Source organism: Streptomyces sp. NPDC048417 (genome assembly GCF_040651615.1).
Lineage (GTDB): Bacteria > Actinomycetota > Actinomycetes > Streptomycetales > Streptomycetaceae > Streptomyces.
Window position 1 is genome coordinate 229,119 of record NZ_JBEZKI010000002.1, and the last position, 56,093, is coordinate 285,211.

At 72.2% G+C, this 56,093-nt stretch carries 51 protein-coding genes, 2 pseudogenes and 1 riboswitch (2 of these 54 cut by a window edge); of the genes and pseudogenes, 18 read left to right on the plus strand and 35 right to left on the minus strand.

The window, feature by feature from the left end; genetic code table 11:
- Positions 1-499, minus strand: the start of a protein-coding gene (locus tag AB0D59_RS03680) for an ABC transporter ATP-binding protein (protein WP_362560867.1). The gene continues 1,367 nt to the left of window position 1, outside the view; 499 of the gene's 1,866 nt are visible here — the first part of the coding sequence; the start codon lies at positions 497-499; its stop codon lies beyond the left edge, outside the window.
- A 261-nt stretch (positions 500-760) separates the two neighbouring features.
- Here AB0D59_RS03680 and AB0D59_RS03685 point away from each other — a divergent pair, with 261 nt between their 5' ends.
- Positions 761-1,744 (plus strand): lysylphosphatidylglycerol synthase transmembrane domain-containing protein, encoded by a 984-nt coding sequence (locus tag AB0D59_RS03685; protein ID WP_362560315.1) that lies wholly within the window; start codon positions 761-763, stop codon positions 1,742-1,744.
- Between the two features lie 6 nt (positions 1,745-1,750).
- On the opposite strand, the gene AB0D59_RS03690 is transcribed toward AB0D59_RS03685, so the two are convergent.
- Positions 1,751-3,379, minus strand: a complete 1,629-nt coding sequence (locus tag AB0D59_RS03690; protein WP_362560317.1) for an IS200/IS605 family accessory protein TnpB-related protein — start codon at positions 3,377-3,379, stop codon at positions 1,751-1,753.
- 212 nt (positions 3,380-3,591) lie between these two features.
- Between AB0D59_RS03690 and AB0D59_RS03695 the strand changes: the two genes are divergently transcribed.
- Positions 3,592-4,356: a crotonase/enoyl-CoA hydratase family protein gene (locus tag AB0D59_RS03695; RefSeq protein ID WP_362560320.1), complete on the plus strand. Its 765-nt coding sequence runs from the start codon at positions 3,592-3,594 to the stop codon at positions 4,354-4,356.
- A gap of 1 nt (position 4,357) precedes the next feature.
- Here AB0D59_RS03695 and AB0D59_RS03700 read toward each other — a convergent pair.
- The 7 genes and pseudogenes from AB0D59_RS03700 to AB0D59_RS03730 form a co-directional block, all read right to left on the minus strand.
- Positions 4,358-5,266 (minus strand): annotated as a pseudogene (locus tag AB0D59_RS03700) (FAD-dependent oxidoreductase); the annotation flags it as partial.
- Positions 5,263-6,648, minus strand: coding sequence for an FAD-dependent oxidoreductase (locus tag AB0D59_RS03705; RefSeq protein ID WP_362560323.1), 1,386 nt, complete (start codon positions 6,646-6,648; stop codon positions 5,263-5,265). The gene AB0D59_RS03705 and the pseudogene AB0D59_RS03700, both read right to left, overlap by 4 nt.
- Complete coding sequence (locus AB0D59_RS03710) at positions 6,645-8,090, minus strand: FGGY family carbohydrate kinase (protein WP_362560326.1); 1,446 nt, start codon at positions 8,088-8,090, stop codon at positions 6,645-6,647. Before AB0D59_RS03710 ends, AB0D59_RS03705 begins: the two co-directional genes overlap by 4 nt.
- Positions 8,091-8,177: 87 nt before the next feature.
- Positions 8,178-9,452 (minus strand): cation:proton antiporter, encoded by a 1,275-nt coding sequence (locus tag AB0D59_RS03715; RefSeq protein ID WP_362560328.1) that lies wholly within the window; start codon positions 9,450-9,452, stop codon positions 8,178-8,180.
- Positions 9,453-9,464: 12 nt separating this feature from the next.
- Positions 9,465-10,859 carry a cytochrome P450 gene (locus tag AB0D59_RS03720; RefSeq protein ID WP_362560331.1) on the minus strand — a complete coding sequence of 465 codons (1,395 nt, stop codon included), beginning with the start codon at positions 10,857-10,859 and terminating at the stop codon, positions 9,465-9,467.
- A complete protein-coding gene (locus AB0D59_RS03725; protein ID WP_362560333.1) occupies positions 10,856-11,959 on the minus strand; it encodes an alpha-hydroxy acid oxidase in 1,104 nt (367 codons plus the stop codon). The genes AB0D59_RS03720 and AB0D59_RS03725 overlap by 4 nt, the downstream gene beginning before the upstream one ends.
- Positions 11,959-13,548 (minus strand): NAD(P)-binding domain-containing protein, encoded by a 1,590-nt coding sequence (locus AB0D59_RS03730; RefSeq protein ID WP_362560336.1) that lies wholly within the window; start codon positions 13,546-13,548, stop codon positions 11,959-11,961. The genes AB0D59_RS03725 and AB0D59_RS03730 overlap by 1 nt, the downstream gene beginning before the upstream one ends.
- Before the next feature lie 216 nt (positions 13,549-13,764).
- Here AB0D59_RS03730 and AB0D59_RS03735 point away from each other — a divergent pair, with 216 nt between their 5' ends.
- The gene (locus AB0D59_RS03735; protein WP_362560338.1) at positions 13,765-14,856 is read left to right on the plus strand and encodes a mechanosensitive ion channel family protein; all 1,092 of its coding nucleotides are present in this window, start codon (positions 13,765-13,767) and stop codon (positions 14,854-14,856) included.
- Positions 14,857-14,871: 15 nt separating this feature from the next.
- On the opposite strand, the gene AB0D59_RS03740 is transcribed toward AB0D59_RS03735, so the two are convergent.
- Positions 14,872-15,294, minus strand: coding sequence for a hypothetical protein (locus AB0D59_RS03740; protein WP_362560341.1), 423 nt, complete (start codon positions 15,292-15,294; stop codon positions 14,872-14,874).
- A 590-nt stretch (positions 15,295-15,884) separates the two neighbouring features.
- On the opposite strand from AB0D59_RS03740, the gene AB0D59_RS03745 reads away from it, so the two are divergent.
- The 4 genes and pseudogenes from AB0D59_RS03745 to AB0D59_RS03760 all read left to right on the plus strand — a co-directional run bounded on the left by AB0D59_RS03745 (position 15,885) and on the right by AB0D59_RS03760 (position 20,706).
- Positions 15,885-18,101, plus strand: coding sequence for an NADP-dependent isocitrate dehydrogenase (locus tag AB0D59_RS03745; protein WP_362560344.1), 2,217 nt, complete (start codon positions 15,885-15,887; stop codon positions 18,099-18,101).
- Positions 18,102-18,362: 261 nt separating this feature from the next.
- A pseudogene (locus tag AB0D59_RS03750) lies at positions 18,363-18,512 on the plus strand (homoserine O-acetyltransferase); the annotation flags it as partial.
- Positions 18,513-18,560: 48 nt separating this feature from the next.
- On the plus strand, positions 18,561-19,352 hold the full coding sequence (locus AB0D59_RS03755; protein ID WP_362560347.1) for an N-formylglutamate amidohydrolase: 792 nt from the start codon (positions 18,561-18,563) through the stop codon (positions 19,350-19,352).
- A gap of 130 nt (positions 19,353-19,482) precedes the next feature.
- Positions 19,483-20,706: a cytochrome P450 gene (locus tag AB0D59_RS03760; protein ID WP_362560870.1), complete on the plus strand. Its 1,224-nt coding sequence runs from the start codon at positions 19,483-19,485 to the stop codon at positions 20,704-20,706.
- 13 nt (positions 20,707-20,719) lie between these two features.
- Here the strand turns inward: AB0D59_RS03760 and AB0D59_RS03765 are convergent, their stop codons facing one another.
- The 3 genes from AB0D59_RS03765 to AB0D59_RS03775 are packed head-to-tail and all read right to left on the minus strand — an operon-like array spanning position 20,720 to position 23,270.
- The gene (locus AB0D59_RS03765) at positions 20,720-21,199 is read right to left on the minus strand and encodes a hypothetical protein (protein ID WP_362560350.1); all 480 of its coding nucleotides are present in this window, start codon (positions 21,197-21,199) and stop codon (positions 20,720-20,722) included.
- Positions 21,196-21,834, minus strand: a complete 639-nt coding sequence (locus AB0D59_RS03770; protein ID WP_362560871.1) for a sigma-70 family RNA polymerase sigma factor — start codon at positions 21,832-21,834, stop codon at positions 21,196-21,198. Before AB0D59_RS03770 ends, AB0D59_RS03765 begins: the two co-directional genes overlap by 4 nt.
- Positions 21,831-23,270, minus strand: a complete 1,440-nt coding sequence (locus AB0D59_RS03775; RefSeq protein ID WP_362560352.1) for a S8/S53 family peptidase — start codon at positions 23,268-23,270, stop codon at positions 21,831-21,833. The genes AB0D59_RS03770 and AB0D59_RS03775 overlap by 4 nt, the downstream gene beginning before the upstream one ends.
- 149 nt (positions 23,271-23,419) lie before the next feature.
- On the opposite strand from AB0D59_RS03775, the gene AB0D59_RS03780 reads away from it, so the two are divergent.
- Positions 23,420-25,984 carry a CHAT domain-containing tetratricopeptide repeat protein gene (locus AB0D59_RS03780; protein ID WP_362560873.1) on the plus strand — a complete coding sequence of 855 codons (2,565 nt, stop codon included), beginning with the start codon at positions 23,420-23,422 and terminating at the stop codon, positions 25,982-25,984.
- 203 nt (positions 25,985-26,187) lie between these two features.
- Here AB0D59_RS03780 and AB0D59_RS03785 read toward each other — a convergent pair whose 3' ends face one another.
- On the minus strand, positions 26,188-27,915 hold the full coding sequence (locus AB0D59_RS03785) for a LuxR C-terminal-related transcriptional regulator (protein WP_362560355.1): 1,728 nt from the start codon (positions 27,913-27,915) through the stop codon (positions 26,188-26,190).
- A 94-nt stretch (positions 27,916-28,009) separates the two neighbouring features.
- Here AB0D59_RS03785 and AB0D59_RS03790 point away from each other — a divergent pair, with 94 nt between their 5' ends.
- Positions 28,010-29,089, plus strand: a complete 1,080-nt coding sequence (locus AB0D59_RS03790; RefSeq protein WP_362560358.1) for a M12 family metallopeptidase — start codon at positions 28,010-28,012, stop codon at positions 29,087-29,089.
- Between the two features lie 197 nt (positions 29,090-29,286).
- Here AB0D59_RS03790 and AB0D59_RS03795 read toward each other — a convergent pair whose 3' ends face one another.
- Positions 29,287-29,853 (minus strand): dihydrofolate reductase family protein, encoded by a 567-nt coding sequence (locus tag AB0D59_RS03795; protein WP_362560361.1) that lies wholly within the window; start codon positions 29,851-29,853, stop codon positions 29,287-29,289.
- A gap of 169 nt (positions 29,854-30,022) precedes the next feature.
- Between AB0D59_RS03795 and AB0D59_RS03800 the strand changes: the two genes are divergently transcribed.
- Positions 30,023-30,163, plus strand: a complete 141-nt coding sequence (locus AB0D59_RS03800) for a hypothetical protein (protein ID WP_362560364.1) — start codon at positions 30,023-30,025, stop codon at positions 30,161-30,163.
- Positions 30,164-30,184: 21 nt separating this feature from the next.
- Here AB0D59_RS03800 and AB0D59_RS03805 read toward each other — a convergent pair whose 3' ends face one another.
- Entirely contained in the window at positions 30,185-30,640 is a 456-nt protein-coding gene (locus AB0D59_RS03805) for a VOC family protein (protein ID WP_362560367.1), read from the minus strand.
- A gap of 52 nt (positions 30,641-30,692) precedes the next feature.
- The gene (locus tag AB0D59_RS03810; protein WP_362560370.1) at positions 30,693-31,544 is read right to left on the minus strand and encodes a rhodanese-like domain-containing protein; all 852 of its coding nucleotides are present in this window, start codon (positions 31,542-31,544) and stop codon (positions 30,693-30,695) included.
- Positions 31,545-31,952: 408 nt separating this feature from the next.
- Here AB0D59_RS03810 and AB0D59_RS03815 point away from each other — a divergent pair, with 408 nt between their 5' ends.
- From AB0D59_RS03815 to AB0D59_RS03835, 5 genes are all read left to right on the plus strand, one after another.
- Positions 31,953-32,855, plus strand: coding sequence for an ABC transporter substrate-binding protein (locus AB0D59_RS03815; protein ID WP_362560373.1), 903 nt, complete (start codon positions 31,953-31,955; stop codon positions 32,853-32,855).
- Positions 32,856-32,972: 117 nt separating this feature from the next.
- Complete coding sequence (locus AB0D59_RS03820; RefSeq protein ID WP_362560376.1) at positions 32,973-34,010, plus strand: ABC transporter substrate-binding protein; 1,038 nt, start codon at positions 32,973-32,975, stop codon at positions 34,008-34,010.
- Complete coding sequence (locus AB0D59_RS03825; protein ID WP_362560378.1) at positions 34,007-34,771, plus strand: ABC transporter permease; 765 nt, start codon at positions 34,007-34,009, stop codon at positions 34,769-34,771. The genes AB0D59_RS03820 and AB0D59_RS03825 overlap by 4 nt, the downstream gene beginning before the upstream one ends.
- Entirely contained in the window at positions 34,768-35,529 is a 762-nt protein-coding gene (locus AB0D59_RS03830; RefSeq protein ID WP_362560381.1) for an ABC transporter ATP-binding protein, read from the plus strand. Before AB0D59_RS03825 ends, AB0D59_RS03830 begins: the two co-directional genes overlap by 4 nt.
- Positions 35,526-36,596 (plus strand): phosphotransferase, encoded by a 1,071-nt coding sequence (locus tag AB0D59_RS03835; protein WP_362560384.1) that lies wholly within the window; start codon positions 35,526-35,528, stop codon positions 36,594-36,596. The genes AB0D59_RS03830 and AB0D59_RS03835 overlap by 4 nt, the downstream gene beginning before the upstream one ends.
- Before the next feature lie 3 nt (positions 36,597-36,599).
- On the opposite strand, the gene AB0D59_RS03840 is transcribed toward AB0D59_RS03835, so the two are convergent.
- The 11 genes from AB0D59_RS03840 to AB0D59_RS03890 form a co-directional block, all read right to left on the minus strand.
- On the minus strand, positions 36,600-37,724 hold the full coding sequence (locus AB0D59_RS03840; protein ID WP_362560386.1) for an MsnO8 family LLM class oxidoreductase: 1,125 nt from the start codon (positions 37,722-37,724) through the stop codon (positions 36,600-36,602).
- The gene (locus AB0D59_RS03845) at positions 37,717-38,799 is read right to left on the minus strand and encodes an LLM class flavin-dependent oxidoreductase (RefSeq protein ID WP_362560389.1); all 1,083 of its coding nucleotides are present in this window, start codon (positions 38,797-38,799) and stop codon (positions 37,717-37,719) included. Before AB0D59_RS03845 ends, AB0D59_RS03840 begins: the two co-directional genes overlap by 8 nt.
- Positions 38,796-40,169 (minus strand): NtaA/DmoA family FMN-dependent monooxygenase, encoded by a 1,374-nt coding sequence (locus AB0D59_RS03850; RefSeq protein ID WP_362560392.1) that lies wholly within the window; start codon positions 40,167-40,169, stop codon positions 38,796-38,798. The genes AB0D59_RS03845 and AB0D59_RS03850 overlap by 4 nt, the downstream gene beginning before the upstream one ends.
- Before the next feature lie 20 nt (positions 40,170-40,189).
- Positions 40,190-41,386, minus strand: a complete 1,197-nt coding sequence (locus AB0D59_RS03855) for an LLM class flavin-dependent oxidoreductase (protein ID WP_362560395.1) — start codon at positions 41,384-41,386, stop codon at positions 40,190-40,192.
- Positions 41,387-41,452: 66 nt separating this feature from the next.
- Positions 41,453-41,548, minus strand: a complete 96-nt coding sequence (locus tag AB0D59_RS03860; protein ID WP_362560397.1) for a putative leader peptide — start codon at positions 41,546-41,548, stop codon at positions 41,453-41,455.
- Between the two features lie 43 nt (positions 41,549-41,591).
- Complete coding sequence (locus tag AB0D59_RS03865) at positions 41,592-42,305, minus strand: GNAT family N-acetyltransferase (protein ID WP_362560399.1); 714 nt, start codon at positions 42,303-42,305, stop codon at positions 41,592-41,594.
- A gap of 25 nt (positions 42,306-42,330) precedes the next feature.
- Positions 42,331-43,356 carry an ABC transporter substrate-binding protein gene (locus tag AB0D59_RS03870; RefSeq protein ID WP_362560402.1) on the minus strand — a complete coding sequence of 342 codons (1,026 nt, stop codon included), beginning with the start codon at positions 43,354-43,356 and terminating at the stop codon, positions 42,331-42,333.
- Between the two features lie 61 nt (positions 43,357-43,417).
- A complete protein-coding gene (locus AB0D59_RS03875) occupies positions 43,418-44,200 on the minus strand; it encodes an amino acid ABC transporter ATP-binding protein (RefSeq protein WP_362560405.1) in 783 nt (260 codons plus the stop codon).
- On the minus strand, positions 44,197-45,177 hold the full coding sequence (locus tag AB0D59_RS03880) for an amino acid ABC transporter permease (protein ID WP_362560407.1): 981 nt from the start codon (positions 45,175-45,177) through the stop codon (positions 44,197-44,199). Before AB0D59_RS03880 ends, AB0D59_RS03875 begins: the two co-directional genes overlap by 4 nt.
- A gap of 401 nt (positions 45,178-45,578) precedes the next feature.
- Positions 45,579-45,702: riboswitch (SAM riboswitch) on the minus strand.
- 77 nt (positions 45,703-45,779) lie between these two features.
- On the minus strand, positions 45,780-46,652 hold the full coding sequence (locus tag AB0D59_RS03885; protein WP_362560409.1) for a glutathione S-transferase C-terminal domain-containing protein: 873 nt from the start codon (positions 46,650-46,652) through the stop codon (positions 45,780-45,782).
- A gap of 121 nt (positions 46,653-46,773) precedes the next feature.
- Positions 46,774-46,905, minus strand: a complete 132-nt coding sequence (locus AB0D59_RS03890; RefSeq protein ID WP_351745813.1) for a putative leader peptide — start codon at positions 46,903-46,905, stop codon at positions 46,774-46,776.
- A gap of 160 nt (positions 46,906-47,065) precedes the next feature.
- Between AB0D59_RS03890 and AB0D59_RS03895 the strand changes: the two genes are divergently transcribed.
- Together AB0D59_RS03895 and AB0D59_RS03900 are read left to right on the plus strand one after the other, a co-directional pair.
- On the plus strand, positions 47,066-47,323 hold the full coding sequence (locus AB0D59_RS03895) for a hypothetical protein (RefSeq protein ID WP_362560411.1): 258 nt from the start codon (positions 47,066-47,068) through the stop codon (positions 47,321-47,323).
- Positions 47,324-47,465: 142 nt separating this feature from the next.
- A complete protein-coding gene (locus tag AB0D59_RS03900) occupies positions 47,466-48,275 on the plus strand; it encodes a hypothetical protein (protein ID WP_362560413.1) in 810 nt (269 codons plus the stop codon).
- 1 nt (position 48,276) lies between these two features.
- On the opposite strand, the gene AB0D59_RS03905 is transcribed toward AB0D59_RS03900, so the two are convergent.
- Both AB0D59_RS03905 and AB0D59_RS03910 read right to left on the minus strand, forming a co-directional pair.
- Positions 48,277-48,615 (minus strand): DUF2218 domain-containing protein, encoded by a 339-nt coding sequence (locus AB0D59_RS03905; protein WP_362560414.1) that lies wholly within the window; start codon positions 48,613-48,615, stop codon positions 48,277-48,279.
- Positions 48,616-48,846: 231 nt separating this feature from the next.
- Positions 48,847-49,500 carry a hypothetical protein gene (locus AB0D59_RS03910; protein ID WP_362560416.1) on the minus strand — a complete coding sequence of 218 codons (654 nt, stop codon included), beginning with the start codon at positions 49,498-49,500 and terminating at the stop codon, positions 48,847-48,849.
- 196 nt (positions 49,501-49,696) lie between these two features.
- Here AB0D59_RS03910 and AB0D59_RS03915 point away from each other — a divergent pair, with 196 nt between their 5' ends.
- On the plus strand, positions 49,697-51,388 hold the full coding sequence (locus AB0D59_RS03915) for a xylosidase (RefSeq protein ID WP_362560419.1): 1,692 nt from the start codon (positions 49,697-49,699) through the stop codon (positions 51,386-51,388).
- Between the two features lie 58 nt (positions 51,389-51,446).
- On the opposite strand, the gene AB0D59_RS03920 is transcribed toward AB0D59_RS03915, so the two are convergent.
- The 5 genes from AB0D59_RS03920 to AB0D59_RS03940 all read right to left on the minus strand — a co-directional run.
- Entirely contained in the window at positions 51,447-51,581 is a 135-nt protein-coding gene (locus AB0D59_RS03920) for a hypothetical protein (protein WP_362560422.1), read from the minus strand.
- Positions 51,582-51,612: 31 nt separating this feature from the next.
- Positions 51,613-52,776 (minus strand): cytochrome P450, encoded by a 1,164-nt coding sequence (locus AB0D59_RS03925; RefSeq protein ID WP_362560425.1) that lies wholly within the window; start codon positions 52,774-52,776, stop codon positions 51,613-51,615.
- A gap of 122 nt (positions 52,777-52,898) precedes the next feature.
- Positions 52,899-53,327 carry an OsmC family protein gene (locus AB0D59_RS03930; protein ID WP_362560427.1) on the minus strand — a complete coding sequence of 143 codons (429 nt, stop codon included), beginning with the start codon at positions 53,325-53,327 and terminating at the stop codon, positions 52,899-52,901.
- A 27-nt stretch (positions 53,328-53,354) separates the two neighbouring features.
- Positions 53,355-54,089 carry a hypothetical protein gene (locus tag AB0D59_RS03935; protein ID WP_362560429.1) on the minus strand — a complete coding sequence of 245 codons (735 nt, stop codon included), beginning with the start codon at positions 54,087-54,089 and terminating at the stop codon, positions 53,355-53,357.
- Positions 54,086-56,093: the 3' portion of a SpoIIE family protein phosphatase gene (locus tag AB0D59_RS03940; protein ID WP_362560431.1), read on the minus strand. It continues 185 nt past the right edge of the window; only the last 2,008 of its 2,193 coding nucleotides appear in the window; its start codon lies beyond the right edge, outside the window — the gene reads right to left on this strand; its stop codon occupies positions 54,086-54,088. The genes AB0D59_RS03935 and AB0D59_RS03940 overlap by 4 nt, the downstream gene beginning before the upstream one ends.

Below are 56,093 nucleotides of genomic sequence, written 5' to 3' on the forward strand. Positions count from 1 at the left end.
GCGTGACCAGGTTACTGACCACGCCGGAGAGGGTGTTGGCGAAGGCGCGCTGGGCGCCGATCACGTCGTTGTTGAGACGACTGACCAGCGCTCCCGTACGAGTACGTGTGAAGAACGCGACGGGCATGCGCTGCACATGATCGAACACAGCCGTTCGCAGGTCGAGGATGAGTCCCTCGCCGAGCGTCGCCGAGAGCCGCCGCCCGAGCACCCCGAGCGCCGCCTCCGCGACCGCCACAGCCGCGATCAGCAGCGAAAGCCGTACGACCGTGCCGGTGTCGTGCCCCGACACGATCGCGTCGACGACATGGCCGGCCAGGACCGGGGTCGCCACGGCGAGCAGGGCCGTCACCACCCCGAGCAGGACGAAACGGACTATGCCGTGCCGGTGCGGGCGGGCGAAGGCGGCGATACGGCGCAGTGTGGCCCGGTCGAACGGGCGGCGCTCCTGCTGGGCGGTCATCACGCTGTGCAGTTGCGTCCAGGCGGTGGTCTCCATACTCATGAGGGAGAACGTACGACCTCAAGCTTCGTTGAGGTCAATGTCCGCTCGCCGTCCCCTCGTACGAAGGACCCGATGAGCCTCCCGAAGGCCCCGCCCGGCCCTACGAAAGCCGACGCGAAAGCCGATGCGAAAGCCGCCGCGACTGCCCACGCGAAAGCCCGGATGAGCCTCCCCCCTCACCCGCTTCCCGTCCGTCATCCGGCGTCTCCTCTTCCGCCACCCGCCGTTGGCGCGGCGCGGAAAACCTCTCCCGGTGTGACAGCGGTAAGAATCCCCGGCTTCCGTGCGGGCCGTCTCCCCCGGCTCGCCCGCCGTGTCCCCTGGCGGCACATCCTCACCCTGATTCCGCTCCTACTCGTCGCGGTCATCGCGGTGCAGCACCGGTCGGTCCTCGTCGAGGGCTTCGGCCACCTCCGTGACGCCTCCTTGCCCTGGCTGCTGGCGGCGGGCGCGGCCACCTGTCTGACCTGGGTGGCCGCGGCCTTCACCCGGCAGGGCGCGGTGGTCCAGCAGCTGCCCCGCTGGCGGCTGCTCGCGACCCAGCTGGCGGCCGGCTCGGCCAACCATCTGCTGCCGACGGGCCTGGGCTCCGGCGCGGTCAACCTGCGGTTCATGACCGTGTGCGGGGTGCCGCTCGCCACCTCGTCGGCCGCGCTCGCCCTGTATCTGCTCGCCGAGTCGGTGGCCCGGGTGGGCCTGATGGCCGTGTTCTTCGTGGCCTTCCCGGACGCACTGCATCTCGGCAGCCTGCTCCCGCACGGGACGGTCGGCCCGATCCTGGCCGTCGCCGGCGCGCTGGTGGCCGCGGCGCTGGCCGCGCTGTTCCTCGTCCGACGGGTGCGCGAGCCGGTGTTCCGCTTCGTGCGCTCCGCGCTGCACGAGGCCCGCTCGGTGCACACGCGTCCGTCCCGGGCGCTGGCCCTGTGGGGCGGCTCGCTCGCCTTCCCCGCGCTCCAGGCGGCCGGTCTGGTGGCGGTGGGGCAGGCGCTGGGCCTGCCGGTGCCGCCCGCGCACATGGCGCTGGCGTATCTCGCGGCCACCGTCGCCGTCGCGCTGATCCCCACGCCGGGCGGTCTGGGTTCCGTGGAGGCGGCGCTGATCGTGGCACTGGTGGCCGCGGGCGGCCCGGTGGCGGTGGCCACGGCCGTCGTCCTCGCGTACCGGATCATCACCGTGTGGGTGCCGTTGCTGCCGGGAGCACTGACACTGGGAGCGCTGGTGCGACTGAAGGTCATCTGACCGTTCCTAGAGACTGAGCGGGAGTGAGTCCTGTTGCGAGGATTCATGCTCAGCCGAGCGCCCCGGACGGTGTTGGGCGTTCTGGTCGACCGCGTTCGCTCCGCGTCCGGCGCCGACGGATCGTGTCCGTGGTCCGGGGATGCGGAGGCGGTGTCCCTCACGCCCCGGGGTTCCCGGTCTGGCCTGGACGGTCCGATGCCCCACACGATCGCTCTGGTCGTGTGGGGGCGGTGCCGTCCGACGCCGGATCGGGTGCCCCAGGGCGCGCCTTCCGATCGCCACGGCGGCTGCGTCGTGGCGAGTGGCCTTACGAGTAGTGGTGGTGAGGGGTTTTTGCCAGTGCTGGGCGCCCCACCTGCTGGTGTAGGCGGGATCAACGGCGATGACGGGGATGCCGAGTTCGGCCGCCATGCTGACCAGCCGGGCCCGCAGCCTGGCCATGGGCATGCCGGAGATCAGTTTCCGGAACCGCTTCCTGCCGCCGTGCTTCTCCCGGGTCTTCTCCGCGGCGAAGTCAAGGTCCTCGACGGCGATCGCGAGGCCGTGGCGTCTGGCCCAGTGCAGCAGCCGGATCAGCGCATGCCTCACCTGGGCATCGCGGTGCTCGGCGGTACCGGACAGGTCGTAGCCGAACCGGCACGGCTGGGCGACGGGGTTGCCGTGCCGGTCCAGGCGCCAGGCGGCCAGGTGGTCGGCGTTGGTGTCCACACCGATCAGCCCCCTCGCGCGGGCCGCTTCCAACGGCAGCGTCTGTACCGGCGGGATGGTCCAGGAGGCGGTCAGGTACCAGCGGCCCCGAACGGTGTCCTCATGGATGCGGTAGGCCACCGCGCGGTTGGTGGTGATCCGGTCGGCCCACTGCTCGCCCCGGTGCGCGAACGACACCGTCGCGGCCAGGACGTACCGGCCGTGCGGGGCATTGGCAAGATGCGCCAGCGGCGCCGGGAGCTTGATCGAGACCTCGCCACCGGGGGTGACACGGACGGTCTCGTTGCCGTACCGCTTCCCGGACTCGCCGTCCGCCTGGAGGAACCGCCGTTCGGCCTTCCACCGCGTGCGCCACTGCTCCTCGGTAAGCCCGGCCGTGTCAAGGTGGTGGCGGCTGTTCAGCAGCCGCTTCCCGCCGCGCACCACACGCACGACACCTGCCTGCCAGTCGGCCCGCGCCGCCTTCAGCCGGTCCTCGAGGACCTGCAGACGGCGGGACTTGGCGTGCCACTCCCTGCGCGAGCGGTAGCCGCCCGGAGCATGCCTGGCACCCTTCTCACCCAGGGGCAGAGACAGACGGTGGGAGATCGTCGCGATCCCCGCCTGAAGGCTGTGGATGTGCGCGAGCCGGCCGCGCCGGGCCAGCGCCCACTGGTCGTGGGTGGCTTTCGTGATGGACCCGGCCCAGCGGGAGGAGGACTCCCCGGTCAGGACACGCTTGCGCTGCGCCCACTGCTCACCGTCGTGGTCCAGCCCGGCCGCACACCTGGCCTTCAGATCACGGGAGGCGATCGATGCGAGGTGATCACCGACCAGGCCCAGTACCCTCTCGTCCTCGGCGGTCAGACCCTTGAGGCGGGTACGGACCGCGACCCCCGAAGGGCCGGGCACCACGAACGGCGCCGCCACCTCCCGCAGTCCGCTCAACGCCCGCCCCCCCGGTGCCGCCGAATTCCGCCACCCACCCGACGACCAGCACTCGCCAAGGTCACGCATTCGAGACAAGAAACTTCGTTCTCCACCCGGCACGTGCGCCCGCCACCGCCCGAAGACTCACTCATTCGTGCCAGAACGCGCTCACGTACTGTCGATCACCACCTGTTCACAACCCCGGATGGCTCTCCGACGGAAGGAAACACATGCCGGTCCGCCTGGAACGCAAGGGTCCTGTCACCACGGTCGTGCTCTCGCGGCCCGAGGTGCGCAACGCGGTGGACGGGCCGACGGCGGCCGAACTGGTCGCCGCCTTCCGGGAGTTCGAGGCGGACGACGGGGCCCGGGTGGCGGTGCTGTGGGGTGAGGGCGGCACCTTCTGCGCGGGCGCGGACCTGAAGGCGATGGGCGGCGAGCGCGGCAACCGGGTGGCGGAGGACGGGGACGGCCCGATGGGCCCGACCCGGCTGCGGCTGTCCAAGCCGGTGATCGCGGCGATCGCCGGGCACGCCGTGGCAGGGGGCCTGGAGCTGGCCCTGTGGTGCGATCTGCGGGTCGCCGAGGAGGACGCGGTGTTCGGCGTCTTCTGCCGCCGCTGGGGCGTGCCCCTGATCGACGGCGGCACGGTACGGCTCCCCCGGCTGATCGGCACCGGCCGGGCCATGGACCTGATCCTGACCGGCCGCCCGGTCCCGGCCCCCGAGGCGTACGAGATGGGCCTGGCCAACCGCCTGGTCCCGCCGGGCCGGTCCCGCGCGGCGGCCGAGGAACTGGCCGCGTCCATCGCCGCTTTCCCGCAGGCCTGCCTGCGCAGCGACCGGGCGTCGGTGCTGGACCAGGAGGGGCTGGACGAACCGACGGCGATGCTCGGTGAGATCCAGTACGGCATGGACGTGCTGTCGGAAGGTCTGCAGGGCGCGGCACGCTTCGCGGCGGGAGCGGGCCGGCACGGGTCCTTCACGGGCGGCTGACCAGCCACTCCAGCACCCCACCGGCGGCCCGGACCCCCTCCCGGGCCGCCGTCCGGGCGTCCTGGCCCGGGTGCGGCAGACCGCCGGCGGCGAAGACACCCGGGCGGTCGGTGCCCGGCCCGCGGGCGAGGGTGATCCGGGCCCGGCGGGCCAGTTCGTCCTCGGCGACGAAGTCCCCGGTGAAGACGACCGTGTCGCAGGACAGGACTCCCGTACGCCCGTCGAGGTGCCGGACGCGGACGCCGGACAGCCGTCCGTGGCCGAGGATCTCGGTGACCGTGGTGCCGGTGAGCAGCGGGACACGGGAGCGGAGCCGGGCGTCCACGGCACGGACGGAGGCGGCGCGCGGCCGGTCGGTGAGCATCGCGACGACCTCGGCGCCCGCGGCCCGTACCGTCTCGGCGGCCGCGTACGACACGTCCTCGGCCCCGACCACCACCGCCCGCCCGCCGATCGGCTGCCGGTAGCGGTGCACCGCCTGCTGCAGTTCTCCTCCGGTGTAGACCCCGGCGGGCCGGGTGCCCGGGATCAGCCGTGCCGCGCGGGGGCGTTCCCGGGCGCCGGTGGCGAGCACCACGGCCCGTGCGATGACCGTCTCCGGGCCCCGCTCGCCCACGGTGGTCAGGGCGAGCGGCCCGGCCCAGTCCAGGGCGGTGACTCCGGTACGGACCACCGCTCCGGCCCGCGCGGCCGCCTCGGCGAGCAGGCAGGCGTACGCGGGTCCGGTCAACGGCCTGGTCCAGGTGCCGAATCCGCCGTGGACGCAGTGCCGTGCCACTCCCCCGGCCTCCTGGTCCCGCTCCAGCACCTCCACCCGGCCCGCTTCGGCGGCCGCGAGCCGGGCGGCGGCCGCGAGACCGGCGGGACCGGCACCGACGACCAGGACATCGACCCGGCGTTCGACGGTCATCGGGTGGGCCCGGTCCTCTCGAACAGGTCGCGTACGGCGGCCCCGCAGTGGAAGCCCTGGCAGCGGCCCGCCCCGGCCCGGGTGCGGCGGCGCAGGCCCGCGAGGCTGCGCGGCGGGATCGTACCGACCAGGGCGGCACGGATCTCGCCGAGGGTCGCGCGCTCGCAGTGGCAGACGATGACGTCACCGCCCCGCTGGTAGGGGCGCGGGAAGGCCTCGCCGAGGTTCGGCATCCGGACCGGTTCCAGGTCGACGGGGTCCTTCAGGTCGAGGCCCGATTCCCGCAGCAGTCCGGTGACATGGGCGGCGATGGCGAGCGAGGCGGTGAGGCCCGTGGAGCGGATGCCGCCGACGGTGATGTACGCCTGTTCCGGGTGGGCGGAGATGCGGTAGTCGTCGTGCTCGGTGGCCGCGCGCAGACCGGCGTAGACGGCGGTGACCTCCTCGTCGAGGAGCGCGGGCAGGATCCGGCGGCCCTTCTCGCGCAGGACCGCCAGCCCCTCGGCGGTCGAGCCGGTGGCGGTCCTGTCGTCCAGGTCCTCGGCGGTGGGACCCAGCAGGACGTTGCCGTAGACCGTGGGGGTGATCAGGACGCCCTTGCCGAGAGCGGTCGGGACCGGCAGCAGGATGTGCCGGACCAGGTCGCGGGCGAACTTGTCGTAGACGATCAGCTGGCCCCGGCGCGGGGTGACGGTGAAGGCGCGGTGGCCGAGGAGACGGTCCAGGGTGTCGGCGTGCAGACCGGCCGCGTTGACGAGGTGGCGGGTGTGCAGGGGGCCGCGCGCGGTGGCCAGGGTGTGCACGCCGTCGTGCCGGCTCGCCTGTGCCACGCGGGCGTTGAGGTGGAGGTCGACGCCGCCCCGGACGGCCTGGGTGGCGTAGGCCAGGGTCGTGCTCCAGGGGCAGATGATGCTCTCGCCGGGTACGTGCAGGGCGCCGAGCGCACCGGGCCCGAGGTGGGGTTCGCGGGCGTACAGCTCGGCGGCGGTCAACAGGCGCGTGTCGTGGTGGTCGTTGCGTACGGCCTGCCGGGCGAGGCCCGGCAGGGCGGACCGCTGCTCCTCGTCCCAGGCCACCAGCAGGGCGCCGACCGGCTCGATGGGGATGTCGGACTCGGCGGCGTACGCGGCGAGGAGCCGGGAGCCCGCACGGACCAGGCGGGCCTCCAGGGTGCCGGGGTGGGCGTCGAAACCGGTGTGCAGGATGGCGGTGTTGGCCTTCGAGGTGCCCTGGCCGACATCGTCCTGGGCCTCCACCAGGGCGACCTTGAGGTGCGGGTGACGGGCCAGTTCACGGGCGATCGCACTGCCGACGACCCCGGCGCCGACGACCGTCACGTCGTACGGGACGGTGGGCGGCGGCCCGTCGGCGGTGACCGTCACCCGGGCGCTCCGGCCCCGGCTCCGGCGCGGGTGAGCAAGGCGGCGACGGCTGCCCGGAAGGTGCCCAGGCGGTCGGCGGCCTCGCCCGGCGAGATGCGCGGCTCGTAGACGGCGGACGGCCCCCCGTCGGGCAGGAAGTCGGTGGGGTCGGTGCCGAGGTAGGCCAGGGCGCCCACCCCGAGGGCGGTGGCGTCGGGCAGCGTGGACACCTCGACCGGGCGTTGCAGCAGGTCGGCCTGGATCTGCATGAGCAGCGCCGAGCGGGTGAGTCCGCCGTCGACGCGCAGCGCGGTCAGGGGGGTGCCGAGGTCGGTCTCGGCGGCTTCGGCGAGTTCCACCACCTGGGCGGCGAGGCCTTCGCACAGGGCGCGCACCAGATGCCCGGGGCCGGTGTCGAGGCCCAGCCCGGTGAGCGAGCCACGCAGGTCGCCGCGCCACCAGGGAGCGGCGAGCCCGGCCAGCGCGGGGACGAAGGTGACCCCGCCGGTGTCGGAGACGGTGCCGCCGACCCGGTCGAGGTCGGCGGCGCCGGAGATCACGCCGAGGTCGGTGAGCCAGCGGACGGCGGAGGCGGCCGTGTAGACCTGGCCCTCCAGGCAGTAGCCGGTCTCCCCGGCGAGGCGCCAGGCGACACAGCTGACCAGTCCTGAGGTGCTGTGCCGAGGGGTGTCGCCGGTGTGCGCGAGCAGGAACGCCCCGGTGCCGTAGGTGCACTTGGCGCCGCCCGGACCGGTGATCCGCTGGGCGAGGAGGGCGGCCTGCTGGTCCACGGCGAGTCCGGTGAGCGGGATCTCGCGCCCGAACTCCCTTGTCGTGCCGATGAGCCGGCAGTTGTCGACGATCTCGGGGAGGTGTTCGGCGGACAGTCCGTAGAGGTCGAGGGCGCGGGGTGACCACCGCACCCGCTCCAGATCGAGGAGTTGGGTGCGGCCGGCGGTGGCGGCGTCGGTGACGTAGGCGCCGGTGAGCCGGTGGACCAGCCAGGCGTCGGTGGTGGTGACGACTCCCTCGGTGGTGAGGTGGCGGCGGATCCAGGCCATCTTGGGCGCGGCGAAGTAGGGGTCGAGGGGCAGTCCGGTGAGTTCCCGTAACTCGTCCGCGTGTTCGGTGAGTTCGGCGCAGACGGACTCGGCCCGGCGGTCCTGCCAGACGATCGCGGTGGTGAGCGGGCGCCCGGTGCCGGGGTCCCAGGCCAGGACGGTCTCGCCCTGGTTGGCCAGGCCCAGCGCGGTGACCGGTTCGCCGGCCTCGGCGAGCGCCCGGCGGCCGGCGACAAGCACCGAGTCGTACAGCTCCTCGGGGTCCGCCTCCACCAGGCCGCCGGGCAGGTGCCGGGGTGATATGGCGACGAATCCGGTGCCGATGACGCCCCGTTCGGGACAGATCACCAGGGCCTTGGTGCCGGACGTGCCCTGGTCGACGGCGAGCACCGGACCTGTCATCGAGCCTCCCTGGCGATCACTGCGCGACAGCCTGCCGTCGTGCGGCGGGCCGCGTCAACCAGCTTCTACGCCAGGGGAGTTCGACGGCTACGTGCGGACCGCCTCCTGATTCTCCGCTGTGGCCGGTCCGATCCGCGCCCGGGCCGCGTCCCGGCGATCAAGCCAGGATAGGACAGGTGCCGTCATGATCGTGGTCACCAGGGCCACCAGCACCAGGACCGAGAACAGGGACTGGCTGACGATCCCGGCCGCCAGGCCGATGTTCAGCGCGATCAGCTGCATGAGCCCGCGCGCGTTCATCAGGGCGCCGACCCGCACCGCCACGGCCGGGGGTTCGCGTCTGAAGCGGGCCGCGGCCCAGCAGCCGCCGAACTTGCCGACCACGGCGAGGACGACGGCGACCACGCCGAACGCCAGCACGCCGGGGTCGGCGAAGACGTCGAAGCGGGTGTTGAGGCCGGAGTAGGTGAAGAACATCGGGACGAAGACCACCTGGGTGACGGGCTGGGTGGTCCGCACCAGGCGCTCGGCCTCCTCGCCGCGAGGCATGGCCATGCCCACGCAGAACGCCCCGAACACGGCGTAGAGCTGGATGCGGTCGGTGAACCAGGCGGCGCAGAACAGGACGGCGACGGTGCCGAGGAGCCTGGTGTCGTCGCGCAGGCCGGGCCGGTTCACGATCCGGGCCAGCAGCGGACGGCCGACCAGGTACAGCACCACCACGAAGAGCAGCGAACCGCCGACGGCGGTCAGCACCCGGCTCGGCCTGCCCGAGGCCGCGCTGAGCACCCCGGCCAGCAGGATCCAGGCGACCACGTCGTCGGTGGCCCCCGATGCCAGGGACAGGGAACCGAACCGGGTACCGGCCAGTCCGCGTTCGGTGATGATGCGGGCCAGCATCGGGAAGGCGGTGATGGCCAGGGCGACTCCGACGAACGCCGCGGTCACCCAGACCGAGACGCCGTCGACGAAGACGTCCACGTGCCCGTGTACCGCGAGTGTCAGTCCCAGGCCGAGCACCAGCGGGAGGGTGACCCCGGCGGCCGACACGGCCATGGCGGTGCCGGCCAGCCCGCGGCCCGCGTGGGTCCGGAACTCGTACCCGGCGTGGAACATCAGGGCCACCAGGCCGATCTGCCCGGCCACGTACAGCACCGGTTTCAGCTCGGCCGGGAAGACGGCGTCGGACGCGGCGGGCGCGATCAGCCCGAACAGCGACGGGCCGAGCAGCACACCGGCGATCATCTCGCCGACGACCGGGGGCTGCCCGAACCGGCCGCTCACGGCGACGACCGCACGGCAGGTGAGCAGGATGACGACGACGGCCGCGAAGAAGGCGGGCGCGAGTTCGACAGGTGTCATGGTCGCTCTCCCTCACCGGCTGCCGACGACGGACGGGGACGGGCCGCCGGGCGCGGCGGCGAAGTACGTGCGGCACAGGCCCTGGCGGCGGGCGTCCCACACCATGTAGCTGCCGAGGACCAGCTGGGTGAGGCTGCGCGGGACGTTCGCCCAGTGGTCGGCGAGCCGCATCACCGCGAGCCGCAGCCGCAGCCGCGGCCGCAGCGACCCGCTGTCCTCGCGCGCGACCAGGAGGCAGGGGCCGCGGCTGGGCAGCGAGCGGGTGTGCTCCGCGGACGACTCCAGCCGGAACCGCCGTAGCACCTCCTCGGCCGCCACCCGCATGGTCAGGACGGCGAAACCGCGGGCCGGGCAGGGCCGGTTGGCGGTGACACCGAACGGGATGGCGGCGGTGGGCCTGGTCTCCTTCGACAACCAGCGGTCGGGGTCGAAGCGTTCGGCCCCGGCCGTGCCCGAGCGCTGGTACTCGGGGTAGTTGAAGAGCAGAACCGAGCCGGAGGGGATGGCGGGGCGGCCGTCGCGCGGGATCTCGCCGGTGGTGATCCGGTGGGCCACGCCGAACAGCGGGAAGTGCTGGAGGGTCTCGTCGATGACGTGGTCGAGGTAGTCGGGGCCGGCCGACCTCAGGCGCTCCTGCACCTCCTGATGGGTGGCGAGGACGAGCAGCAGGTGGGCCATGGCCTCCGACATCTGCACCACGGCCGTGTTGAAGAAGGTGCCCTGAAGGTAGTACGCCCGCTCCCGCTCGGTGAGCGGCGCGGGCAGGGGCACCGGCGGCGGGTCGTGCGCGAGCCGCTCGCGCAGGTGGGCGGTGAGGCGGGCCCGGCGGTCCATGTGGCGCAGCCGGGTGCACTTCAGGGCGCTGACCACGTCGTCGGCGTTGCCGGTGATCAGGTCCCGTACCTCGCGCGGACAGGGGGCGCGGAAGACGACCTCGTAGTAGACCTCGGCCCACACGGGCATCATCAGATCGCGCAGCCGGACGTGGTGCACGCGCGCGTGGCCGTCGAGTTCGTCGAGGACGTGTCGGGTGCGGCGGCCGACCAGTTCGGTCCACTCGGCGCGGGACGGCCCGGCGAGGATCTGGCGGGTGGTGCGGGCCACGGCGTCGTAGCGGGGACCGGGCTCCAGGTGTTCCTGGTGCACCTCGGGGCCGGGCGAGAGCCAGTACCAGAACAGGTCGGACAGGGCGGCACCGCGACTGCGGCCGTTGGCCGCCGGGTGGCCGTACACCTGCTTGAACTCCTCGGCGGGCACTTCACGGCCCGGGGCCGGGATGCCCTCCTCGCCGTTGACCCACGCGAAGATGCGCACACGCAGAGCGACGACCGACCTCGGCAGCCAGTACGGCAGGCTCGCCACCAGGGCGAGGGCGGCCACGACGGCGCCCCATCCCGCGGCGCTCATGAGACCGCTCCGCCGAAGTGCCGTCCCGCCCAGGCCGGGCGGACGAGTTCCGGGGTGAGTTCGTCGAGCCCCGCCGCCCCGCACAGGGCCAGCGCGTCCTCGATCTCCTCGCGCAGCAGTTCCAGCAGCCGCCGTACGCCCTTCTCCCCGTCCGCGGCCAGCGCCCACATCACGGGGCGGCCGATGCCCACCGCCCGTGCGCCGAGCGCCAGCGCCTTGACCGCGTCGGTGCCCCGCCTGATCCCGCCGTCCAGCAGTACGGGAATCCGTCCTGCCACGGCGCCGGCGATCTCGGGCAGCACCTCCAACGTGGCCGGGACGGTGTCGAGTTGCCGCCCTCCGTGGTTGGACACCAGCAGGCCGGCCACGCCGTGCCGGACGGCGAGGCGGGCGTCCTCGGGGTGCAGGACGCCCTTGAGGAGGATCGGCAGCTCGGTGATCCCGCGCAGCCAGGTGATGTGGTCCCAGGAGAACTCCGGGGACATGGCGATCTGGCGGACGTGCCCGCGTTCGCCGTCGCGGAGGTCGACGAGGTTCTCGCAGCGGAGGCCTGCGGGCAGGTCGTGGAATCCGTTGCGCCGGTTGCGCTCGCTCGCCCCGAGCACCGGGGAGTCGACGGTGACCACCAGGGCGGTGCAGCCCGCGTCGGTGGCGCGGCGGACCAGGGCCTCGGTGATGTCGGGGTCGGGCTGGAGGTAGAGCTGGAACCACAGCGGCACGGTCTCGCCGGGTGCGGCCGCGGCGCGGCCCGCGGCGGCGACCTCTCCGACGGCGACGGTCGACGCCATGCTCGCGATCATGATCGCCCCGGCGGCGGCCGCGGCCCGGGCCGTGGCCAGCTCGCCGTCCGGGTCCACGAGTCGGTGGAAGGCGGTGGGCGAGACCAGCACCGGCGTCCGGGCCCGGCCGCCGAAGAGGGTGACGTCCAGGTCCGGCACCGCGCGGCCGCGCAGCACGCGGGGCAGGAGCCGCAGCCTGCTGTACGCCTCCTCGTTGGCGCGTACGGTGATCTCGTCGCGGGCCCCGCCGGCGACGAAGTCGGCGTGGACGGGGTCGAGTCTGTCGCGGGCGGCGGTCTCGAAGTCCTTCGCGCTGAACATCACGGCCGCCTCACCGCCGGCCCGGTCCTCGGTTCGGGCTTCAGTTCACTGGTGAAGAAGCCGGCGAGCGGGGCGTGGTGGACGTCCGGGTGGTCCCACTGGTTCTCCAGGTTCTCGGCCAGGTGGTGGGTGCCGAGAAGCGCGCCGTCGCGGAAGTGCCGGATCACGGGATGGAGGTACGACGCGTCGAAGGCGTCGTCGACGGAGTTCTGCGCGGTGCGCCGCACGGTGATGTCGAAGGGGTCGACCTTGTCGTGGTCGGGCCCGTACTCCAGGGTGACGGTGAAGTAGTCGCGGTCCCGGGTGAGTTCGCTCATGTGTGCGTAGTCGACGGGGACTTCCTCGTGGTAGTGGGCCGTGCCGTCGTCCTCCGTGACGATCAGGTCGCCGATCACGGCGAACTGCTGCCACAGCGCGGAACTCCGGTTGACCCGCGCCACCACCGCGTCCGCGAGGTCCGACGGGTCGGTGGTGAGCGGGCGGTGCGGCCAGGGCCGGTCGTGGTGGCGTTCGTCGAGGATGCGGCTCAACGCCCGTACGGCGTACCGGAACCCGTGGATGAAGCCGCCGGTGGACTTCTTGAAGTCGCGCTGCTGCATCAGCGTTCCGGCGAAGTACAGGCCGGGCACGTTGACGGACTCGTAGGCGGGGGTCAGCGCGGCGAAGCGGCCCTTGATGACGAGTTCGGGACGGCACGTCTCGTCGAACGGCGAGGCGTCGAAGCGGAAGCCCGTGCAGACGATCACCCGGTCGTAGGCCAGTTCCTTCACGACCTCGTCGGCCCGGGAGAAACTGAACCGGACGCGATAGCGGTCGCCGTCCTTCTCGATGGCCTGGACGTGGCCGTCCAGCAGGGCGTTCAGCGACTTGAGCTGGTAGGTGTCGAGGAAGTTGTTGTTGACCGCCCGCAGGTGGCCGACGAAGTGGGTGTTCCAGGCCAGTCTGATGGAGTGCGGTCCCGCCACATGGATCACGGCGGCCGTCTCGACAAGGTTGTCGGCGGTCTCCAGGGCCGAGTTGCCCTTGCCGAGGATCAGGACCCGCTGGTCGGTGAAGTCGTCCGGGTCGACGGAGACGTCCGGGTACAGATCGGCCGTCTCGATGCCGGGGATGTCCGGGACGTAGGGCCGTGCCACGCCGGTCGCCATGACCAGGCGGCGGGCGCGGTGTTCGGCGCCGTGCTGGTCGGTGACGGTGAATCCGCCGTCGTCGCGCGTGATGCGGACGGCCCGGGTGTCGTAGGCGATGTCCAGTTTGAACGCCTCGGCGAAGTCGGCGAGATAGCGCACGATGTCGTCGGCCGCCGGGAAGTAGCGCTTGGAGTAGCGCTTGAACAGCAGGTCGGGATCGTCGGACAGGAGTGAGTTCCAGTCCATCCGGAGGTTGAGCTCGGGATCCGACGTGCCGTTGTGGACCTTGTTGATGGAGATCAGCTGCCGGTGGCGGGGGAAGGTGCGGAAGAAGGTGCCCGGTGTGCCGCCGCTCTCCAGGATGCGGTGGTCGTGCCCGGCGGCCTGGAGGAGTCGTCCGAGCTGGAGTCCGGCGGGACCTGCGCCGATGACGAGGTAGTCGAGCTGTTCGTGGTGCACGATGCCTGCCTTCCGATGGGGGGTGGGGGCCGGAGCAGACGTGCGGTGGGTCGACGCAGAAGCCAAGTCCCCCAGGAGCCCCGACGGAAGGCAGGTCCCTTACATCGACAGCAAGTTGACAGCTTCGGCACAGTCGCGGCGAACGGGCGCCCGGTACGAACCTCTGTGCGGATACGGCAGGATGAGCGGTTGCACAGTTCGAATGGGAGGTAACCGGTGGACCGAGCGCTCACCGTCGATGACCTGGTCCTGGCCGGCATCGCCCTGGCGGCAGGCCTGTTGCTGGCCTTTCTGTCACGCGGCATGCTGCGCTGGCTGGCCAAGCACGCGAAGCGGACCCGCTGGAGCGGTGACGACGTCATCGTGGACGCGCTGCGCACGGTGATCCCGTGGGCGGCGCTCTCGGGCGGCGCGGCGGCCGCCGCGGCGGTGCTGCCGCTGACCAGGACCGTCCAGCACCACACCAATCAGTGCCTGAAAGTGCTGCTCATCTTCGCGGTGACGGTCTCGGCGGCGCGCGTGATCGCCGGCCTGGTGCACTCGGTCACCCAGTCCCGCTCCGGGGTGGCCGGTTCGGCGACGATCTTCGTGAACATCACCCGGGTGCTGGTCCTGGCGATCGGCTTCCTGGTGGTGCTGCAGACGCTGGGCGTCTCCATAGCGCCGCTGCTCACCGCCCTGGGCGTCGGCGGTCTCGCGGTCGCCCTCGCGCTCCAGGACACCCTGGCCAACCTCTTCGCGGGCATCCACATCCTCGCCTCGAAGACCGTGCAGCCGGGCGACTACATCCAGCTGAGCAGCGGCGAGGAGGGCTATGTCGTGGACATCAACTGGCGGCAGACGACCGTCCGTCAGCTCTCCAACAACCTGGTGGTCATCCCCAACGGCCAGCTGGCGAAGACGAACATGACCAACTACACGCGTCCCGAGCAGCAGTTGACGATCCTGGTGCAGGTGGGCGTGAGCTACGACAGCGACCTGGACCAGGTCGAGCGGGTCACGCACGAGGTCATCGCCGAGATCATGACCGAGATCACCGGCGCGGTCCCGGAGCACGAGCCGGCCATCCGCTTCCACACCTTCGGCGACTCGCGGATCGGCTTCACGGTGATCCTGGGCGTCGGGGAGTTCAGCGACCAGTTCCGGATCAAGCACGAGTTCATCAAGCGCCTGCACCGCCGCTACCGCGAGGAGGGCATCCGCATCCCGGCCCCGACCCGCACGGTGGCGCTCCAGCAGGGGGCCGTGGTGATTCCGCAGCAGCGCGTCCCGGACGACCTGCCGTCGGGTCTGCCGCGCACCGACTAGCCCCCTGCCTTTCGCCTACAGGGTGGCCGAGTTGTCGTGGTGGTGGCCGCCGCGCAGGCTGGGCGGGGTGGCCGGGGACGGCGTCACCGGGGTGACCGTCCAGTCGGGGTGGCCGGGCATCCGCGGGGTCGTGGTGCCGTAGAGCCAGTCACGCAGGAAGCCCGCCTGGTCCTGGCCGGAGACCTCGGTGGCGACGGCCATGTAGTCCTGCGTCGACGCCGAGCGGCGCCGGAAGCGGTCCAGGAAGGTGCGCTCGACCCGGTGGAAGACGTCCTCGCCGACCAGCTCACGGAAGGCGTAGAGCGTCAGGACGCCGCCGAGGTAGCGCTGGTTGTCGAAGAGGTTGACCGCGTTCGGGGCGGCCACCGGCCCCGAGTCGTGGCGCCACTGGTCGCCGCGGGCGTAGGTGTCCTTCATCCGGGCCTCCATGGTGGTCATGCCCAGGGAGTCCGGCCAGCCGCGTTCGTAGCGTCGACGCGCACGGAGCGTATGTCGAGGCCGAGCGCGTCCAGGGAGAAGCGGGACAGATTCCGCGTGGCGCGGACGCGCAGCGTCGCGGTGCCGTCGACCAGGCGGGTCGTGGCGTCGTAGGCGAGGTCGAGGTCGTAGGCGTGGACCCGGTAGCCGTCGTTGCCGAGGGCCGGGCAGACGGGGTCGCCGAGGGTCTCCGGGCCCGGGGCGGGCGTCTTGCCCCCCGGCCCCCGCGTCGCCGCTTTTCTCCCCCGCGGAGAAGGGACGCGCGCGGGCCGGGGCGCCTGTGGCCAGTGCGGTCGCCATGCCGAGCAGGGCGGCCGCCGGGGCCGTCACTCTGGTGCGATTTCTCATGGTCCGCTTTCGCTCGGGCAGCCGGGTGGTCGGTCCGGCCGCCGGTCGATGGTGGCTCGCTTGTCATGACCACCCTTTCGACCGATTCGGTTGCCCGTCGTATGACCATCGGATCTTCCGAGTCGCGGACCCCTGTCGAGCCCGGGTCGTTCACGAGATATCTTGATGTCGAGCAATGTTGCAGACGTGGAGCGGAGCACCCGGTGACTGACTCGACCATCTTCTACACCTACACAGACGAGGCCCCGGCCCTGGCGACGCACTCGTTCCTGCCGGTGATCCAGGCGTATGCCTCGCAGGCCGGTGTCGCCGTGGACATCCGCGACATCTCGCTGGCCGGGCGCATCATCGCCCACTTCCCGGAGTACCTGAACGAGGACCAGCGCATCCCGGACGCCCTGGCCGAGCTGGGCGACCTGGCCAAGACGCCCGAGGCCAACATCGTCAAGCTGCCGAACATCTCGGCGTCGATCCCGCAGCTGAAGGCCGCCGTCGCCGAGCTCCAGGGCAAGGGCTACGCACTGCCGGCCTACCCGGACGACCCGAAGACCGACGAGGAGCGCGAGATCCGCGCCCGCTACGACAAGATCAAGGGTTCCGCCGTGAACCCGGTCCTGCGTGAGGGCAACTCGGACCGCCGCGCCCCCGCCTCGGTGAAGAACTACGCCAAGACCCACCCGCACCGCATGGGCGCCTGGACCTCCGAGTCCAGGACCAATGTGACCACCATGGGCGAGAACGACTTCCGCTCCACCGAGAAGTCCGTGGTGATCTCCGAGGCCGGTGCCCTGAAGATCGAGCTGGTCGCCGAGGACGGCACCACCACCGTGCTCAAGGACTCCGTACCGGTCCTGGCGGGCGAGGTCGTCGACGCCTCCGTGCTGCACGTCGCCCAGCTCAACGACTTCCTGGCCGCGCAGATCGCCCGCGCCAAGCAGGAGGGCGTCCTGTTCTCCGTGCACCTCAAGGCCACCATGATGAAGGTCTCCGACCCGATCATCTTCGGTCACGTGGTGCGCGTCTTCTTCCCGAAGACGTTCGCGAAGTACGGTCAGGTCCTCAAGGCGGCCGGCCTCAGCGCGAACGACGGTCTCGGGGGCATCCTCAAGGGCCTGGAGAACCTGCCCGAGGGCGCCGAGATCAAGGCCTCCTTCGACGCCGAGATCGCCGAGGGCCCGGCCCTGGCGATGGTCGACTCCGACAAGGGCATCACCAACCTGCACGTGCCCTCCGACGTGATCATCGACGCCTCGATGCCGGCCATGATCCGCACCTCCGGCCACATGTGGGGCCCGGACGGCCAGGAGGCGGACACCCTCGCGGTCATCCCGGACTCCTCCTACGCGGGTGTCTACCAGGCCGTGATCGAGGACTGCCGGGCCAACGGCGCCTTCGACCCGTCCACCATGGGCTCGGTCCCGAACGTGGGCCTGATGGCGCAGAAGGCCGAGGAGTACGGCTCCCACGACAAGACCTTCGAGATCGCCACCACCGGCACGGTCCGCCTGGTCGACGCGGCCGGCAACGTCGTGATCGAGCAGCCGGTCGCCGCCGGTGACATCTTCCGTGCCTGCCAGACCAAGGACGCGCCGATCAAGGACTGGGTGAAGCTGGCCGTCACCCGCGCCCGCGCCACCGGCGACCCGGCCGTCTTCTGGCTGGACGAGGGCCGCGCGCACGACGCGCAGCTCATCGCCAAGGTCAAGCAGTACCTGGCCGAGCACGACACCGAGGGCCTGGACATCAGGATCCTGGCGCCGGTCGAGGCCACCAAGCTGTCCGTGGAGCGCATCCGCCGTGGCGAGGACACCATCTCCGTCACCGGCAACGTGCTCCGTGACTACCTGACCGACCTCTTCCCGATCCTGGAGCTGGGCACCAGCGCCAAGATGCTGTCGGTCGTCCCGCTGATGGCGGGCGGCGGCCTGTTCGAGACGGGCGCCGGCGGCAGCGCGCCGAAGCACGTCCAGCAGCTGGTCAAGGAGAACTACCTGCGCTGGGACTCGCTCGGTGAGTTCTTCGCCCTGGTCCCCTCCTTCGAGCAGTACGCCACGGCCACCGGCAACGCCCGCGCCAAGGTGCTCGCCGACACCCTCGACCGCGCCACGGCGACCTTCCTCAACGAGGACAAGTCCCCGACCCGTCGCGTCGGCGGCATCGACAACCGCGGCAGCCACTTCTACCTGTCCCTGTACTGGGCGCAGGAGCTGGCCCGGCAGACCGACGACGCCGAGCTGGCGAAGGCGTTCGCGCCGCTCGCCGAGACGCTCGGCGCCAACGAGCAGCAGATCGTCGACGAGCTGCTCGCCGTCCAGGGCTCCCCGGCCGACATCGGCGGCTACTACCGGCCCGAGAAGGCCAAGGCGGACGCGGTCATGCGCCCGTCGGCGACCTGGAACGCGGCGCTCGCGGCCCTCTGAGCCGACACGCCGGCCCCCAGGGGTCCGTATGAAGTCTCCGCCCCGGCGGGCATCCGCCCGCCGGGGCGGAGCCGTGTCCGGCCCCCGTGGCGTACGTCTGTCGTTCGTGAAGTCCGCGTGTCACGTGCGACGTGCGGCTGCCGCGCCGCCCCGGCCCAGCGCTCTCCGGCCCGCACTCCGGTGGCGGGCGTGGACTCCGACCGTCTCTGTCCCTCGGCCGCCCGCGACCCCCAGCAGGCCCAGCAGGCCCAGCAGGCCGAGCCCGCCGAGCCCGCCGAGCCCGCCACGCTTATCCCGTCGGCCGACGGGCCGCGGCTGATCGAGTCGCCGTACGGCCACGACGGCTTCCTGATCGAGACCGGTCAGGTGGGCGGCCTGATCCGGGAGCCGCTGGGGCCGTCCCCGATGTGAAAACCTTGGCCCCGCACCCCGCCACCGACCACACCCCGGGAGCCGCCCGTGTCCGAGCCGTCGTACGAACTGCTGCCCGGCGCCGCCGAGTCGCCCGTGATCCTGCACGTGCCGCACTCCGCGCGGGCGGTCCCGGCCGGTGTGCGCGCGGACCTCGTGCTGGACGACGCCGCGCTGGAGCGGGAGCTGGACCACATCACGGACGCGTACACGGCACAGATCGCGGCGGCCGCGGCTCGGCTGGCCGGGGTGACCCCCTGGCGGTTCGTCAACCGGCTGTCCCGGCTGGTGGTGGATCCGGAACGGTTTCCGGACGAGCGGGAGGAGATGCTCGCCGTCGGGATGGGGGCCGTGTACACGCGGACCACGCACCGGGAGGTGCTGCGGGACGAGTCGTTCGATCCCGGGCCGCTGATCGAGCGGTACTTCCGGCCGTACGCCCGGGCGATGACGGAGGCCGTCGCCGGGCGGCTGGCGGCGGCCGGGCGGGCCGTGGTGATCGACGTGCACTCCTATCCGAGCCGGGCGCTCCCCTATGAGCTGCACGCGGCGGGGCCGCGGCCGGCGGTGTGTCTGGGCACGGACGGCTTCCACACGCCGGCCGAGCTGACGCAGGCGGCCCGGGAGGCCTTCGCGGGGTGCGGGGACACAGGGTTGGACAGCCCGTTCGGCGGGGCGTACGTGCCGCTGGAGTTCTACGGGTCCAACGCGCGGGTCGGCGCCCTGATGATCGAGATCCGGCGGGACCTCTACATGACCGAGCCGGGCGGTCCGGCGGGGGCCGGAACGGACCGGCTCGCCGCCGCCCTCGCCGCGCTCGTGGACTCCGTCGCCCGCTGACCCTCCGGCTGGAGCATTCCCGCAGGACACGTGGTGAGGGCCGTACGACCGTGGAGGGATGACCACGGAGATGACCGCGCCCACGGCCACGGAGTCGGCCGAGCTCACGGCGACGGAACTCGCTCCGCCCATGGCGGAGCCGGCCCCGCCCGTCTGCCCGGCGGCGCCGCCCGTACGGGACTGGCCCGCGTACGACCTGGAGGGGACCGAGTTCGACCCGGTCCTCGCCGCGCTGATGCGGGAAGGGCCGGTGACGCGGATCCGGTTGCCGTTCGGCGAGGGCTGGGCGTGGCTCGCCACCCGGTACGAGGACGTCAGGACCGTCACCAACGACCCGAGGTTCAGCCGTACCGAGGTCACCCGGCGCCAGGTGACCCGGCTCGCCCCGCACTTCAAGCCCCGTCCGGGCTCACTGGCCTGGGCCGACCAGCCCGACCACAACCGGCTGCGCAAGCCGGTCGCCGGTGCCTTCACGGTCGGCGCGATGAAGCGGCTGCGGCCCCGGGCGCAGAGGATCCTCGACGAACTGGTCGACGGGGTGGTGCGGGAGGGGCCGCCCGCCGATCTGATCGGGCGGGTGCTGGAGCCGTTCCCGATCGCCGTGGTCAGCGAGGTGATGGGGGTGCCGGAGACCGACCGGGAGCAGGTGCACGCCTGGACCCGGCAGATCATCTCCACCTCCGGCGGCGCCGAGGCCGCCGAGCGGGCCAAGCAGGGCCTGTACGGGTGGATCACCGAGACGGTACGCGCGCGGGCCGGCAGCCCGGGCGACGACGTGTACTCGCTGCTCGGGGGCGCGGTGGCCCGGGGCGAGATCGGCGAGGAGGAGGCCGTCGGGCTGGCCGGTCCGCTGCAGATCGGCGGTGAGGCGGTCACCCACAACTGCGGCCAGATGCTGTACCTGATGCTCACCCGGCCGGAGCTGATGGAGCGACTGCGGGATCCGGCGGTGGAGCGCGGGCCGGTCCTTGACGAGCTGCTGCGCTGGATCCCGCACCGCAGCACGGTCGGGCTGGCCCGGATCGCCCTGGAGGACGTCGAACTGGGCGACGGCACCCGGATCGCGCCCGACGATCCGGTGTACGTCTCCTATCTCGCCGCCAACCGCGACCCGGCGGTCTTCCCCGACCCGGACGGTATCGTCCCGGACCGCGAGCCCAACCCGCATCTCGCCTTCGGCAACGGCCCGCACTACTGCACGGGCGCGGTCCTCGCCCGGCTCCAGACGGAGCTGTTGGTCGACACCCTCCTCGGCCGGCTGCCGGGGCTGCGGCTCGCGGTGCCGGCCGAGGAGGTGCGGTGGCGCCGCAGGACGATGATCCGGGGGCCGCGGACCCTGCCCGTCGCCTGGTGAGACGGCGCCGGGTTCAGGCCCGCAGCCACTCCGTGACGATCACGTCCCCGCCGGTCCGCAGCCGGAGCGCGAACGGGCCGGCGGGCGGGGTGTCACTGGCGAAGCGGCCCATGCCGTCGGCCGTGAGCGGGCGGGCCGCCGCCGGACCGCCGAGCACCTCGATCCGCGCGGACTGCGGGGGCAGCACCTGGCCCAGCAGTCCCTCGTCGGTGACCTCGATGTCCACGGTGACATCGCCCGCCTGGAAGGTCAGCATCCGGGGCGGGGCCTCGGCCCCTCTGACCGGGATGGCGTCGACCAGGGAGTCGAAGGTCAGCTCGGCGACCCGGGCGTCCAGGTCGTGCAGCGCGTAGGCGTCCATGGCCAGTTGGAGCAGCCCGGCCGGGATCGGGTCGAGGACGGCGGCCGCCTGGCGCAGCTCCTCCTCCAGGAGGTCCGCGTCGAAGTCGGTGCCGTCGAGGTCCTCCTGCACCGGGAACCCGTCGTCGCTCATACCGCACCCCTCGCGTCGAGCCGGGCCCGCAGCCGGCGCAGACAGCGCTGGCGCAACGGGCCGATGCTGCCCACCGCGATCCCCAGCGCCACGGACACCTCGACATAGCTGGGCGGCGGCGAGGCCATCAGGACCCGTAGCAACTGCCTGCACCGGTCGCCGAGTTCCTCGAACTCCTGCCACAGTAGACGGATCCGTTCGGCCTCGTCCGCCTGGTCCTCCGCGTCGATCAGGGACTGCTCGGGCGTACGGACCTCGCTGACCCGGTCCAGGACCTGAGGATCGTCGGTCGGCAGCAGCCGGGTCAGCCCGCGGATCACCTTCAGGCACTCGTTGCGTGCCGTGCTGGCCAGCCAGGAGCCGGCCTTGTCGGGCTCCCGGATCCGGCCCAGGTGCTGGGCGAAGCGGAACCACACGGTCTGGTACACCTCGTGCCCGTCGGCGTCGGAGAGCCGATGCGCGCGCACCACGGACCACACCAGTGGGCTCAGCCCTTCCACGAGCGCCTTCCAGGCCGCCGCGTCGCCGTCGACGGCGGACTGGACCAGCGCGCCGACCTCTGCTCGGTCCACGGTCCCACCCCTCGTGTACGGCAAGTCATCGTACGCCGTGGAGGGGAGTGTTCCGGAACTCAGGCCGTCGTAGCCAGCCTGACGACCGGGACCGGCTGCCAGCTCGCCGGGCGGAGCGCCGGTACAGCGGTGCCGCGCACCTCGGCGTACTCCGAGATGTTCTCCAGGAGCCGGGTGCCCGCCGTCCGCGGGTCGGGCTCCTGATGCGTGGTCATCCGGTCGGCGACGAGGCCGGCCACGATGGGGGTGGCGAACGATGTTCCGCTCCACTGTGCGAACCCTTCGAACATCACTTGGTCCGGTTTGCCGGGGCCGGTCGTCCCGGTGTCGGTCAACACGCCGGTGTGGCGCGGGTACTGGCAGGTGCAGGCGTAGGTGAAGCCGAACCGGCAGGCGTCGTAGGTGGTGTGCTGGTACACGTACGGCACCGGGGCGTCGAAGCCGGCCAGGGCGCCGATGAGTTGCTCGCCGGGGGCGTAGACCTTGACCCAGCTGCCGTGGTTGGTGAAGCAGGCGCCGTACTCGCCGTCGCTGCGCAGCGCGCCGACCGAGAGGACCGTGTTCTCGTAGCCGGGCAGGTCGGCGCAGGCGGCGGGCCAGAAGGAGGTGGCGCTGCCGTTGTTGCCGGCGGCGGCGACGAGCAGGGTGGACTGGTCGCGCAGGGCGTCCATGAAGGCCTCGACGGCGAGCAGTCCGTCGGCGCTGCCGTTCGAGGTGCCGGCGGAGAGGCTGATGACGTCCGGCCAGCCGTGCCGGTCGACCGCCTCGAAGAGCTTGCCGCCGAACTCGGACTCCAGGATGGCGCCCGCGTCGTTCATGGTGTTGGTGACGGTGATGTCCGTGTTCGGGGCGACGGCGGCGATGAGTCCGGCGATGAACGTGCCGTGGCCGACGTACTGCTGGAGGATTCCGTCGGTGTCGGTCTCGGCGAGCTGCGGGTCGCCCTGGACCCGGTCGAGGAGGGGGTAGGAACGGTAGTCGTGCACCAGACCGGTGTCCATCACCAGGACGCTGACGGCGGTGTCCGGGTCGTAACTCCCCACCGCGGGCTGTGGGTTGGGAGTCTGAGTGAGCAGGGCGGGGAGCGGTTCGCAGGGGTTGCAGGAGTTGGCGTTCGTGGTGGACACCACGTGGTTGCGGCTGACCAGGCGGCGCCCGGCGCGGCCTTCCGCCTCCCGCAGCGCGCGCAGCGCGTGCCCGACGGCACGGTCGCCGGTGCGGTCGCCGTGGTTCGGGTCGCCGACCCGGATACGGGTGACACCGGTGCGGTTGGTCTCCGCTCCTGCCCTGCGCACCTGGTCGGCGACCAGGCCGGTGGTGGCGGTGAAGTGGGCGCGCACGGTGTCCTCGACGATCCGTGCCTCCTCGCCGTCGCGGGCGAGGACGACCCCCTTCTCGTACAGGAACTCGGCTGCGTCGTCCGGCCCCATCGCCAGTGGAACGTCCGGCATGGAGCGCTGGATCTGATCGAACTGCTCATGGAATCGCTGAGGTGCCATGGCCTGTCCTCCCCCGGAAACGGCGTTCTTCAGTCAGATTCACGAGGCCGCCGCTTGATACAGCGACAAACCTGTGGGGCATACATGCCCAGGCCACTACCATCCGAGGGGTGACGGCGCGAAGCGATTCGGTTACGGAACTGCTGCCGATGGTGTTCGCCGCCCCCGGCGAGGCCCTGGCGCGGGCGGAACACGTCCTCCAGTCCGATCCGTCGCCGCTGGACGCGTCCGTCGCCCACCAGGTCATCGGCATCTGGCAGCGGGACTTCGGCGATCTCGGCGTCGCCCTCGACCATCTGCGGCGCGCCCGGGACTGCGCGGCGCGCGCGGAGTCGCCGGAGCGAGAGGCGGACGTCCTGGCCACCCTGGGGGTCGCCCTGGTGCACGCGGGGCGCACCCGGCAGGGGCTGGCCGCCCTGGAGCGCGGGGTGGCCCGGGGCAACGGGCACACCCGGGCGCGGGTGCTGTACCGGCGGGCGTTCGCCTGGTGGGTGCTGGGCCAGCACAAGGAGTCCCTGGAGGACCTGCGGCGGGCGATACCGGTGCTGCGGCAGGCCGACGACGTCATCTGGACCGCGCGGGCGCTGAGCGTGCGGGCCACGGTGCATCTGGCCCTGGGGGCGGTGGACCGGGCGGACGCGGACTTCACGGCGGCGGAGCTGCTGTGGGAGACGACGGGCCAGGAGCACGACAAGGCGGTCGCCGTGGAGAGCCGGGGCTTGGCCGCGTTCCGCTCCGGCGACATCCCGGCGTCGCTGCGTCTGCTCGCCGAGGCCGAGCAGCGCTACACCGAACTCGGCACACCGCCGTTCATGCTCTACATCGCGCGCTGCGAGGTGCTGATGGCGGCCGGGCTGGCGCCCGAGGCGCTGGCCGAGGCGGACACGGCGATCGCGACCCTGGACCGGATCGGCGGGCAGTCCACCCGCAAGGCCGAACTGCTCCTGGCCGCCGCCCGGGCCGCGCGTTCGGCGGGGGACTCGGGGACCGCGATCGCCCGTGCCGCCGTCGCCGTACGGCTCTTCTCGGGGCAGCGGCGCAGCTGGTGGGAGACGCATGCCCGGCTGGTGCTGATCGAGGCGCGGGTGGCGGGCGGGGCCGCTTCGGGGCGGCTGGTGCAGGACGCGGCGGCGGTCGCCGACCAGCTGGCGTCGTTCGGGGCGCCGGCCGCGCCGGAGGCCTCGCTGCTCGCGGGGCGGATCGCGCTCGCGCTGGGCTGGACGGCGGACGCGGAACGGCATCTCGCGGTGGCCGCGCGCAGCAGACACGGCGGACCGCCGCTGGCCCGGATGACCGGCTGGGCGGCGCAGGCGCTGCGCGCCCGGGCGGCCGGTTCACGCCGGGGCGTGCTGGAGGCCTGCCGGCGCGGCCTGGACGTCCTGGACGACCACCGGATGACGCTGGGCGCCTCGGAGTTGCGGGCCCGGGCCACCGCTCAGGGCGCGGAGCTGGCCGCGCTGGCCCAGCAGGCGAGCCTGGCGCACGGCGGACCGCGCCGGCTGCTGGAGTGGAGCGAACGCTGGCGGGCCACGGTCCTGTCCACTCCCCCGACCCGGCCGCCCGCCGACCCGGCCCTGCTCACCTCGCTCACCGCGTTCCGTGAGATCGCGTCCCGCGCGGAGGACGCCCGCAGGAAGGGCCGCCCGGTGCCCGCCCTGGAGCGCGAACAGCGCCGTCTGGAAGGGGAGATCCGCTCCCGTACCCACCACATCCGCGGCGACGCCCCCGGCGGGGGCGACCGCTTCGACCCGGCCCGGCTGCTCGACCGGCTCGGCGACGCCCGCCTGGCCGAACTCGCCGTCCTGGACGGGCGGGTGCACATCCTGCTGTGCGGACAGGGCCGGGTTCGGCGCTTCGAGGGCGGCCTGCTGGCGGAGGCCGTCGCCGAGGCCGAGCACGTCCAGGCCGGGCTGCGGCGGCTCGCGCATCCGGGGGCGGAGGGGCGACTCGCGGTGGTCGAGGCCGCCGGGCGGCGGTTGGAGGAGCTGCTGCTGGGCGCGGCCGCGGACCATCTCGGCTCCGGACCGGTGGTGATCGTCCCGCCGGGGGCGCTGCACCGGGTGCCGTGGGCCCTGTTGCCGTCCCTGCGGGAGCGGGTGCTCAGCGTGTCGCCGTCGGCGGGGAGCTGGCTGCGGGCCCGGGAGACCGAGCCGCCGCCGGGCGGGCGCCATGTGCTGGTCCGCGGGCCGGGACTGGCGACCGGGGGCGCGGAGGTGCCCGAGGTGGCGGGCCGGTACGCGACGGCACGGATCCTTGAGCACGACGAGGCCCACGTCCCCCTTGTTCTCGACGAGTTGGACGGGGCGACGCTGGCGCACATCGCGGCGCACGGCACCTTCCGCGCCGACAGCCCGCTCTTCTCCTCGCTGCGCATGGCGGACGGTCCGCTGATCGTCCACGACTTCGAGCGCCTCGCCCGCAGCCCCTACCGGATCATCCTCTCCAGCTGCGACACCGCCCGCCTCGCCTCGGTCGGCGCCGACGAACTCCTCGGCCTGGTCACGGCGTTGCTGCCGCTGGGTACGGCCGGTGTGGTGGCGAGCAGCGCGCCCGTCAACGACGCGGCCGTGGTCCCGCTGATGCTGGCCCTGCACAAGGGCCTGGGCGCCGGCCTGTCGCTGGCAGAGGCGCTGCGGGACGCCCGGGCCGCCCTGCCGGGCGACGCGGTCCACCAGGCGACGGGGTGGGCGTTCGCGGCCTTCGGGGCGGCCTGAGCGGCAGCGCCTCGCAGGGGTGCGCGGCTGCTCGGATATGCGGCACAGCGGCAGCGCCCCGCAGGGGTGCGGGGCTGCACCGATATGCGGCTCCGCCGCTATGGGGGTCCCCGCTCGAGCGAAGCCGAGCGGGGGGGCGAACAGCCACCCATGCGCCGCAGCCGAACGACGGCACGTCACGGCGCGCACGGCACAGCGCGCGCTCAGGCCGAGCGCTGGTCCGGCTGTTCCACCAGCCACGGCAGCGCCGCCCGGTCGCTGCCGCCGAGGCGGGTGTACGCGCTGTAGAGGTGGTTGCCCACCGTCCGGACGGACAGGGTCAGCCGCTCGGCGATCTGGCGGTTGCTCAGGCCGGCCGCGGCCAGCGTGACGATCTGCCGCTGCCGGGCGGTGAGTTCGCCGAGGACCAGGCCGGACAGGGCCGGGGTGCGGGCGCCCTGGCAGCGGCGGGCGAGGGCGACGGCGCGGGTGCGGGAGAGCCGGGCGGCCCGCGGGTCCCGGTGCGCGCGGACCGCCTGGGCGTGCGCCTCCGCCGCGAACAGCAGCAGGCCGCGCTCGGCGAGCGCGTCGGCCACCCGGTCGAGGGCGGGTCCGTCGCCGTGGGCGAGGGCCTCGGCGTGCCGGGCGAAGACGCCCTCCAGCCGCTCCGCGGCCCCCGCGGGCTCTCCCCGCCGTACTGCGCCGTAGTGCGCGAGACCCCCGTCCCCGCGCACTACGGCAGCTTCCCCCGCCTCGGCGGCGGCACAGGCGAGTTCGGTACGGCAGGAGGCGTCGCCCGGCGCCGTCCGCAGTCCCTCCCTCGCCCATGCCGCCGCCTCTCGCAGCTCCCCCCGAAGCCGCGAGTACCGGGCACGCACGGCCGCGTACCCGGCCGGTACGGGCAGGCCTCCCGAGGCCAGCCACTCCCCCACCGGGGCCGGCACCTCCCGTACGTCCAAGTGGTCGACGCATGTCGCGAGTTGCTCTTGCTCGTCCTTCAGGGCGGGCTCGCACTGGCTCGGGGTGCGGGCCAGGCGGCGGGCCCGGAGGCGGCCCGCTCGGGCGAGCAGGGCGGGGCCGTGCAGCGGGTGGGCGAGGCGGACCGCGCCCCGGTCGTCGACCTGGATCAGGCCGTCCGTCTCCAGCCGTTCGAGGATGCCGAGATCGAGGCCGTCGTCGAGGTGGGGCGGCAGCGGCTCGGCGAAGGCGAGCCGTTCGAGGGCGTCGCGTTCGCCGGGGTCCGGACGGTCCAGGACGGGCGCGATCCGGTCCCGTACGGTCGCGGTGAGCGGCAGCGGGCCGTGCCAGGCCCATTCACCGGTGTCCGGCACCCGGGTCAGCGCACCGGACTCGCGCAGGGCGATCTGCAGCTCCCGCAGCAGCCGCAGATCGCCCCGGCACACCCGGTGCAGCCGACGCACGGTGAGCGGCTCCAGGCCGCCGCCGGCGAGCAGCCGGTCCGTCTCGTCGTACGGCAGCGGCTCCAGGGCGAGACGGGTGAGCAACTCCCCGGTCCACAGCCGGGAGACCGCGCCGGGCAGCGGTGCCTGGTCGGCGGCGGCCACCACGAGCCGGGTGCGGCCGTGCACGGCGAGCTGGTGGACGAGGGCGGCTGAGGCCTCGTCGAGGAGGTGGGCGTCGTCGACGACGAGGAGCCGTACCCCCAGGAGGTGCTGGATCGCGCCGGGCAGCGAGAGCCGGCCGGGGAGCAGGTGCGCGAACGCCGCGAACGGGAGGGCGGAGGTCTCGGGGGTGCCGGTCACGCGGGCGCAGTCGGTGCCCCGTACGGCCTCCGTGATCAGCCGGGTCTTGCCGCCGCCGGCCGGTCCGGTCACCACGACACCCTGCCGGCCGATGCCCAGCGACCGCCTGACCAGCTCCAGTTCGTCCTCCCGGCCGGTGAACGGCCAGCGGAATTCGAGGGTCCGCGCGTCCTGTTCGTCACTCGTCACGTGAGTATGAGTCGCGTTACTCAGCTCTGATACAGGGGGACTTGAGTAGCTCCCGACTCAGGCGTGCGGCCGGCGGGAACGGCAGTCTGGGCGCATGACCCGACGCTACTGCTCGCTTCCGCGGCAGCCGGTCCCGGTGTTCGCCCCGGGGCTGGCCGCCGAGCGGCTGAGCGCGCTGGTCGGCGGGCGGCGGATGTGGGTCAACGGCACCACCCTGCACTACTACTTCTTCGACGCCGACACCGACGCGTCGGTGATCCCGGTCCCGGGGACCGCGGAGACCCGCCGGGTGCCGTGGGCCGGTGCCAAGGAGCAGCGGGACGTGGTGCGCGAGTGCTTCCGGGAGTGGCGGGACCTGGGCATCGGGGTGATGTTCGCCGAGGTCTCCGACCGGTGCGAGGCCGAGCTGCGGATCGGCTTCCAGCTGGGCGACGGCTCCTGGTCGGCGGTCGGCCGGGACGCGCTCTCGGTGGGCGCGGGCGAGCGCACCATGAACCTGGGCTGGGACCTGACCGAGCCCGGCGGGCGCTGGATCGCCCTGCACGAGATCGGGCACGCGCTCGGGATGCGGCACGAGCACCAGAGTCCGTTCGCCGGTGTCCACTGGGACGACGAGGCGGTCTACACCGACCTCGCCGGACCGCCGAACCACTGGAGCCGGGACAGGACGGACCTGAACATCCTGCGCAGGCTGGACCCGGCCGAGGCCAACGGCTCGGTGTGGGACCCGCAGTCCGTGATGCAGTACCCCTTCGGCCCGGGGCTGATCCTGGAGCCGGAGCAGTACCACAGCGGTCTGTACCCGCCGGGCGCACTGTCCCCGGCGGACAAGGAGTTCGTGCTCCGCTGGTACCCGCCCACCGGGGCCCCGGCCACGCTGGTGCCGTTCCGCTCGGCGCCGCTCGGCCTCGGCCCGGGCGAGCAGGCGGACTTCGCCGTGGAGCCGCCGGAGACCCGCGTGTACAGCGTGGGCACCTTCGGAGAGAGCGACTCCGTGGTCGTGGTCTTCGAGGAGCGCGACGGGGAACCGCGCTACCTCGCCGGCCACGACGACGGGGGCAGCCCGCACAACACCGGGATCAGGGTCCGGCTCGTCAAGGGCCGCCGCTATTTCGTCCGCGTCCGTCTCCATTCCACGTGGGGGTCGGGGGAGACAGCGGTCATGTGCTGGTGACACCGGCGCACGACCGCGACGCGGAGGTCGGACAACTGTCCGGCACCGGGGGAAGCAGCCGCGCGGACGCCACCTTCGGGGGAGGGAGACGTCCGCGCGGCAGCACCGGTGAGTGGACCTGCCCAGGAGCACGGGGCCCTGCCGACATGCGGCTCCGCCGCGCGGGCGCGACCGTGCAACCTGCGTCTTGGCCGAGATCAGCGTTGGCTGGCGGGCTTGCTCGGAAGTTCGGTGCGACTGCTCCGGCAGGAGTAGACGATCTCCACTGAACCACCGGGGAGGGCACGCTCGCGCTGGAAGGTCAGCCCGGCGTCGGGACTGAGCATGGGTGTCAGTCGCATCCCACCGCCGAACAGCATCGGCAGTACGACCAGTTCGAGGGTGTCGAGTGCGCCAAGGGCGTGGAACGCCCCGATCGTCCGCGGGCCCCCGATGAGATGGACGTCGCCACCCCGGTTGGCCGAGCGGAGCTTCTCCAGCAGCCGCACCGGGTCACTGTCGGTGATGACGTGGTCGGGGGTACCGTCCGGACGGTGCGAGCCGAGCACGAACACCTCGAGGTCCGGCCATGGCCAGCGGTTGTTGGTCAGCGCGGGCTCGAAGGTGGTGCGGCCCATCAGCGCCGCCTCGCAGCCTTCGAGGAACTCCCGGATCCCGTGGCTTTCGCCGGAGACGAACGCGGGGTCGGCAGTCAGGGCGGGCCACCCGCTCGGGGTGGTCACGTAGCCATCGGCACTCATGCTCATACGGGCGCGGATCTGCATGATTTCTCCTCGGGGCGTGCGGCGGCCGGTTATGTGGTCGGCAACCCGAACCAGTGTTGACGAAGGGACAGCACTTGTTGATCGCAGAGCCGCGGCCTGTCCGGATTCTGCTTCGCGGGTCGCGCCTCCACTCAAGCGTCGAACGGGAGACCCACCGATCGACACCCCGGTGGATGACCGCGAGCGTCATGCGGTCGAGTGCGGGATCAACCGCCTCGAACGGCACGGAACAGTGGCCACGAGGCACGACAAGCTCTCCGTCCGCCACGAGGCGACAGTGCTGGTCGCAGCCGTGCCCGAGTGGCTGTGACCAGCGCCGTCACAACGGCCCTCAGACGACGTCGAATTCGTTGCCCTCGGGGTCCTGCATGGCGGCGGCGTAGAGCCCCATGTCCGGCTCGTGCCTGGTCCGCAGCACGGTGGCACCGGCTTTGACCAGCCGTTCCACCGTAGCCTTGACCCGCTGTGTGCGGACGTCCAGTGGGACGTCACGGCCCCCACCGACCTTCAGGTCGAAGTGCCACCGGTTCTTGGCGACCTTCGGCTCCGGAACGTGCTGGAACCACACCCTCGGTCCTCGTCCCGCGGGATCGATGATCGACTCCGGAATGTCCCCGGCGCCGGCCGGCAGCTCCGCCTCGGGCACCCCCATCGACGCCCAGTAAGCACGCCACGTGGCGTGGCCGCCCGGCGGAGGCTCAGGCACGTAGTCCAGGGCCTCGGCCCAGAAGGTCACCATTTTCCGCGGATCGGAGCAGTCGATCGTCAGTTGCAGCGTCATCTCCATGCGCGGAGCATCCCAGGCAGGTCTGACAGACGCCCCGCTTTCGCCACACGCTTCAGCCGCCCAACTCCAGCGGCCGCGAGGGGTCCTTGGACCACTCCTCCAGTGACCCGTCGTAGATCGAAATGTCCTCACGGCCCAGCAGCGTGAGCGCAAGCGCCGCCCCCGCCGCCGAGATCCCTCCGCCGCAGTAGAGCACCACCGGCGAGGCGTCACCCAACTCCCGCACCTTCGCCTCGAGTTCGGCGGGCGGCAGCCCCCGCCCTGGCAGGCTGACGCTCCCGGGAATGTGACCCCGCCGGCTGTACCGGGTCGGCACGGAACCGGCGTACCCCCCGGAGGGCAACGCACACACCAGCACCCCGGGCCGCTGCCCCCTGCTGATCGCCGCCACCTCCTCGATGTCCGACCAGAGCTCGGGGCGCGGCACCGGCGTCACCGGCACGGCGACCGCGGGCTCGGGAACGTCGTCCCCCGTGGCCACCGGCCGCCCCGCCGCCTCCCAGCCGGCCAGGCCGCCGTCCAGCACCGCGGCCGGGACCGAGATCGCACGCAGCATCCACCACAGCCGGGACGCCCAGATACCGCCGCCGGTGTCGTAGGCGACGACCTCGGTCCTCTCCCCGACGCCCAGCCGGGCCAGCGCGGCGGCCAGCGCGTCCGGGGCCGGAACGGCGAAGTGGTACGGCGCGCCGGGGTCGGAGAGGTCGCCGGTGAGGTCTGCGTGGTGGGAGCCGGGGACATGACGCTCGGCCCAGCCGGCGCGGCCGGAGGCGGAGCGGTGGTCGCCGTCGTGGCGGGGTGAAGGCAGCAGCGCGGTGGCGTCGAGGACGACCAGCCGCGGGTCGTCCAGGTGGGTCGCGAGCCAGGTGGCGTCGACCAGGGAGCCGGGCAGCAGGGTGGTCATGGCGGCCGATCGTACGCCCGTGACCTGGAGGTCTCACTGAATGGGCAAAGGCGTCCCATATTCCGGACGCGGCTTGCGCACCATACGGGAGCTGCGGTTATGGTTTCGGCCATCTACGCGGGAGCCCCTCCCCGACCGGGCTGAGAGGGCGTCTGGGATCCGTTCGCCGAGTGCGCGCGGTCCCCATGGGGACGCCGACCGCACCAGCAGCGCTTTGCGCCCCGCGTAGGAGTCCACGTGTCCACAGCAGTAGAGCCGCAGTCACCGGTGCCTCACCACACTGCCCGCTCCTGTTGTTGTCGCACTTGCTGCCGCCGGTCCCGCTGACCGCCACCTCCCGCACCCCGCTCACCCCCGCGCGCCTGCGCACGCCCTCTTCGGAGTACCCCCATGCCACACATACGGGTCATGCTTGACTATTTCCATCCATGGCCCAATTCCGCCGGTCTCTACGTCGCCCGTGCCCGCCGCTGGTACGCGGCCGCGGGTCTGGACGTCGAACTGGTGGTGCAGGATCCGGGGCGCGGGGACACGCTGGAGTACCTGGCCCGGGGCGAGGTGGACTTCGGGATCTTCCCGCCGAACCGGCTGCTCGCCCGCCGGGCGGCGCTCGGCCAGCCGCTGGTCGCGGTCGCCGCGATCAACCACCGTGGTCTGGAGGCGATCCAGACCACGACCTCGACCGGCATCAACCGCCCCCGCGACCTGGCCGGCCGCCGTCTCGCCTTCAACCCGACCCCGCGCGGGCGGGCCATGGTCCGCCATCTGGTGGCGGCGGACGGCGGCGACCCCGACGCGGTGATCACGGTCGACGCGGGCGCCCGCGAGCTGACCGTGGACGACATCGAGGCGGGCGAGGCGGACGCGACCTTCGGCAACTACTGGTCCTGGGACGCACTGCGCGGCGACCTGCCCGAGCGGCGGCGCCTGACCTGGCCGGTCGACGAGATCGGCGCACCTCGCTACCACAGCTATCTGCTCGGCACGAGCGAGCGGCTGCGCGACGAGCAGCCGGCCCTGGTGCGGGACTTCCTGACCGTGACGGCCCGCGGATACGCCACCGCCGCCGGGGAGCCCGACGCCACCCTGGAGATGCTGGAGCGGGTCATCCCGTACTTCCCGCGCCCGCTCATCGCCCGCTCCCTCGCCCTGATCGCGCCCACGTGGACCGATCCGCAGGGGCGCTGGGGTGTGATCGACGAGGACCGCGTGGGCCCGTACGCGCACTGGCTCGCCGAGAACGGTGCCATCGCGCACGACCACGACTGGAACCGGTCCTTCACCAACAGCCTGCTGGACGTGACCGCATGACCCTGCTCACCCGGCGGCTCGCCGTCGACTTCAAGCGGGTGGACAGCGCGCTGTGTCGGGCCTGACCGCCCCGCACCGCCGCCCGACTCCCCTCCCCGTACGAAGGACCCCTCCAGCATGCTCCGCCGCACCGCGCTGTCGGCCCTGGCCGCCACGACACTCTTCGCCGTCACCACCGCCTGCTCGGCCGAGGCCGACTCCTCGGCCGCCGCCAAGGACGGCACCACCTCGGTCACCCTGGCCCTGGACTGGACCCCCAACACCAACCACACCGGCATCTACGTCGCCCAGGCCAAGGGCTGGTTCCAGGACGCCGGTATCAACCTGAGGATCATCCCCTACGGCTCGACCGCGCCCGAGACCCTGATCGCCAACCACAAGGCCGACTTCGGCATCTCCTACCAGGAGGGGGTCACCACGGCCCGCGCCGCCGGCCAGGACATCACCTCCGTCTACGCCGTCACCCAGAAGACGGACGTGACCGTCTCGGTACGCGCCGACCGCACCGACATCACCTCGCCGAAGGACCTGGACGGCAGGACGTACGCCGGGTTCGGCGCCCCCTACGAGAAGCCGCTGCTGCAGAAGGTGATCAGGAACGCGGGCGGCACGGGCGACTTCAAGCAGGTCACCCTCAACACCTCGGCGTACGCGGCGCTGTACGCGGGCAAGGCGGACTTCGCGATGCCGATGCCGACCTGGGAGGGCCTGGAGGCCAAGCTCAGCGGCAAGCCGCTCAAGGACTTCCAGCTCTCCGACTACGGCTTCCCGGCGATCTACTCCACGCTGATCGCCTCCTCCGACCAGTTCCTGAAGAAGAACCCGGCGGTGGCGAAGAAGTTCCTGGCCGCCGTCGACAAGGGCTACCGCTACGCGGCGGAGAACCCCGACCGGGCCGCCGACCTGCTCATCGCCGCCAACAAGAGCGTGCTCACCAACACCAAGCTGGTGAAGAAGAGTTCGCGGCTGCTGGCCAAGGAGTACTACAAGGGCGCCGACGGTTCGACCGGTACCCAGAGCGCGGCCCGCTGGAAGGCCTTCGCCGACTTCGAGTACGGCGCCGGGCTGCTCGTCGACGCGAACGGCAAGAAGCTCACCAAGGCTCCGGACACCTCGACGTTCTTCACCGACGCCTACCTCCCGGACACCAAGTGAGGTCCGTACTGCGGTCGTTGTGGCCGCCCCTGCTGGTGCTGGCCGTGGTGGTCGGCGGCTGGCAGCTGTACGTGACGGCGGCCGGTGTCGACCCGACCACGCTGCCCTCCCCCGCCCGGGTGGTCGAGCAGGGCTGGTTGAACCGCCAGGACCTGTGGGACCAGACGCTGCCCACGCTCCAGGAGACGCTGCTCGGCTTCGCGCTGTCGTTCGCGGCGGCCTGGCTGGTGGCGGTGGTGCTGGACTTCTCCGCCGCCGCCCGCCGGGGCCTGTACCCGCTGCTGGTCGCCTCGCAGACGATCCCCATCGTGGCGGTCGCCCCGCTGCTGATCATCTGGTTCGGCTTCGGGCTGCTGCCGAAGATGCTGGTGGTGACGCTGACGACGTTCTTCCCGCTGGCCGCCAATCTGGCCGCGGGCTTCGCGGCGACCGACCGTGAGGCCATGCGGCTGCTGCGCTCGCTCGGCGCCGGACGGTGGCGGGCGTTCCGGCTGGTGCGGGTGCCGAGCGCGATGCCGTACTTCTTCGCGGGGCTGCGGGTGAGCATCACCTACGCCGTGGTCGGTGCCGTGTTCGCCGAGTACGCGGGCGCCGAGTCGGGGCTCGGGATCTACATGCAGGCGCAGAAGAGCGCGTTCCGGACCGACCTCGTCTTCGCGGCGGTGGCGGTGACGGCCGCGCTGAGCATCGCGCTGTTCGGGGCGACCTATCTGCTGCAGCGGCTGGTGCTGCCCTGGGAACGGAAGGAGCGGCGGTCATGAGCGGTCTCAGCGTCGCGAGGGTGAGCAAGTCGTTCGGGGACCTCGAGGTCCTGCGCGACCTCGACCTCACCGTGGAACCGGGCGAGTTCGCCGCCGTCATCGGGCCGAGCGGCAGCGGCAAGAGCACCCTGTTCAACCTGGTGTCCGGCCTCGACCGACCCACCTCCGGACAGGTGCTGGTGGAGGACGAGCCCGCCGGGGTGGCCTCCGGCAAGGTCGCCTACATGCCGCAGAAGGACCTGCTGTTCCCCTGGCGGACGGTCCTGGACAACACCGCGCTGGGCCTGGAGGCGCAAGGCGTGCGGAAGAAGGAGGCGCGGGCGCGGGCCGGTGCGCTGTTCGCCGACTTCGGCCTCGACGGCTTCCAGCAGGCGTATCCCTCCCAGCTCAGCGGCGGCATGCGGCAGCGGGCCGCGCTGCTGCGCACGGTGGTCCTGGAGCGGCCGGTGCTGCTGCTCGACGAGCCGTTCGGCGCGCTGGACTCCCTCACCCGCACCGAGATGCAGCTGTGGCTGGCCGGCATGTGGCAGCGCCACCGCTGGACGATCGTCCTGGTCACCCACGACATCCGGGAGTCGGTGCTGCTCGCCGACACCGTCCACGTCCTGTCCCCGCGCCCGGCCACCGTGGTCGACCGCGTCGAGGTCCCGCTGTCCCGCCCGCGCGGCGCCGACGACTTCACGGCACCGGAGTTCGCGGCGACGGAACGACGGATCCTGGACGCCCTGCGGGGGACGACGGCGGTGACGGCTCCGTGACCGCGCATCTCGCCCACGGTCTGGGCACCGAGCCGGTGGAACCGGACTGGCCGCCGCTGACCGACGCCGAGGTCACCGCCGTGACCGGCCCGGCCCGGGTGGTGTGGCGCAGCCCGCGTCCGCTGTCGGCGGCGGCCGTCGTGGAACGGGGCGGGCGGCGGCTGTTCGTGAAACGGCACCATGTCTCCGTACGCACCCCGCGGGGCCTGGCGGAGGAACACGCCTTCCTGCGCCATCTGCGGGAGCGGGGGGCGCCGGTGGTGGAGGTCCTGGACGCGGTGGAGCGCGGCGAGTGGACGTACGAGGTGCACTCGGCCGGGACCGGCACGGACCTGTACCGGGACGCGCTGTCCTGGTCGCCGTTCCGCAGTACGGCCCACGCCAGGACGGCGGGCGAGGCGCTGGCCCGGCTGCACCTGGCGGCGGAGGGCTTCGCGGCACCACGTCGCTCAACGCAGCCGCTGGTCGCCTCGTTCACGGTGTTCGCGGCATCGGACGCCTGGGCCGCGCTGCAGACGTACACGACCGAACGGCCCGGGCTGGCCGGGGCGTTGGCGGACCTCCCCTGGCACGCGGACACCCACCGCGTGCTGCTTCCGCTCCACGAGCGCCTGGCCCCGTACCTCCCGGATCTCACCCCCCTGTGGACACACAACGACTGGCACGCCTCCAACCTCCTGTGGGGCGAGGACGGCGAGGTCGCCACGGTCCTGGACTTCGGGATGAGCGACCGCACCACCGCGGTGCACGACCTGGCCACAGCCCTGGAACGCAACACCGTGCAGTGGCTGGATCCCGACCGCCCGGTCCAGGAGGAGCACGCGATCGCGCTGCTGCACGGGTACCAGTCGGTACGCCCGCTCACCGCCGCCGAATCAGCGGCCCTGCCCGCCCTCCTGCCGCTCGTGCACGCGGAGTTCGCCCTGTCCGAGCTGGACTACTTCCACGGGGTCACCCGGTCGCGGGAGAACGCCCGGCTGGCGTACGAGTACTACGTCGGCCATGCCGAGTGGTTCTCCGGAACGGTCGGCCACCGGCTCCTTGAGCTGGTGGCCGCGCAGGTGTGAGCCTCAGCGCCGACGCCATTCCGCCGCGAGGAGTTCGTAGGAGCGGACCCGGTCGGCCTGGTCGTGGGTGATCGTCGTGATGAGCAACTCGTCGGCGCCGGTGGCCTCCTGGAGCTGTTCCAGGCGGTCGGCGACATGCTGCGGGCTGCCCACGAACTGGGTGTCGAGGCGGTCCTGGACCAGCTCCCGGTCCTCGTCCGTCCAGACGTGGGCCCGGGCCTCGTCGGGGGTGGGGAAGGGGATGGCCCCCTCGGCGGTGCGGATACTGCGGACCCAGGCGCCGTAGCCGGTGGCGAGTTCGCGGGCGGTGGCGTCGTCCTCGGCGACCACGACGTCGGCGGAGACGCTGACATACGGCTTGTCGAGGACGTCCGAGGGCTGGAAGTACGACCGGTAGCCGTCCACCGCCTCCAGGACCGTGGCCGGGCTGACGTGGTAGTTGGCGGCGAAGCGCAGGCCCCGGGCACCCGCCACCTGTGCGCTCTCGCCACCGCTGCTGCCCAGGATCCACAGCTCGACGTCGGCGCCCTCGCCGGGTACGACGTGCGCCTCGGCGCCGTCCTCGGTGCGGTAGGTGCCGGCCAGCAACGCGAGGATGTCGTCGATCTGTTCGGCGTAGTCCTGGGACTCGGCGCCCGGGAGCAGGAGCAGCTTGCGATGGAGCGCGATCCGCGGAGAGCCGAGGAGGCGGGCGAAGGAGAAGCGGGGCGGGATGACCAGGCCGCCCGGTGCCCGGCCGTCGACCACCGGGGTCGTCGTCGGGCTCTGCGTCCGCTCCCCCGGCGGGCGGCCGCCGGAGCGGCCCAGGCCCAGGTCGAGGCGGCCCGGGTACAGGGCGTCGAGGAGGCCGAACTCCTCGACGGTGGACAGCGCGGTGCGGTGTCCGAGCTGTACGGCGCCGGAGCCGAGCCGGATGGTGGAGGTCGCGGCGGCGGTGAGCGCCAGGACGACCGCGGGGGACGTACCGGCCACGCCCGGGTTGAGGTGGTGCTCGGCGAACCAGTAGCGGGAGTAGCCGAACTCCTCGGTGCGCCGGGCGAGTTCGACGGAGTTGCGCAGGGCGTCGGCGGCGGTGGCACCGCTCGGGACCGGTACCAGGTCGAGGACGCCGAGGGGGATGTCAGACATGTGCGGGCTCCTCGGCGGCCGGGAGTACGGGTGCCCACGGGAACGGTGGGTCGGGGATGTCCTTGCGCAGGGCCGGGGCCACCGCCGACTGGAACAGCTCCAGCGAGTCGCGGTGCTGAGTGTCCGTCAACCCGCCCGCGTCGGCGTGCAGATGCAGGACGGTGTGCCCGAACTGCTCGTGGTAGCGGTGCACTTTCTCGATGACCTGCTGCGGACTGCCGATCAGCGCCGAGCTGCGCTCGACGAAGTCCTCCAGGGTCTCGAAGACCACCGGCAGTCCGGCCCGCCGGAAGAAGGCCAGGTTCGCCTCGAACACCGGGCGGTAGGCGGCCAGCGCCTGCTGGGTGGTGGGCGCCACCAGGAGGCCCGCCGTGCCCGCGCCGACGGCGATGTCCGCCGGGTCGTGGCCGTAGTGCTCCCAGCGTTCCCGGTAGTAGCGGATCAACTCGGCATAGGGCTCGATGGGGTTGGTGACGTTCGCGGAGAACAGCGGGTCGCCGTAGCGGGCGGCGAGGTCGACGGACTCCTTGCTGGTGGCGCTGCCGTGCCAGACTCGGACCGGCCGCTGGTAGGGGCGCGGCCAGACCTCGGCGTCCGTCAGCTCCGGCCGGAACCGGGTCTTCGCCGTCACCTTGTCCTGCCGCCACAGCTGCCGGAACACCTCGTAGCTCTCGGCGTTGCGGTCCCACTGGTCCTCGGGCGTGACATGGAACAGCTCGCGCTGGGCGGTGCCGTTGCCCTTGCCGATGATCAGGTCGAGGCGGCCCTCGGAGAGGTGGTCGAGGGTGGCGTAGTCCTCGTAGGCGCGGACCGGGTCCAGCAGGCTGAGCGTGGTGACGGCGGTGAAGAGCCGGATCCGCCGGGTGAGCGCGGCGACGTGGCCGAGCACCACCGTCGGGGAGGAGGAGATGAACGGCCGCTCGTGCCGCTCCCCCACCCCGAACCCGTCGAAGCCCAGTTCCTCGGCGAGCACGGCGTTGTCGAGGACCTCGCGGAACCGTTCGTGGGTGGACTTCTGTGTCCCCGTGACCGGATCCGGGCGGTGCACGATCAGGGTGATCGCCAGGAATCTCACGACGCCACCCGCTCGCCCCGCGGTGCGTCGGGGTGCGCGAGACCCAGGTGGTCGCGCAGGGTGGGGCCCGCGTAGTCGGTGCGGAAGACGCCCTGTTCCTGGAGGAGGGGTACGACCTTGTCGGCGAAGACGTCGAGGCCGCCGGGGGTGATGTGCGGGACGAGGATGAAGCCGTCGCTGGCGTCCGCCTGGACGTAGTCGTTGATGGTGCGGGCGACGGTGGCCGGGGTGCCGATGAAGTTCTGCCGGTTGCCGGTCTCGATGACCAGGTCACGGATCGACCACTTGTTGGCCGCGGCCAGCTCCCGCCACTCCCGGGCGATGGCCAGCGGGTCGCGGTACATCCGCACCTGCGCCCGGCCGCGGGAGATGTGCTCCGTGCTGACGTCCGGATCGATCTCGGGCAGCGGGCCCTCCGGGTCGTACGAGGACAGGTCCCGGTTCCAGACGAACTCCAGGTGCTTGAGGGCCGTGGCCCCGCTGACCTGCTGGCGGCGCACGTGGCGAGCCAGCTCCGCCGCCTCCTCGTCGGTGTCGCCGAGGATGAAGCTGGCGGCGGGCAGGATCAGCAACTGGTCATGGCTGCGGCCGTACTTGGCGAGCCGGGACTTCACGTCCGTGTAGAAGGCCTGGCCGCCTTCGAGGGTGGCGTACCGGCTGAAGATCGCGTCGGCTCCGGCGGCGGCGAACTCCCGGCCCTCGTCGGAGTCGCCGGCCTGGAAGATCACCGGGCGGCCCTGCGGGGAGCGCGGCACGTTGAACTGCCCCTGGATGTCGAACTGCTCGCCCTGGTGGACGAAGGAGCCGGCCTTGGCGTCCCGCAGGAAGGTGCCGGTGGCCTGGTCGGCGATGATCTCGTCGCCGTGCCAGGAGTCGAAGAGCTCGTGCGCGGTGGCGAGGAACTCCTTGGCGCGGGCGTAGCGCTCGTCCTGCGGCAGGAAGCCGCCGCGCCGGAAGTTCTCGCCGGTGAAGGCGTCCCAGGAGGTGACCACGTTCCAGGCGGCCCGGCCGTCGGAGAGGTGGTCGAGGCTGGCGAACTGGCGGGCCACCTCGTAGGGCTCGTTGAACGTGGAGTTGATGGTGCCGGTCAGCCCGAGGTGCTCGGTGACGGCGGCCAGCGCAGCCAGCACCGTGAAGGTGTCGGGGCGGCCGACGACGTCCAGGTCGTATATCTTCCCGCCCTGTTCGCGCAGCCTGAGCCCCTCGGCGAGGAACAGGAAGTCGAACTTGGCGCGTTCGGCGGTCTTCGCGAAGTGCACGAAGGAGCTGAACTCGATGTGGCTGCCGGCGGCCGGGTCGCTCCACACGGTGGTGTTGTTGACGCCGGGGAAGTGCGCGGCCAGGTGGATCTGCTTCAGGGGCTTGCTCATGTCGGTGCGGTCCTTCCGGCTCAGGCGGCGGCATAGCGGTTGGCGGGGCGGGCGAGCCCGAGCAGGCCGCGCAGGGTGTCGGCCTCGTAGGCGGTCCGGAAGCGGCCCCGGCGTTGCAGCTCGGGGACCAGTCCTTCGGTGACGCGCGGCAGGTCGTGGCCGAGGACGGCGGGCCGCAGCCGGAAACCGGTGAGTCCCTCCGCAGCGAACTCCTCGAGGAGGTCGGCGAGTTGGGCCGCCGTGCCGGCGAAGATCCGGGCGTCGCCGGTGTACGGCGTCCCGGCCAGGTCGTCCAGGCGCTCCCGGCGGGCGGTCGCCTGGGCCTCGGTGTCGTCGAGGAAGACCACCAGGTCGCCGAAGACGTGCAGCGGCTCGGCGGCCCGGCCGGCCGCCGCCTGCTCGGCGCGGATCTCGGCGACGATCGCGCGGGCCTGACCGGTGTCGTGCGGGGTGACGTAGCCGAGGTCGGCCTGCCGGGCCACCAGCCGGTACGGGATCGTCTGGTGGGCGAGCGCGGTGACCAGCGGCTGGCCCTGCGGCGGGCGCGGGGTGATGGAGGGGCCCTTCACGCTGAAGTGGCGGCCCTCGAAGTCGATGTAGTGCAGCTTGTCGCGGTCGATGAAGCGCCCGGTGGCCGCGTCGCGGATCTCGGCGTCGTCCTCCCAGCTGTCCCAGAGGCGGCGCACGACCTCCACGTAGTCGGCGGCCTCGTCGAACAGGTCGGCCACCACCGGGCTGTCGTAGGCCTCGATGCGCGGGATCGTACGACGGCCGAAGTGGCCGGCCTCGTTGGGGCGGGCGGTGATCTGGACGCGCAGCCCGGCGCGGCCGGCGCTGACGTAGTCGAGGGTGGCGATCGCCTTGGAGATGTGGAACGGCTCCGTGTGGGTGGCCACCACTGTCGGCACCAGACCTATGTGCTGAGTGAGGGGTGCGATCCGGGAGGCGATGAGCACGGCGTCGAGGCGGCCGCGTACCTGGTCGGTGCGCTCGTCCGGCTCCAGGAAGTGCGAGGACTGCGGGCCGAGACCGTCCTCGATGGTCACGAAGTCGAGCAGACCGCGCTCGGCCTCGGCGGCCAGGCCGGCCCAGTAGCCGGCGGTGAGCAGGTCGCGGGGGCGGGCGACCGGCTCGCGCCAGGAGGCGGGATGCCAGCCGGTGCCGTCGAGGGCGACGGCGAGGTGCAGGGGAGAGGGAGATGAAGGAGATGCGGACACAGTGGTGCCTTCCTGGAGGTCCGTACGGGAGCGCGCCGAGGACAGGGGCGCGGCGAGGACAACGGGTCAGGAACAACAGAGCGCGCCGGCCACGCGCACCAGGTCGATGTGCGGCCGGGAGTGCAGGACGGTACGGCGGCTGGGGCAGAGGACACGTGTCATGTCCCGCACCTCCCAGCCTGCTCCGTGTACATCTCGTCGTGACTCACAACAGCCCGGAGTTCGCGGTTGTTCCCGGGCTGCGCACCAGCAGGCTGCGGGTGCGCAGCCGCTCGGTGAAGCCGATCGACTCGTAGAGTCGGATCGCCGTCGCGTTGCCCGGAGCGGCGTGCAGGAACGGCGTGTCACCGCGTTCCCTGATGCCGGCGGCGACGGCGCGCACCAGGCGGGTGGCCAGGCCCCGGCCCCGGTGCCCGGGGTCGGTGCAGACCGCGCTGATCTCCGTCCAGCCGGGCAGCCGCAGCCTCTCCCCCGCCATCGCGATCAGCCGTCCCCGGCGCCGGATGCCGAGGTAGGCCCCCATCTCGACGGTCCGCTTGCGGAACGGGCCGGGCTCGGTGCGGGCCACCAGGTCCAGCATCTCGGGCACGTCGTACGAGCCGAGCCGGACCGCCTCGGGGTCGGGCTCGGCCCGCAGCCCGGTGTCGACGAACTGGACGCCCGCCCCGCCGCCGACCACCTCCCAGCCGGGCGGTGCTTCCTCGACCGGCTTGATCTTCACGGTCGTGCCGGGGCCGACGAGCGTGTGCAGGTCGGCCCAGGCCTCCGGGTCGGTGGGGTCGGCGAGGGCAGCGTAGGCGTAGACGTCGTCGGGGTAGCGGGCGGCCCGGCCGAAACGTTCGGCGAGGTGGGCGTGCGGACCGGCGAGTGCGGACCAGACGGCGTTGTCCAGGACGCCGCGGGATGCTTCAACGGTCATGGTGACGTTCTCCGCTGACGACCGGTCAGGAGTTGTCCAGCGGCAGCCCGGGCGGGTTGACCTCGGACTTGGCGACGGCCTCGTTGGAGAGGTTGTAGGCGGCCAGCCACTTGGCGTACTGGCCGTTCTTGATCAGGTAGTTGATGGCGTCGGCGAGCGGCTTGGCCAGGCCGCTGTCCTTCTTCGCGGTGGCCGCGATCAGGCCCTGGAGGCTGGCGCCCGCGCCGGAGTAGGTACCCGCGGTGCGGGTGGCGTTGGGCGTGTTCGCGGTCTGCCTGTTGTGGTAGGCGATGCCGGGGTTGGGGCCGAGGTAGGCATCGATCTTGCCGCTGCTGAGGGCCAGGTAGACGCTGTTGCTGTCCTGGTAGTACTTGACCGTGAGCTTCTTGCCCTCCTTGGCCAGCTTGGCCTTCCACTCCAGGAGGATCTTCTCCTGGTTGGTGCCGGCGCTGACGGAGACGGTCTTGCCGGCGAGGTTCTCGTAGGTGTCGTCGAAGTTCCAGGTGCTCTTCTTCGGCACCGTGAAGGCGAGGTTGTCCTGCCGGTAGGACGCGAACTCGTACTTCTTCTTGCGCTCCTCGGTGTCGGTGATGTTGGAGAGGGCCACGTCCACCTTGCCGCTGTCGATGCCGACGAACATGTTCTCCCAGGTGAAGTTCTTCACCTCGGGCGTGAGGCCGAAGACCGCGGCGACCAGCCGGGCGAGGTCGGGTTCGGAACCGGTGAGGGTCTTCTGGTCGCCGCCCACGTAGGCGAGCGGCGGGAATCCGGCGGGCAGGGCGCCCTCGCCGATGACGAGCTTGCCGCTCTTGCGGACGGCGGCGGGCAGTTCGGCGCTGATGGACTTGACCTCGGAGACCTTGACGGTGGTCTGCTGGGCGGCGCCGTTGGAGACCTGTCCGATGACGACCTCGCCGCTCTTGGCTCTGTCGGTCGTGGTCGCGGCGTCGCTGTCGCCCCCGCAGGCGGCGAGCCCGGTGGCGAGGGTCGCGACGGCGGTCGCCGTGGTGAGGCCGCGGATCAGGCTGCGTCGGGAGAGGAGCGTGGGCATGGCTGTCCTTCGTGTTCCAGTGACAAGTGAAAGGGGCGTGATTCACGTGCAGGGGGGTGGTTCAGAGGACCTTGCGGAGGAAGTCCCGGGTCCGTTCGTGCCGCGGACTGTCGAGGACCTCGGCGGGCGGGCCCTGTTCGACGATCTTTCCGCCGTCGATGAAGACGATCCGGTCGGCGACCTCACGGGCGAAGCCGATCTCGTGGGTGACGATCACCAGGGTGCTGCCGCTGGAGGCCAGGTCCTTGATGACGGCGAGGACCTCGCCGACCAGTTCGGGGTCGAGCGCGGAGGTCGGTTCGTCGAAGAGGATGATCCCGGGGCGCAGCGCGAGGGCGCGGGCGATGGCGACGCGCTGCTGCTGCCCGCCCGACAGCTGCCGTGGGTAGGCGCCCACGCGCTCGCCGAGGCCGACCCGTTCGAGGAGTTCCTTGGCCAGCTGCTGGGCCTCGGGCCTGGTCAGCTTCCCGGTGGCGACGGGCGCGGCCGCGACGTTGTCGAGGACCGTCAGGTGCGGGAACAGGTTGAAGTTCTGGAAGACGAAGCCGATCCGGCTGCGCTGGGCCAGGATGGCGCGTTCGCTCAGCTCCTTGAGCCGGTCGCCGTGGCGCTTCACGCCGACCAGTTCGCCGCCGACGCTGACATAGCCGGTCTCGGGCTTCTCCAGGTGGTTGATCACCCTCAGCAGCGTGGACTTGCCGGAGCCGGACGGGCCGAGGATGACGGTGACCTCGCCGGGGCGGACGGTCAGGTCGACGCCGTCGAGGACGCGGTGGGCTCCGTACGACTTGTGGACGTCGTGGATCTCCAGGGCGGCGGGCGCGATGTCCGGTGCGGTGGTCATGCGGCGGCCTCCCGGCGTATCCGTTCCCGCAGGTCGCCGAGGCCGGTGCGGAGTTTCTGGAGGGGGGTCGGCGGCAGCGTGCGGGTGGCGCCGCGGGCGAAGTACCGCTCGACGTAGAACTGGACGACGGAGACGGCGCTGGTCAGGATCAGGTACCAGACGGTGGCCACGAGCAGCAGCGGCACGATGTCGCCGGGATAGGTGCTGCCCATGGACTGCACCGAGCCGAAGAGGTCGAGCAGCGAGACGTAGAACACCAGGGACGTGCCCTTGATCAGCCCGATGAGCTGGTTGACGTAGTTCGGCACGATGGAGCGCAGGGCCTGCGGGAAGACGATCCGGGTGAACTGGTAGCTCTTGGGCAGACCGAGCGCGTCGGCCGCCTCGTGCTGGCCCTGGTCGACGGAGAGGATGCCGCCGCGCACCACCTCGGCCGCGTAGGCCGCCTCGTTGAGGCTGAGGCCGACCACGGCGACCACCATGTCGGTGGCGAGCTTGGACTCGTCGAAGCTGACGAAGGACGGGCCGAAGGGCACGCCCAGGCTCAACGTCTGGTACAGGGCCGAGAAGTTGTAGAGGAAGATCAGCAGAACGATCAGCGGGATCGAGCGGAACAGCCAGGTGTAGGTCCAGCTCACCGCCCGCAGCACGGGGCTGCCGGAGAGCCGGGCGACGGCCAGCACGACGCCACCGAGGAGGCCCAGCACGGCGCTGAGCGCGGCGACTTCGAGGGTGATGACGAGGCCGTCGAGGATGGTGGGCCGCAGGAACCAGTAGCGGAACCGGTCCCACTGATAGAAGGGGTTGGTGGCCAGTCCGTGCGCGAACTGCGCGACGACCACCAGGACGACGGCGGTGGCGATCCACCGCCCGGGTCGGCGCAGCGGCTGAACTCGCTGGGCACCCAACGGCTTTGACGGTACGTCAGTGCGTGGTGGCGCCTCGGCTACGGACAGGGCGCCTGGGGGTTCACTCATGGTGGGCTCCGGCGGAGTCGGACACCCCGGATCACACGGCCGGGGCCGCGGCACCGGGCCGCGTTCGGGCACGGCACGGATGCGCGGAGGCGCGCGGGACACGGGATGGGGCGGGCGGCTGCGCACCGGGGCGGCCGGTGCTTCGTCAGAGACGCTGGGGCGCGAGGCTGTGGGAGCCGTGCTGCGGGCGAGGCGGAAAGGCCTGGTCAGACCCGACAGCGGGCACAGCCCGGTGCGGTACACGCGCTACACAGGGCGCTGTTGACACGGAGCAGGTCGACGGCGCGGTCGGCGACGAGAGGGCTCGGATACGGGCGTACGCAGCCCGAGGTGCGGCGCTGGGCCGTCCTGGAAGCTGCGTACATGTCCGTCACCTGTCACTGTCGAGCCGGCCCCGGGGGGCCTCGCGCTTACCGAATCGTCGCTTGCCGAAACGTCATCGGTCCGGTCGTCACCTGGGGCACCCCACCGCGATGCGAGGGTTGCCGGTCAGCAAGCCAGGGCTTGACGCTGACGCTCTTGACCGTTCTGGTTCGCAAGTAACGCAGTTGCCCGAACGAATGTCAACGCCTGTCCGACTGGCGGAACGGTTCGGGCCGCTCTCACCTGCGCGGAACGCCGGGGGTGTCCGCCGCATGGCCCGCCCAGTCCAGGATCTGGACGGCCGCGCCGGCGGCTTCCAGACCCTGGCAACGGCCGTGGTGACGGCGGGCGATGCCGTCGAGGTCGAGGTGGGCGCCGAAGGCCGGGCGGGCGGCCAGCCGGCGGGCGTAGGCCCACAGCACCGGGTGGCCGGCGACGGCGTGCACGGCGGAGGCGTCCAGGTGGTTGCGGTGCACGGTGTCGAGTTGCACCAGGGTCACCCACAACTCGACGTCCGCTGCCGTGAGTTGCCCGCCGACCAGGAACTCCGCGCCGGTCAGCCGACGCTCCAGCTCGTCCAGGGCGGCGAGCAGCACCTCAAGCGCCGCCGGGTCGCCGCCCGCTCGGCCGGCGTGCTGCGCCGCCTGCTCGATGCCCTCGGAGCACAGCCGCTCGACGGCCTCGATCTCGGCCTCGGCACCGCACGGGTACAGCCTGGTGACGCCGTCGCCGAAGTGGCGGTCCAGGTCGCGCAGGATGTCCCGGCTGTGGGTGCTGACGATACGGCCGGACCAGTCGTCGCTGAGCACGGGTGCGAGGGCCGGTCCCGAGTAGTGGTGGGCGCTCGCCTCGTACAGCGGGCGCAGCGCCGTGTGGCTGCCGTCCGGACAGTCCGGGACGGCGGGCAGATAGGTGACCGGACAACAGTCGTCGAGGGCCAGCAGGCTGTGGCCGACGGCGATGCGGAGGCCGTCGGGACAGGCGGTGGCGAGGTGGAGCCGGTAGCGGCGCGGCACGGCGTAGTGGCCGCTGCGCGCGTCCCGGCCGATGCGCCCGCGGAAGGCGGGGGTGGCCCGGACGGACGGGAGGGCGGCGAACGGAGTGATGGACATGCGTCTCCCCGGGGGTGCGGACGCGCGGACGTACGCGCGGCGGAAGCGTTCGTCGGTGGGTGGGCGTTCGGCGGGTGCGGCCGACGGCGGGCGCTCGGCCGGTACGGCCGGGAGCGGGGGCTCAGCCGGTGCGGCTGATGGCGCTGCACACGCGCAGCAGGTCGATGTGCAGGCGGGAGGTGAGCAGCGGGACGGGGCAGGGCGTACGGCTCTCTCGGCGCTGCCTGCCGGTGACCGTGCGCAGCCGACCCATCTTTCCCTACCTTTTCACTAGGATTCCCACCTGGAGTGTCGATCGGCCTCCGCGTGCCGTCAAGGGGGCGTCCACGCCTGGGACACCCGGCCCCGGCTTGCCGCCGGGCGGGAGCGGTTGTCCGCTGGAGAGGCAGGCCGAGTGACAGGAGCCGGATGCGATGAGCGAGCCCCCGGGTCCCGGGCCGGTGCCCGGTGCCGTGCCCGAGACCTTCGCGTTCGGCTGCGGGCGGTGCGGCACGGCCTGGGAGGCGACCTTCCAGGCCGTGTTCTTCACCGACCCGATCGCCGACCCGGACCTGCAGAGCACCCAGGAGTACGTGGACGAGGCCGGCCGGGCCGTGCGGTCGCCGCTCACCGACGCGGTGTGCCCGCGCTGCGGCAGCCGGAAGGTGCGGATCACGGCCCCCGGATCATGACGCTCACCCGAACGACACGTGCGGGTGGTCGGCGGCCGTGCCGGATGGTGGCGTGGAGGGACGTACCGCCGTCGTCCGCGGAGTGACGCAGCACCGCTGCCCCCGCGGAGTGACGTACCGCGTTCCCGAGGAGGCAGTCGCGATGATCCGTCCGTCCCGACCCGTGCGTGTTCTCGCCTCGGCCCTGGCGGCGGGGATTCTGCTCGCCACGGCGGCCTGTACGGACCAGAGCGGCGGCCTCGAGGCGGTGCCCGTCTCACCGGCCGGCGAGCACTCCCCCGCGTCCCCGTCTGCGACCCCCGCCCTCACCCGGGCGGGCGCGCAGGCCGCGCTGATCACACCGGCCGACATCGAGGACAACTGGCAGCTGGCCAAAGACGCGGCGACCTGGCGCAACTCGATGCTGGTCGGCAAGGTCGACGTGGCCGACTTCCTCACGGCCAAGTCCGACGCCGCCGACTGCCAGCACCTCCTGGACGGCCTCTACTCCGACAGCCTCCTCGGCCGCGCCTTGGGCGCCTCCGGGCTGCGCGGGTTCACCTCGGAGGACGCCCGGATGCTGTACCAGGTCGGCGACTACGGCTCGGCGAACCTGGACGCCACGCTGGCCTGGCTGAAGACCCTGCCGGACGAGTGCGCCCAGTTCACCGCCACCGGCAAGGACGGCGGCAAGCGGACCGTGCAGGTCGTCTCGGCGAAGGTGCCGAAGTCGGGCGACGCGCGCGAGGCCCTGACGGTGACCGTCCAGGGCAACGCCAACGGCCAGTCCGCCACCTACACCACGGACGTGGCGGTGCTGCGCATCGGCGCCTCCGGGGCGGCGGTCACCAACGGCGGCCTGTCCGGCGTCGACCACGACAGCACCGCGCTGGCCGTGCAGACCGGCGCCCAGCGCCTCAAGGACGTCCTGTCCGGCAAGACCCCGGCACCGATGCCGAGCCAGTTCGACTAGCTCAGTGCGGCTGCGGGGCCTCGGAGTTGGTCTGGATGGTGCCCGGGTCACCGTTGTCGCGGTGCCATTCGACGACGAGTTCGTCGCGGGTACCGAAGCGGACCAGGTGGCGGCCGACGACGTCCTCCAGGAGGTCGAGGTTCTCCGGGTCCGTCTCCACGGCGAGCAGCAGGGCACCCTCAGTGGCGGTGAGGGTGCCGGTGCCGTTCTGGAAGACGATCCCGCCGGTGCCGGTCTCCTCGTCCCAGCTGGTCCGGGAGCGGCGTCCGAGGTGGGAGGCGAGCTGCTTGGCGTAGCGGGCGGGGCGGTCGGTGGTGACGCGGGCTTCGGAGCGGGCCATCAGGGACTCCCGGTACTGCGAGCGGGCATACGGTGACGGGCTCACGCTACGTCGGGGTGGGGGGTGCGGCGCCGTACCGGAGTCCGCAAGCTATGCATGCCGGTCGTGTCACCTGAACCCCGTCAGGGCACCTGAACATCATCCACTCGTTCGGATGCGCACCGATCGGCGATCACCGCGAGCGAATCAGCACATCCGTGATCGCGGAAGGCCGCTGCGACCCGTCGCGGCCTACTCGTACCCGACGACCTCGAAGTCCTTGCTGACGAACACATGGTGCGGCCAGTTGACGCTGATGTTGTGCACCTCGTACTCGCCGTCGGCCAGTTGGACGACCCGGTCGTCGATGCCGCCGGGGACGACGGCCTGCGCGGCCGCGACCGCCTTGTCCGCGGCCCTGCCGCTGATGATCGTCCCTTCGCCCTCGGTGTAGTCCGGGATCTGCCCGACCGACTTGTCCGGTGACGGGGTCCCCTGCTGGAAGGGGATCACGCCGGCCGCCTCGGCGGCCGCCGCTCCGCCGTCGCCGTGGCGCTGTACGGCGACCCGCGTCGCCGTGATGGTCGCGCTGTCCACCGTACCGAGGACGAGCACGCTCGCACCCTTCTTCACGGCCTTGGCCGGCCCGCCGACGGTCTTCGTGGCCGAGGTCTCGTCCACGGTCACCTTGACGCCTGTCGCCGTCGTCAAGGTGAAGCCCGACGAGGACGTGGAGTCCACGATGCCGGTCGCACCGCCCTCGGCCGGACCTGCCGCGGGGGCCGCCGAAGCGGACGTGCCGCCCAGCGTGACGGCGACCAACGCACCGGTCAGTCCGGCGGCCATGACCCATTTCCTGCCGTACGCGCCCATGATGGCGCTCCCTTCGTAGGGGGTAGCTGCCATCGAGCCTGGGACCCGTTCCTTTGACGACGCTCACACCTGTCTTAAGACATCCTGAAAACAGGACTAGACCATTCTGCACATGGCGCGCATGCCGCACACTCGCCTTGACCCCAGCCGACTTCACCTCTTAACTCACGCCTTGAGCTATGCCCCCCGGCTCGACTCCCCCTTCCTCCCCCGTCTACGGAGTTCTCGCATGCCCAACTCCCATCGCACCTCCCCCTGGACCCGCCGCAGGGTGCTCGGCGCGACCGCCGGCGGCACCGCGGCCGCCGCGCTCGGCACGTTCGCCGTCACCCGCACCGCGTCGGCGGCCACCACCGCGAGTGCCCCCGGAGACGTCGTCGGCAAGGTCACCGTCGGCTACCAGGGCTGGTTCGCCTGCAAGGGCGACGGCGCGCCGATCAACGCCTGGTGGCACTGGGCCCCCAACAGCGCCTCGACCCCCTCGCCGTCCAACAACGGCATCAAGGCCTGGCCGGACGTCCGCGACTGCACGAAGACGTACGCGACGGCGTTCGCGAACCTCGGCAACGGCCGCGCACCCGGGCTGTTCTCGTCGTACGACCAGCAGACCGTGGACACCCACTTCCTGTGGATGCAGCAGTACGGCATCGACACCGCCGCGCTCCAGCGCTTCAACCCGACCGGCGGCGAGGGCCCGACGCGGGACGACATGGCACAGAAGGTGCGCGGCGCCGCCGAAGCGTACGGCCGGAAGTTCTACGTCATGTACGACGTCAGCGGCTGGACGAGCATGCAGTCGGAGATCAAGACCGACTGGACGAACAAGATGTCGGCGCACACGGCGAGTTCGGCGTACGCGCTGCAGAACGGCAAGCCGGTCGTGTGCATCTGGGGATTCGGGTTCAACGACGACAAGCACGCGTTCAGCGCGGACGCCTGTCTCGACGTCATCAACTGGTTCAAGAACCAGGGCTGTTACGTCATCGGCGGGGTACCGACCTGGTGGCGCCTCGGCACGAGCGACTCCCGCTCGGGCTTCTCCGACGTCTACCACGCGCTCGACATGATCTCGCCGTGGATGGTCGGCCGGATCGGCAACTCCTCGGACGCGGACACCTTCTACACCAACGCGACCGTGCCGGACCTCGCCGACTGCGCCGCCCACGGCATCGACTACCAGCCCTGCGTCCTGCCCGGCGACGTCTCCGGCCGGCAGCGCGCGCACGGCGACTTCATGTGGCGGCAGTTCTACAACATGGTGCGGGCCGGGGTGCAGGGCATCTACATCTCCATGTACGACGAGTACAACGAGGGCAACCAGATCGCCAAGACCGCCGAGTCGCAGTCCTGGGTGCCGACCGGCTCGGGGCTGCTCGCCCTCGACGAGGACGGCACCGCCTGCTCCTCCGACTACTACCTCCGCCTGACCGGCGACGGCGGCCGCATGCTCAAGGGCCAGATCGCGCTCACCGCCACCCGCCCCACCCAGCCCTACGTCAACGGCACCTCGGCCGGCACCCCGGCCACCGCCACGGTCACCCTGAAGGCGCGCGCCAACGGCAAGTTCGTGACGGCGGAGAACGCGGGCGCGTCCGCACTGATCGCCAACCGTGACTCGGCCGGCACCTGGGAGAGGTTCGACCAGATCGACCTGGGCAACGGCGACATCGCGCTGCGCTCTCGGGCCAACGGCCAGGTCGTCTGCGCGGACGACGCGGGCGCCTCGGCGCTGATCGCCAACCGCACCGCCATCGGCGGCTACGAGACCTTCCAGCTGGTCAAGAACTCCAACGGCACGGTGAGTCTGCTGGCCGCGGCCGACGGCAAGTACGTGACGGCCGAGAACGGCGGCGCCGACGCGCTGATCGCCAACCGGACGGCGATAGGGACCTGGGAGCAGTTCGACCTGGCGACCGTCTGAGACACCGCAGAGGCCCCGCGGGTACCGGCCCGCGGGGCCTTTGTGGCGTCGGGAGGTGTCAGCCGTTCACCGGGCCGCGCGCGGTGCTGGGCGCCTCCCCCAGGTCCAGGTCGGTGGTCTCCGGGGCGAGGAACCGGGAGACCGGACCGCCGAGCGCGAGCACCCCCGCGCCGATGAGCAGGACGCACTCCACCCACAGCGGCCGCGAGAGCCGGACAGGGCCGTCACCACCGCACGTGCAGACTGGGAGGCTTGCGGAACACCAGTCCGTACGGCGCGGCGGGCCGCTCCGGGTCGAGGCGCAGAGCGGGGAGGCGTTCGAGCAGGCGCTGGAGGGCGATGCGGGTCTCCAGACGGGCGAGGTGGGCGGCGAGGCAGTGGTGCGGGCCGTGGGCGAAGGCCAGTTGGAGGCGGGCGTTGCCCCGGCGGACGTCGAAGCGGTCCGGGTCGGGGAAGACCGCCGGGTCACGGTTGGCGCCGGTCAGGGAGACGGCGACCAGGTCGCCGCGGCGGACGGCGGCCGGGCCGAGGGATATGTCACGGGTGGCGTAGCGGTCCACCACCGCCGCGCCGGGCTCCAGGCGCAGCGACTCCTCGACCGCGCCGTCCAGCAGGCTCGGATCGGCCCGGACCAGGGCGAGTTGGCCGGGGTCCGCCAGCAGGTGGAGCAGCGCGTTGGTGATCATCGCCTCGGTGGTCTCGATACCGCCGAACATCAGGACCGCCGCGTTGGACGCCACTTCGGGCGGTGTCAGCCGCTCGGCGGCGGAGACGAGGAGCGAGGAGGCGTGCCGGTCGGCGACCGTGACCTCGACGGCGGCCCGCAACTCCGCGTAGGCGGCGGCACCCGCCGGACCCGCTTCCAGTCCTTCGGTGATGTCGGAGACGGACCGTACGATCGCGTCGTACCAGGAGAGCACCGTGTCGGTGGTCGCCCCGACCAGTCCGAGCGCCTCGGTGACGACGGCGACGGCGAGCGGTCCGGCGAAGGCGCGGCGCAGTTCGGTGGCGCCCGACGGTTCCAGTGCGGTGATGAGGCGGTCGGTCTCCCGCTCGATGAACGCGGCGAACCCGTCGTGCACCTCGCGGGGCCGGAAGGGAGCGGCGAAGGGCTCGCGGTGGTGGGCGTGTGCGGTGCCGTCCAGGGAGAGCATGCTGGGCCCGACGACCTGGGCGGTGGAGAAGCGGGGGTCGTCGACGGTGAAGGTGACGGAGTCCCGCATCACGTCGAGCGCGAGGTCGCGGCGGGTGACCAGCCAGCCGTTCAACTCGGGCAGCCAGGAGACCGGTTCGTGGGCGCGCAGCCGTGCCAGGCGCGGGTGCGGATCGCGGGCGAGTTCGGCGAGCGTGGTCGAGGCGCCGAGCGGGAACGCGTCGGTGGTGCTCATCGCACGGTCCGGCCGGGGAGAGGGAAACGGTTCACGTCCCCACCTAAGCACGGCGCCCCGGCCGCCCTGTTCGCCACCCCGGACGGGACGAGCCACCGGGACCGGCACGCTGTCGCCTGAGGTCAGGCGTCCTCGACCGACACGGCCACGGGCGTTCCGGCCTCGATCGTGCGGCTGACGGTGCACAGCCGGTCATGGGAGACGGCTACCGCCCGGGGCAGGATGGCGCGGGCGCGATCGCCCGACGGGCCGTCCGGGAAGGTGACGGAGAAGGCGACCGCGAGGTCCGTCATCCGGTTGCCGCCCTCGTCGCCGGCCTTGTGGCCGCTGACGGTGACGGTGAAGGCGGCCGGCTCCGTGTGACGGCTGGTGGCGACGTCGACGTCGGCCGCGGTGCAGCCGCCGATCGCCGCGAGCAGGAGTTCCACCGGGGTGAACTCCGTGCCGTCGCCGGTACCGAAGGCGATCGTGCCGCCGCGTGCGTTCGTCGCGGTGAAGCGGCCGGTGCCGGTCCGCTCGACCGTGACCAGGCGCAGGGAGTCTTCGCTCATACCGACGAACCTATGGCAGCCCGGCCGTCAGTGCAGGATGTTCACGGCCCGCGCCACCACCAGCACCACGGTCACCAGGGAGACGGAGGACTGCAGCATCATCAGCATCTTGGCCCAGCGCGACAACGGCATCACGTCGGTCGGGCTGAAGGCGGTGGAGTTGGTGAAGGACAGGTACAGGTAGTCGAGGAAGGTCGGCTCCCAGTCCCGCGGCGCGGTCTCGGGGCTCTGCATCTGCACGAAGAGGAAGTCCGCGTACTGGTGGTGGCCCTGGACCCGCGCCATCGGTCCGCCGCGGTCCCACTCCCAGTACCAGAGTGCGAACACGATGACGTTCGTCAGCCAGATGCCACCGCCGGTCAGCAGCAGCGGTCCGGCGTCCTCGCCCTCGGTGCCGTTCACCAGGCCCGCCACCAGCCGGACCGCCGCCCAGCCGTTGGCGAGGCTGATCACGCACATCAGGACCAGGCCCAGCACGCGCAGCCACCGGGTGCGGGGCTCCACCCGCCGGGGGTTGCCGGCGATCAGGCCGGCCAGCAGTGCCAGTTCGAGGGCCGGCAGGGCCCAGTACGGCTGGAGGGCGAGCCGGTGGGGCAGCACCAGCTGGAGTGCGACGGCCACCAGGATCACGGCGGTCACGGCCCACCGTGGCTCGCCCCGGGTGGCTCTGCGCCACGCGGGTACCACTTCGCGCTCGCCGTCCGAAAGCAGCCGTTCGATCCTGGCCAGCCGGTTCTCGGCATCGCTCATCCGGTCGTTCATGGCGACGATTGTCCCCGCGACCGCTTGCCGGCCGGTCGGCCGGCCTCGGGGGTCTCCCCCGGCCCCGGCCCCGGCCCCGGCCCCGGACTCTCCGGACTCTCCGGACTCACCGGGAGCAGGGGCTGGGCTCGGGCGATGAGCAGAGCGACGTCGTCCTCGCCGCCGGGCGGCCGCAGCGTCTCCAGGATGCGTTCGCAGGTCTCCTCGAGGTCGCGGCCGCGGGTCGCGGTGAGGGCGTCCAGCAGGGTGTCCAGGCGGGCGTCGATGGGTTCGCTGCGGGTCTCGACCAGGCCGTCGGTGTAGAGGACCAGTTCGTCGCCGGGCCGGAAGGCGACGGTGGCCGCCTCGAAGGGCACCCCGCCGACGCCCAGCGGCACACCGGCCGGCAGGTCGAGCAGCCGCGCCGGGTGGCCGGCCCGCAGCAGGGCCGGAGGCAGGTGCCCGGCGAGACACATCCGGCACTCGCCCCGGTGCGGGTCGCAGACGCAGTACAGGCAGGTGGTGATGGCCTGCTCGACCCCTTCGGTGAGGTGGTCGAGGTGGTACAGGACCTCGTCCGGGGCGAGATCGAGTTCGGCGAAGACGCGGGCGGCGCTGCGGAGTTGTCCCATGGTGGCGGCCGCGTTGATGCCGCTGCCCATGACGTCCCCGACGACCAGGGCGGTCTTGTCCCCCCGCAGGGGTATGGCGTCGTACCAGTCGCCGCCGATCTCGCTCGTGGCGCCGGCGGGCTGGTAGCGGCAGGCCACCTCCAGGCCCGGCAGGTGCGTCGGGAGCTGGGGGAGCAGACTGCGCTGGAGGGTGAGGGCCGCATGGCGCTGGGCCTGGTAGCCACGGGCGTTGTCGATGCAGACCGCGGCCCGGGCGGCCAGTTCACAGGCGAGGAACACATCGTCGTCGTCGAAGGGCGCGGGGTTGTTCCGGGTGCGGGCGAGGGCCAGGGCACCGAGGACCTCGCCCCGGGCCGGCAGCGGTACGGCCAGGTAGGAGTGGACGCCGACCGCGGCGAGGAGGGAGGCGGCCGTGTCGTTGCGGGCGATGCGGTCCAGGTCCCGACGCGTGGTGCGGGGCAGCAGGACCGGTTGACGGGTGCGCACGCACTGGGTGATCAGGCGGTCGCTGTCGTAGGTGGCGAGTTTCCCGGGCGGGTCGGCCACGCAGGCCGCCTCGCCGGCGTGGAACGCGCTGACGGCGAGGGTGCGGAAGCACGCCGGGCCGTCCTGCGGCGTGGTCCGGCCGTCGAGCGCGCTGTCGAGCACGTCCACGGCGGCCACGTCGGCCAGGTCCGGTACGACGACGTCGGCCAGCTCGCATGCCGTCGTCTCCAGATCGAGGGTGGTCCCCACGGAGGCGGAGGCCCGGGCGATCAGTGCCAGCCGCTGCCGGGCGGCGGCCGCCTCGGCGGCCGCCCGATGGCGTTCGGTGACGTCGATGAGGGAGTAGGCCAGGCCCAGCACCCGCCCGCCGGAGTCCTCCAGCCGGTAGTACGAGACGGACCAGGCGTGGTCGTGGTCCGGGTCGCCGGGCGGACGGCAGACGATCTCCCGGTCGACGACCGACTCGCCCGTCTCCAGGACACGCCGCAGCCGTGCCTCGGGGTCCGTGTCCAGGTAGGTCAGGATCTCGCCGACCGACCGGCCCAGACGCTCGGCGGCGGACTGACCCGTGATGCGTTCCAGGGCGGGATTGACGGCGAGGTAGCGGAGGTCCGAGTCCAGGATGGCCAGCCCGACCGGGGACTGGGACACCAGCCGCATGGCCAGGGCGGCATCCCGTTCGACCCGCTCCACCGCGGCCTGGTCGGCGGCGAGGCCCAGGGCGTAGAAGCCGCCGAGGTCGTCCAGCAGCCTCATGTTGCGGAACTCCACCAGGCGGGTGCTGCCGTCCTTGTGCCGGACCGGAAAGACCCCGGCCCAGTCCTGGCCGGATTCCATGACCTGCGTGAACAGCTTGATGACCGCGTCCCGGTGCTCCTCGTGGACCATCAGCCGGGCCGCGTACTGC

Bases quoted from the DNA above. Each gene is read 5' to 3' on its own strand.
- AB0D59_RS03905 (WP_362560414.1), bottom strand. From the start codon at position 48,615: ATGGCCCGCTCCGAAGCCCGCGTCACCACCGACCGCCCCGCCCGCTAC.
- AB0D59_RS03865 (WP_362560399.1), bottom strand. From the start codon at position 42,305: ATGACCGTTGAAGCATCCCGCGGCGTCCTGGACAACGCCGTCTGGTCC.
- AB0D59_RS03790 (WP_362560358.1), top strand. From the start codon at position 28,010: ATGACCCGACGCTACTGCTCGCTTCCGCGGCAGCCGGTCCCGGTGTTC.
- AB0D59_RS03860 (WP_362560397.1), bottom strand. From the start codon at position 41,548: ATGACACGTGTCCTCTGCCCCAGCCGCCGTACCGTCCTGCACTCCCGG.
- AB0D59_RS03725 (WP_362560333.1), bottom strand. From the start codon at position 11,959: ATGTTCAGCGCGAAGGACTTCGAGACCGCCGCCCGCGACAGACTCGAC.
- AB0D59_RS03775 (WP_362560352.1), bottom strand. From the start codon at position 23,270: ATGGCACCTCAGCGATTCCATGAGCAGTTCGATCAGATCCAGCGCTCC.
- AB0D59_RS03815 (WP_362560373.1), top strand. From the start codon at position 31,953: ATGCTTGACTATTTCCATCCATGGCCCAATTCCGCCGGTCTCTACGTC.
- AB0D59_RS03820 (WP_362560376.1), top strand. From the start codon at position 32,973: ATGCTCCGCCGCACCGCGCTGTCGGCCCTGGCCGCCACGACACTCTTC.
- AB0D59_RS03715 (WP_362560328.1), bottom strand. From the start codon at position 9,452: ATGACACCTGTCGAACTCGCGCCCGCCTTCTTCGCGGCCGTCGTCGTC.
- AB0D59_RS03740 (WP_362560341.1), bottom strand. From the start codon at position 15,294: ATGACCACCATGGAGGCCCGGATGAAGGACACCTACGCCCGCGGCGAC.
- AB0D59_RS03830 (WP_362560381.1), top strand. From the start codon at position 34,768: ATGAGCGGTCTCAGCGTCGCGAGGGTGAGCAAGTCGTTCGGGGACCTC.
- AB0D59_RS03810 (WP_362560370.1), bottom strand. From the start codon at position 31,544: ATGACCACCCTGCTGCCCGGCTCCCTGGTCGACGCCACCTGGCTCGCG.
- AB0D59_RS03805 (WP_362560367.1), bottom strand. From the start codon at position 30,640: ATGGAGATGACGCTGCAACTGACGATCGACTGCTCCGATCCGCGGAAA.
- AB0D59_RS03850 (WP_362560392.1), bottom strand. From the start codon at position 40,169: ATGAGCAAGCCCCTGAAGCAGATCCACCTGGCCGCGCACTTCCCCGGC.
- AB0D59_RS03840 (WP_362560386.1), bottom strand. From the start codon at position 37,724: ATGTCTGACATCCCCCTCGGCGTCCTCGACCTGGTACCGGTCCCGAGC.
- AB0D59_RS03885 (WP_362560409.1), bottom strand. From the start codon at position 46,652: ATGTCCATCACTCCGTTCGCCGCCCTCCCGTCCGTCCGGGCCACCCCC.
- AB0D59_RS03765 (WP_362560350.1), bottom strand. From the start codon at position 21,199: ATGAGCGACGACGGGTTCCCGGTGCAGGAGGACCTCGACGGCACCGAC.
- AB0D59_RS03880 (WP_362560407.1), bottom strand. From the start codon at position 45,177: ATGAGTGAACCCCCAGGCGCCCTGTCCGTAGCCGAGGCGCCACCACGC.
- AB0D59_RS03875 (WP_362560405.1), bottom strand. From the start codon at position 44,200: ATGACCACCGCACCGGACATCGCGCCCGCCGCCCTGGAGATCCACGAC.
- AB0D59_RS03710 (WP_362560326.1), bottom strand. From the start codon at position 8,090: ATGACAGGTCCGGTGCTCGCCGTCGACCAGGGCACGTCCGGCACCAAG.
- AB0D59_RS03760 (WP_362560870.1), top strand. From the start codon at position 19,483: ATGGCGGAGCCGGCCCCGCCCGTCTGCCCGGCGGCGCCGCCCGTACGG.
- AB0D59_RS03935 (WP_362560429.1), bottom strand. From the start codon at position 54,089: ATGAACGACCGGATGAGCGATGCCGAGAACCGGCTGGCCAGGATCGAA.
- AB0D59_RS03910 (WP_362560416.1), bottom strand. From the start codon at position 49,500: ATGGCAGCTACCCCCTACGAAGGGAGCGCCATCATGGGCGCGTACGGC.
- AB0D59_RS03870 (WP_362560402.1), bottom strand. From the start codon at position 43,356: ATGCCCACGCTCCTCTCCCGACGCAGCCTGATCCGCGGCCTCACCACG.
- AB0D59_RS03695 (WP_362560320.1), top strand. From the start codon at position 3,592: ATGCCGGTCCGCCTGGAACGCAAGGGTCCTGTCACCACGGTCGTGCTC.
- AB0D59_RS03895 (WP_362560411.1), top strand. From the start codon at position 47,066: ATGAGCGAGCCCCCGGGTCCCGGGCCGGTGCCCGGTGCCGTGCCCGAG.
- AB0D59_RS03780 (WP_362560873.1), top strand. From the start codon at position 23,420: ATGGTGTTCGCCGCCCCCGGCGAGGCCCTGGCGCGGGCGGAACACGTC.
- AB0D59_RS03890 (WP_351745813.1), bottom strand. From the start codon at position 46,905: ATGGGTCGGCTGCGCACGGTCACCGGCAGGCAGCGCCGAGAGAGCCGT.
- AB0D59_RS03925 (WP_362560425.1), bottom strand. From the start codon at position 52,776: ATGAGCACCACCGACGCGTTCCCGCTCGGCGCCTCGACCACGCTCGCC.
- AB0D59_RS03795 (WP_362560361.1), bottom strand. From the start codon at position 29,853: ATGCAGATCCGCGCCCGTATGAGCATGAGTGCCGATGGCTACGTGACC.
- AB0D59_RS03720 (WP_362560331.1), bottom strand. From the start codon at position 10,859: ATGAGCGCCGCGGGATGGGGCGCCGTCGTGGCCGCCCTCGCCCTGGTG.
- AB0D59_RS03915 (WP_362560419.1), top strand. From the start codon at position 49,697: ATGCCCAACTCCCATCGCACCTCCCCCTGGACCCGCCGCAGGGTGCTC.
- AB0D59_RS03900 (WP_362560413.1), top strand. From the start codon at position 47,466: ATGATCCGTCCGTCCCGACCCGTGCGTGTTCTCGCCTCGGCCCTGGCG.
- AB0D59_RS03930 (WP_362560427.1), bottom strand. From the start codon at position 53,327: ATGAGCGAAGACTCCCTGCGCCTGGTCACGGTCGAGCGGACCGGCACC.